The sequence below is a fragment of the Shewanella sp. DW31 genome, from assembly GCF_015767295.1.
GTDB classification, from domain to species: Bacteria; Pseudomonadota; Gammaproteobacteria; order Enterobacterales; family Shewanellaceae; genus Shewanella; species Shewanella oncorhynchi.
Window position 1 is genome coordinate 1 of sequence record NZ_JADWMP020000029.1, and the last position, 57,671, is coordinate 57,671.

General features: G+C 45.4%; 44 protein-coding genes, 1 tRNA gene and 1 riboswitch (1 of these 46 running past the window's edge). Of the genes, 27 read left to right on the forward strand and 18 right to left on the reverse strand.

Going from position 1 to position 57,671, the window contains the following annotated elements:
- Nucleotide 1 precedes the first annotated feature (1 nt).
- From GWI56_RS19305 to GWI56_RS19335, 7 genes are all read left to right on the forward strand, one after another.
- A tRNA-Val gene (locus GWI56_RS19305) sits at nt 2–77 on the forward strand.
- Nucleotides 78–244: 167 nt separating this feature from the next.
- Complete coding sequence (locus tag GWI56_RS19310) at nt 245–475, forward strand: hypothetical protein (RefSeq protein WP_105252063.1); 231 nt, start codon at nt 245–247, stop codon at nt 473–475.
- Nucleotides 476–943: 468 nt separating this feature from the next.
- Nucleotides 944–1,963, forward strand: coding sequence for a TRAP transporter substrate-binding protein (locus GWI56_RS19315; protein ID WP_113941003.1), 1,020 nt, complete (start codon nt 944–946; stop codon nt 1,961–1,963).
- A 59-nt stretch (nt 1,964–2,022) separates the two neighbouring features.
- Complete coding sequence (locus GWI56_RS19320; protein WP_173497702.1) at nt 2,023–2,679, forward strand: TRAP transporter small permease; 657 nt, start codon at nt 2,023–2,025, stop codon at nt 2,677–2,679.
- Complete coding sequence (locus tag GWI56_RS19325; RefSeq protein WP_028761090.1) at nt 2,679–4,076, forward strand: TRAP transporter large permease subunit; 1,398 nt, start codon at nt 2,679–2,681, stop codon at nt 4,074–4,076. The genes GWI56_RS19320 and GWI56_RS19325 overlap by 1 nt, the downstream gene beginning before the upstream one ends.
- Nucleotides 4,077–4,205: 129 nt before the next feature.
- Nucleotides 4,206–6,002, forward strand: coding sequence for an ATP-binding protein (locus tag GWI56_RS19330; RefSeq protein WP_028761091.1), 1,797 nt, complete (start codon nt 4,206–4,208; stop codon nt 6,000–6,002).
- A 4-nt stretch (nt 6,003–6,006) separates the two neighbouring features.
- Complete coding sequence (locus GWI56_RS19335) at nt 6,007–7,386, forward strand: sigma-54 dependent transcriptional regulator (RefSeq protein WP_173497699.1); 1,380 nt, start codon at nt 6,007–6,009, stop codon at nt 7,384–7,386.
- 16 nt (nt 7,387–7,402) lie between these two features.
- On the opposite strand, the gene GWI56_RS19340 is transcribed toward GWI56_RS19335, so the two are convergent.
- Entirely contained in the window at nt 7,403–8,650 is a 1,248-nt protein-coding gene (locus GWI56_RS19340; protein ID WP_198573838.1) for an MFS transporter, read from the reverse strand.
- 162 nt (nt 8,651–8,812) lie between these two features.
- On the opposite strand from GWI56_RS19340, the gene GWI56_RS19345 reads away from it, so the two are divergent.
- Complete coding sequence (locus tag GWI56_RS19345; protein ID WP_028761094.1) at nt 8,813–9,694, forward strand: LysR family transcriptional regulator; 882 nt, start codon at nt 8,813–8,815, stop codon at nt 9,692–9,694.
- Between the two features lie 85 nt (nt 9,695–9,779).
- Here GWI56_RS19345 and GWI56_RS19350 read toward each other — a convergent pair whose 3' ends face one another.
- From GWI56_RS19350 to GWI56_RS19365, 4 genes are all read right to left on the reverse strand, one after another.
- Nucleotides 9,780–13,676, reverse strand: coding sequence for a S8 family serine peptidase (locus GWI56_RS19350; protein ID WP_198573813.1), 3,897 nt, complete (start codon nt 13,674–13,676; stop codon nt 9,780–9,782).
- A gap of 740 nt (nt 13,677–14,416) precedes the next feature.
- Entirely contained in the window at nt 14,417–14,818 is a 402-nt protein-coding gene (locus tag GWI56_RS19355; protein WP_131523152.1) for a YbaY family lipoprotein, read from the reverse strand.
- A 1-nt stretch (nt 14,819) separates the two neighbouring features.
- Nucleotides 14,820–15,686 carry an acyl-CoA thioesterase II gene (gene tesB, locus GWI56_RS19360; protein WP_028761097.1) on the reverse strand — a complete coding sequence of 289 codons (867 nt, stop codon included), beginning with the start codon at nt 15,684–15,686 and terminating at the stop codon, nt 14,820–14,822.
- 237 nt (nt 15,687–15,923) lie between these two features.
- Nucleotides 15,924–16,862 (reverse strand): SDR family NAD(P)-dependent oxidoreductase, encoded by a 939-nt coding sequence (locus tag GWI56_RS19365; protein WP_198573814.1) that lies wholly within the window; start codon nt 16,860–16,862, stop codon nt 15,924–15,926.
- A 342-nt stretch (nt 16,863–17,204) separates the two neighbouring features.
- Here GWI56_RS19365 and GWI56_RS19370 point away from each other — a divergent pair, with 342 nt between their 5' ends.
- A complete protein-coding gene (locus tag GWI56_RS19370) occupies nt 17,205–18,080 on the forward strand; it encodes a 1,4-dihydroxy-2-naphthoate polyprenyltransferase (protein ID WP_028761099.1) in 876 nt (291 codons plus the stop codon).
- A 135-nt stretch (nt 18,081–18,215) separates the two neighbouring features.
- Here GWI56_RS19370 and GWI56_RS19375 read toward each other — a convergent pair whose 3' ends face one another.
- Together GWI56_RS19375 and GWI56_RS19380 are read right to left on the reverse strand one after the other, a co-directional pair.
- Complete coding sequence (locus GWI56_RS19375) at nt 18,216–19,031, reverse strand: class III extradiol ring-cleavage dioxygenase (protein WP_198573815.1); 816 nt, start codon at nt 19,029–19,031, stop codon at nt 18,216–18,218.
- Between the two features lie 97 nt (nt 19,032–19,128).
- Nucleotides 19,129–19,605, reverse strand: a complete 477-nt coding sequence (locus tag GWI56_RS19380) for a DoxX family protein (protein WP_198573816.1) — start codon at nt 19,603–19,605, stop codon at nt 19,129–19,131.
- A gap of 162 nt (nt 19,606–19,767) precedes the next feature.
- On the opposite strand from GWI56_RS19380, the gene GWI56_RS19385 reads away from it, so the two are divergent.
- On the forward strand, nt 19,768–20,667 hold the full coding sequence (locus tag GWI56_RS19385; protein WP_198573817.1) for a LysR family transcriptional regulator: 900 nt from the start codon (nt 19,768–19,770) through the stop codon (nt 20,665–20,667).
- Between the two features lie 47 nt (nt 20,668–20,714).
- Here GWI56_RS19385 and GWI56_RS19390 read toward each other — a convergent pair whose 3' ends face one another.
- The 5 genes from GWI56_RS19390 to GWI56_RS19410 all read right to left on the reverse strand — a co-directional run bounded on the left by GWI56_RS19390 (nt 20,715) and on the right by GWI56_RS19410 (nt 28,673).
- Nucleotides 20,715–21,182, reverse strand: a complete 468-nt coding sequence (locus GWI56_RS19390) for a hypothetical protein (protein WP_198573818.1) — start codon at nt 21,180–21,182, stop codon at nt 20,715–20,717.
- Between the two features lie 10 nt (nt 21,183–21,192).
- Nucleotides 21,193–23,319, reverse strand: a complete 2,127-nt coding sequence (locus GWI56_RS19395) for a S8 family serine peptidase (RefSeq protein WP_198573819.1) — start codon at nt 23,317–23,319, stop codon at nt 21,193–21,195.
- A gap of 833 nt (nt 23,320–24,152) precedes the next feature.
- On the reverse strand, nt 24,153–25,679 hold the full coding sequence (gndA, locus tag GWI56_RS19400; RefSeq protein WP_198573820.1) for an NADP-dependent phosphogluconate dehydrogenase: 1,527 nt from the start codon (nt 25,677–25,679) through the stop codon (nt 24,153–24,155).
- Between the two features lie 426 nt (nt 25,680–26,105).
- Nucleotides 26,106–26,420 carry a quaternary ammonium compound efflux SMR transporter SugE gene (gene sugE / locus GWI56_RS19405; RefSeq protein WP_028761104.1) on the reverse strand — a complete coding sequence of 105 codons (315 nt, stop codon included), beginning with the start codon at nt 26,418–26,420 and terminating at the stop codon, nt 26,106–26,108.
- Nucleotides 26,421–26,714: 294 nt separating this feature from the next.
- Nucleotides 26,715–28,673, reverse strand: coding sequence for a propionyl-CoA synthetase (locus tag GWI56_RS19410; RefSeq protein WP_198573821.1), 1,959 nt, complete (start codon nt 28,671–28,673; stop codon nt 26,715–26,717).
- A 291-nt stretch (nt 28,674–28,964) separates the two neighbouring features.
- On the opposite strand from GWI56_RS19410, the gene GWI56_RS19415 reads away from it, so the two are divergent.
- The 8 genes from GWI56_RS19415 to GWI56_RS19450 all read left to right on the forward strand — a co-directional run bounded on the left by GWI56_RS19415 (nt 28,965) and on the right by GWI56_RS19450 (nt 37,862).
- A complete protein-coding gene (locus tag GWI56_RS19415; RefSeq protein ID WP_006082318.1) occupies nt 28,965–29,372 on the forward strand; it encodes a MerR family DNA-binding transcriptional regulator in 408 nt (135 codons plus the stop codon).
- Nucleotides 29,373–29,512: 140 nt separating this feature from the next.
- Nucleotides 29,513–30,682 (forward strand): isovaleryl-CoA dehydrogenase, encoded by a 1,170-nt coding sequence (locus GWI56_RS19420; RefSeq protein WP_198573822.1) that lies wholly within the window; start codon nt 29,513–29,515, stop codon nt 30,680–30,682.
- A gap of 116 nt (nt 30,683–30,798) precedes the next feature.
- Complete coding sequence (locus GWI56_RS19425; RefSeq protein WP_105252050.1) at nt 30,799–32,406, forward strand: carboxyl transferase domain-containing protein; 1,608 nt, start codon at nt 30,799–30,801, stop codon at nt 32,404–32,406.
- Between the two features lie 43 nt (nt 32,407–32,449).
- A complete protein-coding gene (locus GWI56_RS19430; RefSeq protein ID WP_198573823.1) occupies nt 32,450–33,319 on the forward strand; it encodes an enoyl-CoA hydratase-related protein in 870 nt (289 codons plus the stop codon).
- Nucleotides 33,319–35,361 (forward strand): acetyl/propionyl/methylcrotonyl-CoA carboxylase subunit alpha, encoded by a 2,043-nt coding sequence (locus GWI56_RS19435; RefSeq protein ID WP_198573824.1) that lies wholly within the window; start codon nt 33,319–33,321, stop codon nt 35,359–35,361. The genes GWI56_RS19430 and GWI56_RS19435 overlap by 1 nt, the downstream gene beginning before the upstream one ends.
- Nucleotide 35,362: 1 nt before the next feature.
- Nucleotides 35,363–36,286, forward strand: coding sequence for a hydroxymethylglutaryl-CoA lyase (locus tag GWI56_RS19440; RefSeq protein ID WP_198573825.1), 924 nt, complete (start codon nt 35,363–35,365; stop codon nt 36,284–36,286).
- Nucleotides 36,287–36,373: 87 nt separating this feature from the next.
- Entirely contained in the window at nt 36,374–37,078 is a 705-nt protein-coding gene (locus GWI56_RS19445; protein ID WP_198573826.1) for a CoA transferase subunit A, read from the forward strand.
- 127 nt (nt 37,079–37,205) lie between these two features.
- Nucleotides 37,206–37,862, forward strand: coding sequence for a 3-oxoacid CoA-transferase subunit B (locus GWI56_RS19450; protein WP_173243940.1), 657 nt, complete (start codon nt 37,206–37,208; stop codon nt 37,860–37,862).
- 65 nt (nt 37,863–37,927) lie between these two features.
- On the opposite strand, the gene GWI56_RS19455 is transcribed toward GWI56_RS19450, so the two are convergent.
- The gene (locus GWI56_RS19455; RefSeq protein WP_242068449.1) at nt 37,928–38,359 is read right to left on the reverse strand and encodes a hypothetical protein; all 432 of its coding nucleotides are present in this window, start codon (nt 38,357–38,359) and stop codon (nt 37,928–37,930) included.
- Nucleotides 38,360–38,432: 73 nt separating this feature from the next.
- Between GWI56_RS19455 and GWI56_RS19460 the strand changes: the two genes are divergently transcribed.
- From GWI56_RS19460 to GWI56_RS19480, 5 genes are all read left to right on the forward strand, one after another.
- Nucleotides 38,433–39,455: a hypothetical protein gene (locus GWI56_RS19460; protein ID WP_198573827.1), complete on the forward strand. Its 1,023-nt coding sequence runs from the start codon at nt 38,433–38,435 to the stop codon at nt 39,453–39,455.
- Between the two features lie 136 nt (nt 39,456–39,591).
- Complete coding sequence (locus GWI56_RS19465) at nt 39,592–40,194, forward strand: DJ-1/PfpI family protein (protein ID WP_198573828.1); 603 nt, start codon at nt 39,592–39,594, stop codon at nt 40,192–40,194.
- A gap of 38 nt (nt 40,195–40,232) precedes the next feature.
- The gene (locus GWI56_RS19470) at nt 40,233–40,538 is read left to right on the forward strand and encodes a cytoplasmic protein (RefSeq protein ID WP_198573829.1); all 306 of its coding nucleotides are present in this window, start codon (nt 40,233–40,235) and stop codon (nt 40,536–40,538) included.
- Between the two features lie 203 nt (nt 40,539–40,741).
- The gene (locus GWI56_RS19475) at nt 40,742–41,500 is read left to right on the forward strand and encodes a sulfite exporter TauE/SafE family protein (protein WP_105252043.1); all 759 of its coding nucleotides are present in this window, start codon (nt 40,742–40,744) and stop codon (nt 41,498–41,500) included.
- Between the two features lie 155 nt (nt 41,501–41,655).
- Nucleotides 41,656–42,822 carry a PQQ-dependent sugar dehydrogenase gene (locus GWI56_RS19480; protein WP_198573830.1) on the forward strand — a complete coding sequence of 389 codons (1,167 nt, stop codon included), beginning with the start codon at nt 41,656–41,658 and terminating at the stop codon, nt 42,820–42,822.
- A gap of 154 nt (nt 42,823–42,976) precedes the next feature.
- Here GWI56_RS19480 and GWI56_RS19485 read toward each other — a convergent pair whose 3' ends face one another.
- Both GWI56_RS19485 and GWI56_RS19490 read right to left on the reverse strand, forming a co-directional pair.
- Nucleotides 42,977–46,054 (reverse strand): transglycosylase domain-containing protein, encoded by a 3,078-nt coding sequence (locus tag GWI56_RS19485; protein WP_198573831.1) that lies wholly within the window; start codon nt 46,052–46,054, stop codon nt 42,977–42,979.
- A gap of 369 nt (nt 46,055–46,423) precedes the next feature.
- A complete protein-coding gene (locus GWI56_RS19490) occupies nt 46,424–47,020 on the reverse strand; it encodes a thymidine kinase (protein WP_028761119.1) in 597 nt (198 codons plus the stop codon).
- A gap of 541 nt (nt 47,021–47,561) precedes the next feature.
- Between GWI56_RS19490 and GWI56_RS19495 the strand changes: the two genes are divergently transcribed.
- Both GWI56_RS19495 and GWI56_RS19500 read left to right on the forward strand, forming a co-directional pair.
- Entirely contained in the window at nt 47,562–49,661 is a 2,100-nt protein-coding gene (locus tag GWI56_RS19495; protein WP_198573832.1) for a cytochrome c3 family protein, read from the forward strand.
- A gap of 203 nt (nt 49,662–49,864) precedes the next feature.
- Nucleotides 49,865–52,015, forward strand: coding sequence for a M3 family metallopeptidase (locus GWI56_RS19500; protein ID WP_198573833.1), 2,151 nt, complete (start codon nt 49,865–49,867; stop codon nt 52,013–52,015).
- A gap of 133 nt (nt 52,016–52,148) precedes the next feature.
- Here GWI56_RS19500 and GWI56_RS19505 read toward each other — a convergent pair whose 3' ends face one another.
- From GWI56_RS19505 to GWI56_RS19515, 3 genes are all read right to left on the reverse strand, one after another.
- Nucleotides 52,149–53,717, reverse strand: a complete 1,569-nt coding sequence (locus GWI56_RS19505) for a Na+/H+ antiporter NhaC family protein (RefSeq protein ID WP_028761122.1) — start codon at nt 53,715–53,717, stop codon at nt 52,149–52,151.
- 79 nt (nt 53,718–53,796) lie between these two features.
- Nucleotides 53,797–53,993: riboswitch (Lysine riboswitch) on the reverse strand.
- Nucleotides 53,994–54,088: 95 nt separating this feature from the next.
- Nucleotides 54,089–55,015 carry an FAD-binding protein gene (locus tag GWI56_RS19510; protein ID WP_028761123.1) on the reverse strand — a complete coding sequence of 309 codons (927 nt, stop codon included), beginning with the start codon at nt 55,013–55,015 and terminating at the stop codon, nt 54,089–54,091.
- The gene (locus tag GWI56_RS19515; RefSeq protein WP_028761124.1) at nt 55,016–55,765 is read right to left on the reverse strand and encodes an electron transfer flavoprotein subunit beta/FixA family protein; all 750 of its coding nucleotides are present in this window, start codon (nt 55,763–55,765) and stop codon (nt 55,016–55,018) included.
- A gap of 310 nt (nt 55,766–56,075) precedes the next feature.
- Here GWI56_RS19515 and GWI56_RS19520 point away from each other — a divergent pair, with 310 nt between their 5' ends.
- The gene (locus GWI56_RS19520) at nt 56,076–56,468 is read left to right on the forward strand and encodes an H-NS family nucleoid-associated regulatory protein (RefSeq protein WP_028761125.1); all 393 of its coding nucleotides are present in this window, start codon (nt 56,076–56,078) and stop codon (nt 56,466–56,468) included.
- A 216-nt stretch (nt 56,469–56,684) separates the two neighbouring features.
- Nucleotides 56,685–57,671 carry the start of an amidohydrolase family protein gene (locus GWI56_RS19525; RefSeq protein ID WP_198573834.1) on the forward strand. It continues 2,103 nt past the right edge of the window, so 987 of the gene's 3,090 nt are visible here — the first part of the coding sequence; its start codon is at nt 56,685–56,687; its stop codon lies off the right edge, out of view.

The window sequence follows — 57,671 nt, forward strand, 5'->3', positions numbered from 1 at the left end:
AGGTCGCTTAGCTCAGCTGGGAGAGCACCTCCCTTACAAGGAGGGGGTCACTGGTTCGAGCCCAGTAGCGACCACCATATTTCTCCCCCAATAAACTTTACCCACGTGCTCACTCAACTATGCTTGATCTCAATCAGCGAGTGATAAATTGTACTGTTCGGCATTTTATATTTCGTTAAATACTAAGCACTATCGACACTCAGCCTGATTTCATTCTGCTTTAGCATTTTTGGAGATCAACATTATGGCCAGCGTCAGTCAATCCGCTTCTCTTGCCAATATTGCCACTTATTTAAAGCATACCCACGCCTGCGATGAGCAAACGGCTCTAAAAGAAGCGCGGGAAGTCATGCATAATCTCGTCAGCATGCGCCAAAAAGGCTTTATTACCGGTTGGTACTTTGATGAACAAGGCCATTTAGCCTTGTTACCTAGCGATGCTATCCTTAAACGTATTCTTTTAGAGGATGACTAACAGTCATCAAATGAATTGTGTCTTGATTGACTACGATAGCTATCGACTTAACCTCCATAGACTTCACATCTCACCTACACTTCTTCTCCTAAAGCAGCTCACCACAATATTTATCGTTATATCGCATACTTTTACGGCTTTTTTTGATCTAAAAATAACTAAGTTTGTTTAATTTATCTGCAACGACAAGAGCCGTCAATTTGGGGCCGATCTTCACTATGGGTGGGTTTCCACCCAAACACAAAATCACTGTGAGCGAGATCTCACCCACCAAACTAAAAGTGTGACAAACATCAAATGAACTACACTTTAGTAACCAAACACTTACAGAAGCCAGTGTAAGTTGGCGTGGTATTTGCCTTTAGTAAGACAGACCTCAGGGAAATCAAGGCTGTATTCCTACTCAAACTTGGTAACAAACTAACCAAGACTGAGGACAAATCCTAACAACAGAAAAAGGAACTCAAGATGATATTGAATCAACAAACTGGATTGACCCGTCCACTCAAAACCTTAGTCAAAATGCTCGCTGTTGCCTCCGTATTTGCGACCAGTTTTAACGTATTTGCAGAACCGATTGAAATTAAGTTTTCACACGTAGTGGCAGAAAACACACCTAAAGGCCAAATGGCACTTAAATTTAAAGAACTCGTTGAACAACGTTTACCAGGTGAATACAAAGTCAGTGTATTTCCTAGCTCACAGTTATTTGGGGATAACAACGAATTAGCGGCACTGCTGTTAAACGACGTACAATTTGTCGCGCCTTCACTCTCAAAGTTTGAGCGTTACACTAAACGTCTACAAATATTCGATTTACCTTTCCTATTCAATGATATGGATGCCGTGAACCGTTTCCAACAAGGTGAAGCTGGTCAAACATTACTGAACTCCATGAGCCGTAAAGGGATTGTCGGTCTGGGTTATTTACACAATGGTATGAAACAGTTCTCATCTAACACACCACTTAAAAATCCTGCTGATGCAAAAGGCTTAAAATTCCGCGTTATGGCATCTGATGTTCTAGCAGCCCAGTTTGATGCTGTTGGTGCAATCCCTGTGAAAAAACCTTTCTCAGAAGTATTTACCCTACTTCAAACCCGCGCTATCGATGGTCAAGAAAACACTTGGTCAAATACTTATTCACAAAAGTTCTATGAAGTGCAAAGCCAAATCACTGAAAGTAATCACGGTGTTCTCGACTATATGGTCGTGACCTCTGACACTTTCTGGAAAGGTCTACCTGCTGACAAACGTAAGATCATCAAAGAAGCTTTAGACGAATCTATCGCATTAGGTAACAAGATTGCCGCTGAAAAAGACAATGAAGACAAACAGTTAATCCTTGATTCTAAACGTTCACAGTTAGTGACTCTGTCTCCTGCTGAACGTCAAAAATGGGTTGAGGTAATGAAACCTGTTTGGGCTAAGTTTGAAGATCAAATCGGTAAAGATGTGATTGATGCTGCTGTAGCTGCAAATAAATAATAATGATGATAGCCGCTTAAGCTCAACCGAGCTTAGGCGGCCATTTCAGCGAGGGGATTATGGCTGTGATATCGCGAATATTTGGTTATATTGAAGAAGGTGTGCTCAATTTATTGATCACTCTGATGACGCTGTTAGTGTTTTCAGAAGTCGTCGCTCGCTTCTTCTTCAACACGGGTTTTCTTTGGATCCAAGAACTTACATTAACCTTTTGCGGTTGGTTTGTGTTATTTGGTATGTCCTATGGGGTTAAAGTCGGTGCCCATATTGGTGTCGATGCGTTTGTTAAAAATTTAGCGCCAAAGGCTAAAAAGATAGTATCTCTTATTACCGCCTTTGTTTGTATCGTCTATTGCGGACTCTTTTTAAAAGGCAGTTGGGATTACTTAAGCCAGATGTATCAAATCGGTTTGCCTATGGAAGACATACATTTCCCACAATTTATATTAAAAAGCCTCGATCCAGATTTTGCTTGGAACACTTTAAAAATCGATATTGAAGATGGCGCAATACCGATTTGGTTATCTCAAAGTATTTTAATTATTGGCTTTTTTATGTTGACTTGGCGTTTCGTCGAACTCTTTATCGCCATTCTGCGTGACCAAGTCTCAGGCTTCCAATTTGCCGATGAAGCGAAAGAAAGTATGCATTTAATCGATGAGAGCGCTAAAAACGCTAAAGTAGATCCAGTCTCTGACCAAAAGGAGGCTAAATAATGGCTATTGCAACCCTATTTACCGCCCTATTCGTATGTATGTTTCTCGGTATGCCTATCGCTATCGCATTAGGTTTTTCCAGCATGCTGACGATTTTATTGTTCTCGAATGACTCCTTAGCTTCAGTTGCACTCAAGCTGTATGAGTCTTCATCAGAGCATTACACTTTACTCGCTATCCCCTTCTTTATTCTGTCATCCGCCTTCCTATCAACGGGTGGTGTCGCTAGACGGATTATCGATTTTGCCATGGACAGTATTGGACATGTCCGTGGTGGATTAGCAATGGCATCCGTTATGGCGTGTATGCTGTTTGCTGCGGTTTCTGGATCATCTCCTGCGACTGTTGCGGCAATTGGTTCTATCGTCATAGTCGGCATGGTAAAAGCAGGTTATCCCGAAAAATTTGCTGCAGGCGTGATCACGACCTCTGGCACTCTCGGGATTTTGATCCCACCTTCAATCGTCATGTTAGTGTATGCCGCAGCAACTGAAGTGTCGGCTGCAAAAATGTTTATGGCAGGCTTAATCCCAGGTTTAATGATGGGATTTATATTGATGATCGTCATTTATATCGTTGCCCGCTTTAAAAACTTGCCCTCACGTCCTTTTCCTGGCGTTAAACAACTGGGGATTTCAAGTGCCAAGGCAATGGGTGGATTAGCACTCATCTTTATCGTATTAGGCTCTATCTATGGTGGCGTCGCTAGCCCAACCGAAGCATCAGCTGTGGCTTGTGTCTATGCTTACCTTATTGCGGTATTTGGCTACCGTGATATCGGGCCATTAAAAGACGTGGCATGGCGTAATCAAGGTGAAAACTTAGCCAAAGCAACTGCGCGTAACTTAGGCCATATGTTCTTAGGACTGATTAAAACGCCTATCGACAAAGACATACGTCATGTTGTGCGCGATGGTGCCAAGGTCAGTATCATGCTGCTGTTTATCATAGCTAACGCTATGCTATTTGCGCATGTATTAACCACAGAACGTATCCCTCACATTATTGCTGAGTATATTGTTAGCATGGGTTTACCCGCCTGGGGATTCCTGATCATCGTTAACTTACTGTTGCTTGCTGCCGGTAACTTTATGGAGCCATCGGCGATTGTACTCATTATGGCGCCAATTCTGTTCCCTATTGCAACGCAATTAGGCATAGATCCTATCCACTTAGGTATCATAATGGTCGTGAACATGGAGATCGGTATGCTAACGCCGCCGGTGGGACTCAATCTCTTTGTCACCGCGGGGATCACGGGGCGCAGTATTGGTTGGGTGATTCAGTCGGTTCTGCCTTGGTTACTCGTGATGCTAGCCTTCTTAGCCCTGATTACTTACGTACCACAGATTTCACTCTTCTTACCTGAATGGTTGGATTCGATGCGTGGATATTAGTCTGCAATTCAAGGTTGTGAGATTACCCCTTGATTACAGATAGATTTTAAGCGAGCCTAGTCAGGCTCGCTTTGTTTTATTATGCGCAGTATCAGTTATTGATCCCGTTGCTTTATCAGGATAACCACCATGTTGCCCATGACGCCTAAGGCCAAGAAACGCCTCTTTCTGACCGTTGTGTTACTTGCAGGCCTATTTGCAACCCTCAAACTGACCTACTGGGTGCATTTGCATCAAGGTAAAATCGAGATCCAAAAGCAATCGGAGAAACAACTAAAGGAATTAGTCAGTTTTCTCGATGGTGCACTATCGCGCTACGAAAGTATTCCCCACGTGCTCTCGACTAACCCAATGCTCGCCAATGTCCTGAACGACCAGCAGAATCCTGATAAAGTCCAAGAGCTTAATTTATATCTCGAAGAAATTCAGCATGTCACCGAAGCATCCGATATCTATCTGATTGATGCCTTAGGTATCGCCATTGCCGCGAGTAACTGGCAACAAAGTTTTTCCTTTATTGGCAAGGACTACTCCTTTAGACCCTATTACACAGATGCTATCTCGGGCAATCTAGGCCGTTATTATGCAGTGGGTACCAGCTCAGATAAGCGCGGATTTTATTTCTCTTACCCTATTTATCAACAAGGTGGTAAAGGCATACTTGGGGCCATTATAGTCAAAGTTAATATTGCCGACATAGAGCAACAAAGTACCAGTATCGCGATTGCGGGTCAGTATCAGTTCCTTATCAGTGATCCTGAAGATATCGTCTTTATTTCCAGTATCGATGAATGGCGGTTAAAGTCACTAACCCCGCTTACCCAAGCCAAGCAATATGCCCTTAATGCCTCTAAACGCTATGCTGAACGTCCCATAGGAGAGTTGTTGATGAAGCCGCCCTATGAAAGTGGTAGTCAAGCTATGCTCTACCAGCTGCAAACGGGTACAGACCATGAACAATACATGGACATCCACCAATCAATGGCTAAGGCAGGCTGGCGAGTACACATCTTAGCGCCAATCAAACCTTTACTGACTTCTTTGCCCGCGCTGATGTTACTGTCAGCTAGTATTTATCTTTTGCTGGCACTCAGCATCCTATTTAACGCCGAGCGCCGTCGCAATCTACACCGAATGCAACTAGCGCAAAGCCTTTTAGAACAGCGAGTTGAAGAACGTACTCAGGACTTACAGCAGGCCAACAATCAGCTCAAAGATACTCAAGATGAGCTGATCCAAGCGGCAAAACTGACAGTAATCGGTAGTTTATCCGCCAGTATTAACCATGAACTCAATCAACCACTCGCGGCACTTCGCAGCTATGCCCAAAATACCCAAACTTTTCTCGCCCGTGATATGCAAGATAAGGCACTGGATAATATCAAGATTATTATTGAACTTACCGACAGATTAGCCGATATTGTTGGGCAATTTAAAAGCTTTACCCGCAAGAGCCAAGGCGCTGATAGCGCAACCGATATTGGCCGCTGTATCAAGCAAGCCCTGACCATAGTTCAACCTGCAATTGATAAACAGGGTGTTGAACTCGATGTGCAATTACCCAACGGCAACTATCAGGTTTGGGGCGATAAGGTTAGATTACAACAAGTGTTTGTCAATATCATGAGCAACGCCATTGTTGCTATGCAACAATCGGTTAAACGCCAATTGGTTATCCGCGTGACCAGTGAAGATAAGTTTTGCATCAGTATCCAAGATTCGGGCCCTGGTGTGCGTGAAAGCCAAATGGAGAAAATCTTCGAACCCTACTTTACCACCAACGAACGGCACGGACTGGGGCTAGGCTTATCGATTTCACAACGTATTATCGAATCCATGCAAGGCCAAATTAACGTTGCCAATGCCGAAGAGGGTGGCGCTATTTTCCAGATTATTTTACCTATTTACTTGCTCGAGGAACGTTAGTTTTATGAGTGTGCCCAATTCAATTCAAGATTATTCTGTTCTCATCATCGACGATGAGCCGCACATAGGCACAGTTCTCGTTCAACTATTTGAACTGGAGGGCATTAAGGCGCTCGCCACCACAGAACCCAAAGGTATCGCTAAGTTGCTGCATAAAGATTGGGCGGGAATGGTGATATCGGATGTCAACATGCCACAATTAGACGGCATCAGCTTAATGCAACAAATCCGTCTGCAAGATCCCGATCTCCCCGTCGTGCTACTCACTGGTTTTGGTGATATTGCAATGGCAGTCAATGCCTTAAAACAAGGCGCCTACGACTTTCTCGAAAAACCCTTTAATAACGAACATATACTCGATGTGGTTAAACGCGCCTTAGAAAAACGCAGTCTAACCTTAGAGAACCGCAAGCTTAAAAAGGATCTCGAAAGCCAAAGCGTACCGGGCCCTCGTATTTTGGGCAACAGTGTCGGCATCAACCGTATGCGCCACATCATAACCCAAGTGATAGATACGCCTGCGGATGTGTTAATTGAAGGCGAAACCGGTACAGGTAAAGAACTTGTTGCCCGCTATTTACACGACCACAGCAGCCGCAGCCAAGCCAACTTTGTCGCCATCAACTGTGGTGCAATCCCCGAAAACTTAATTGAAAGTGAACTCTTTGGCGCCGAAGCGGGGGCCTTTACTGGCGTCGATAAGATGCGCATTGGCAAATTTGAATATGCCAATGGTGGCACGTTATTTTTAGATGAAATTGAGAGTACGCCACTGTCGCTGCAAGTAAAACTGCTGCGGGTACTTGAAGACCGTAAGGTTGAACGCTTAGGGTCAAACAAAAGCATCAGCCTTGATATACGGGTAATCGCCGCCACTAAAGTAGATTTAAAGAGCCTGTGTGACACCGGGGAATTTCGCCAAGACTTGTTGTATCGCTTAAATCTGGTGACTGTGCCCATCCCTCCCCTGAGAGATCGCCGTGAAGATATTCCGTTACTCTTTTTACACTTTGCCCGCGTCGCATCGGCACGCTATCACAAAGCGCTTATCGCCTTAAATGCGGAGCAAAACGCGATACTTACTTCCCACGACTGGCCAGGCAATGTGCGTGAGTTACGTAATCTAGCCGAACGCTTTGTGCTGCTGGGCGGAGAAGCTGCCTTTGCCGGCACGTTAGGCAATACTCCAAGCCTGCACTCGAGTATGTCCCTGCTACAAAGGGTAGAGTTTTTTGAACGGGTACTGATTGAAGAAGCACTTAGCCACAACAAGGGCAGTATTAAGCAGACCATGGAGCAGCTAGAACTGCCCCGCAAAACCCTCTACGACAAAATGCGTAAATACGATTTAGACCGCAAACAGTACATTAATTCCGATGACTAAAGGACATATTTAAGCTTTAGACTAAAGCCCGTTTGACATGAGTTTGATGGTAATGCAAACGGGTGATTGCTAAGGCGATCAAAGCTAATAAGGTTAACGATCCCATCACCACACCTCGCCACTGTGCCTCATGCCAAAACATCATCAAATAAGGGCCGCCAATCGCAGCACCTAAGTAATAACAACATAAATAGAGTGACGTCGCCTTAGCTCGATCACGACTGGCCCGCATTGCAACAAAGGAATTACAGCAACTGTGGGTAAGGAAGAACCCACAGGCGGTCATTAAAAAACCTAAGCTAATGGTCAAAGTGGTATCAAACAGGGTCAGTAAACTGCCGAGCAACATCACGCACCAAGACCACTGATACAACTTATGTTGGCCAAATTTGGCGAGCCATTTCGCAGTAAAATATGACGCAATAGTGCCGCTGGAATAACACAGGAAAATCAAGGTGGCTTGGAAACGACTCCATTCATAGGGTGGAGCCATCAAATGCAGTTGAATAAAGCTAAATTGATTCACCATCATCATAAAGGTCAAGCCGCCAATCGCGTAGACCAAACGCATTTGCGCATCGGTGAGATGATGACTAAAGCCATGAAGATCTTGCGCTAAACGGGCGCGTTTTGATAAGGAAGGCGCAGTGTTACTGGGTGACATCGACTGCGCATCTGCAAGTGAAGGCAGCAAATAGTTCACTAAAGCCACCCCCGCTAACGTCACTAGAAACAGCAACCACATAGATTCTTGCCAAGATAAAAACTGCGACATTAAACCACCGAGCAGACGTCCAACAATCCCGCCAATACTGTTCGCCATAATATAAATGCCTGCGGCTTTCAGCATAGTGCTTGGTGATAATTGCTCCTTAAAGTATGCCATGGCAATCGCAGGTACGGCAGCGAGTAATGCACCTTGTAGCAATCGCACTAGCACTAACCCATTAAAATCCGGTGCCCAAATTAATAGTAAGTTAGACAATGCCAATAACCACAAGCTGACAATGATTGGAGTGTGTCGACCGATACGATCTGACAGTACCGCATACAAGAGCAATGAAAAGGCTAAGGAAAAACTGGTCACCGACAGGATCAAGGTTGCTTTAGAGCCTGAGACCGCAAAATGTTCCGCAATCAGCGGCAACATGCCTTGCATTAAATACAAGTTGATATAGACCACCACTGAAGCGACGCAGAGCGCCCACATCAATCGGGTGTCACGCTGTTTATTGTCAATCATAGTATCTAATACGGCTTGCACGGGAGCCTCGACCAAGTATCACTCATAGGATAGACAAAGATTATCACTGGGCATAACATAACAATAATAGATAATATCTATCGTAATCATTGATTTTTGTTATAGAAATAGCGCGCCAAAAGTACACATCTTGCCACTGATAAAATAGTACGAGCCCGATTAATGGATATTCGCCAACTCAAACATTTAGATGCCCTTGCCAATACCGGCAGCTTTACCGCCGCAGCCAAGAAACTGAATATGGCTCAGCCCGCGTTAAGTCAAAGTATCAAGCGCTTAGAGGTCGCACTCGGCGTCACCTTAGTCAATCGTACGAGCAACAAGAATGATAAACTGCTCACACTCACGGCCGAAGGTATAGTCCTGCATCAACACGCCACTTTGATCCTAAAACAAGTTAAGCAGGCCGAAGCGCAAATCCGCGCCATGGCCAATCTCACCTCGGGAGAGGTCCGCATTGCCGTGCCGGGCATGCTGGGTTCTTTCTATCTCCCCTCGCGCTTAATGGCTTTTCGGCATAAATACCCCGAATTGAAACTATCACTGTTTGAAGGCGGGACACGGGATGCACTGCGCATGTTGCAACAGGAAGAAGTGGATATTGCGATCATTACCGCCCAAGACCTACAGCCCGAATTTGATAGTCAGCTGTTGATCCGTGAGCAAATGGTGATCGCCATGGGTGCCGAACACCCTTTAGCGGAACATAGCGCTGTGAGTCTACATGACTTTTTCGACCATGAATTAGTGATGTTCAAGACAGGTTATTTCCACCGAGAGTGGATACTCTCTCAAGCCAAAGAATTAGGCAAAAAGCCCAATATTGCCTTCGAGACCAATTTGATTAATCTGATTAAACAGATTGTTTCCCAAGGATTTGGGATCACCAGTGTACTTGAGATGGCGATAAGCTCAAAAGATGACATTTTAGCCAAACCCTTCGATCCACCGGTATTTTTAAACCTCCATATTGCATGGAAAAAGCAGCGCCCTGTCAGCCAAGCAGACCGCGCCTTTGTCGATTTTTTAATGTCAAATCGCTAACACAAACCAGCAAATACAAAAAGGGCTGATATCAATATCAGCCCTTCTCTCTTACCATTAAACCTTCCGATTTTACTCTGAGGGTTTAGCCTTGTTTACGACGACCAAAAGCAAAAGGTAGCAACAACAAGCTTAACCAACCTAAGGCACCACCATCATCTTTCTTGGCTGGTGTTTCAGTCACAGATACAGACACAACACTTGAATCTTTATTGCCGTGGTTATCAGATACTGTCAGTTGGAATGAAACCGTCTGAGCAGAGCCACTCACGTTTGGTGCGACGAGATTAAGCTTGGCCGCATTAGCGTCAAAGTTAAAGCTGGTGCCCCCTAACTGAGTCCATTTGTAGGTCAAAGGATCATTGTTGGCATCCGACGACTTACTCGCATCGATGAACAAAGGTTTACCTTCTTGGACAGTGGCAGGAGCTTCAATCACAGCTACTGGCGCCACTTCTGGAACATCAAATTGATACTCCTGCTTCAAGATTTCAGCCGAGTCGTTATTCACTTTGTTGGTCAATGCCACTATGTTGCCTTGACTCGCCTTACGTGGCACTAAGTCAAACGTGACATCTAATGCCGCAGCAGCAGAGGCCATTTCGATAGTCCAAGTGATCTTATTGCCCACTTGCGCACCTTGATGGCTAATATTAGCCACTTCGTGACCTTCTGGTAATAACGCCTCTAGGGTGTAAACACGAGTTTCTTGCGTTTTGTTCGCTTCGATACGCGTCTTCATCACTTTAGCGGTGCCAGGTGTTAATTCACCAGAAACAGTACTGCCTAAAGGAGGTAATACGTCATCACTGACGCGCTCAAATACGACCGGAATTTCAACTGGTGCGACTTTGTCATCAGTGGTGGTCAGCGTCAGCATAGCTATGCCTGCATCTCCCACTAGCATCGCTTGTTTCCATGCTAAGTTGACATTGAAATCTTTATGATCACCCGTAAGATTTGCAGTTAAGTTATCACCCGCTTCATCGTATAAGGTTACTTGTTTCAAACTAAAGGCATCATCCGCATCGGCTGCAGATGCCTGATAGTTTTGTACAACGACAATATACTCACCCTTCACTGGGTTCTTAATAGATACACTTTCCTTTGAACCGCCAAACGCAGAAGATGCCGCGATAGAAAGCTTGCTACCGTCTTTCTTATCGAGTATCACAAACATGTCTAAGTCAGGAGAGGTTGTATTACCGATTGATGCATTGAAATATAAAGCTTTATCTTCAACATTAAAGCTAAATACTTTTACGCCATCGGCCAAATCATCAAATGCACTATCGGTATTTGAATCCTGTTTCACACTTGATTCATAAGTAGCGCTTAATTTAAGTGCAGTCACTGTCGCCGCAACACCCGGTAGATCAATCGCTTTCAAGTGCGCCAAATTACGTTCATCTGCATCACGTGAGGCTGAAACATTAACCAAAGCAGGTAAATCGCGTTTAGCTATCTTAGCTACGATCGGCATATTAGCCGTTGGGAAAGTATCGGACGTTAATACTAAGTTACCAAAGCCCCAACTTGCACCGACGTCAGTCACATCCGCAGTCACTGTAATCGTTTGGCTTTCACCTTTTTTGAGATTAAAGCTTTCTGGCGTCACAGTTAACGCGAATTTATCCGTTGTGGAAACGCCTTTTGCAGTCCAGCTACCATCAGCCGTTGCAGTGACAGTACGTGTCCAAGTACAAGTATCGATACAACGTGAATCAGCCATGCTTGGAATGTTTAGCTTACGTGGATCGCCACCTGTCGAAGGATTAGCAATCTCGTAGTTTAAGGCACTTTCATCCATCACTAAGCCCGTTTTTGCCGCTAAATCAACACGAATACGACCAGCTCCCACGTCAAACGGATCTGCAACGGTTTTACCATCGGCTTTTTTCATGGCTTGGGCTGTCGTTGCCGTCATCATTAGCGCAGAACGAATGTTGTCTGGCGTCCAATCCTTATGCAGTGATTTAAGTAACGCACCTGCCCCCGCAACGTGAGGACTCGCCATTGAAGTACCTGACATCAAAGTGAAATCGGCAGGATCTGTACCTGTTTCATCATGGCCAAACTGTTGGTCGGAATAAGCAGCGTAGATGTCACTGCCCGGTGCAGCAACATAGGGTACGAGTACATCGTTAGTCAGATTAGGTCCAATCAATGAACTGGCAGATAAAACATCCGCTTCTTTACTGGCAACTTTAGGGGTTGGAGACAGCGTGATTTCAAGAGCAGGATTTGCCGCCATAGCAGCAATCAATTCTAAGCCATCAATATCACCAATAAATACCGCTGGAATATTCAATTTATCCAGCCCCGACATAGTCAGACGCGCATTATTTTCACCATCTCTATTGAAAACAATCACACCCTTAGCGCCAGCGGCCATTGCTGCGGCCACTTTGATATCGAATGAGCAAACACCGCGTCTTAAAACGGCGATCTTGTCTTTAAAGGCATCTGCTGGGAACGGTTTACAGGCTTCAAAATTGGTCGCATCGATTGCGCCAGCATAAAGGGGAACACCTTTGAGCACTTCAGTTTGAACCGGACCAGAACCAGCAGTGTAATGATAGTTTTTACCATTAAATTCCACGGCGCGTACTATGTCACGGTTATGAGTCGAGTTAGCGACCGAAGTATACCAAGGTGCATTTTTAGGCGTAGAGTAAGGTGTTTGATTAATCGCAGGGCTCGTGCTTGTCGCGGCACGTGTGTTACCCGCAGCCACTGCAGCAAAAATCCCTGCATTACGCGCGGCTAAAAAGCCTTGTTCCGTCGCACTATTCCACGGGTTTCCACCGCCACTGATAGAAAAGTTAAGCACATCGACGCCATCTTTAATCGCATCATCTAAGGCTTTTAAAATCGGTGCGGTCGGGCAGCCAGAATAAGTGTCGCCCGCATTACCCGGATTACAAATTTGATAAGCTATGATGTTTGCATGTGGTGCAACACCTGAGATTTGTTTAAATTCAAGGCCTGTCGCAATGCCATCGCTTTCTAACTTACCTGTTTCACCTTGCACATAAGGCACATTCACTAGGATGTTACCTGCTGCGGTACTCGCAACGTGAGTACCATGCCCACCGTAATCCTCACCATTTTTAGCTGGAGGGGTGTCACCAAACACTTTTGCATCGTCGTAGTTATTTGTTATCTCAGAGTAACTGCGAACTCCAATCAACTTGTCATTACACATGCTCGCGAAATCAGTTTTACAATCACCAATATAGATGCCTTGACCTAATGGGTTTGTGTGGTCATAGCCATCTTGGCCAACATCAGCGAAAGAAGCATGATCTGAGTTAATACCTGAGTCGATAATACCGACGATCACGCCTTCCCCCATGGCTTTCGTGCCCGTCGCGCTGCCATCCCATACATTAGGAGAACCGATAAGCGCTTGACTGACGTCGGTTTCCATTTGCTCCATGCGCTCGCGCTCAACAAACGCAACCTCAGGTAACTCAGCCATTTTCTTCGCTTGAGCTTGAGTCATGCGAACCGCCATACCGTTTAACGCATACTGATATGTCGTTAATGGTTGCAGATTAGTGCCAACAGCCGCACTCGCGTTAGCTAAAAATCGGTTCTGTTTTACTTTCAAATAACTAACATAACTTTTGACTTCAGCTTTAGAAGCATCAAGTTTACCGTTCACAGCAACTTTTGAAGTACCGTTTACCTGCACTCTTTGTGAACTAGTCGCTTTCAATCCTGGAATAGTTCCTTGGTAATTAGCAACCGAACTATCGCGTAAACGAACGATATAAGTATATTCACCCTCACCTAAATCTGCTTCAGGTACAAACTTAACCTCAGCTCCGGCAGCGTTACCGCGTAATGAAGTGACTTGTAATTCACTTGGAATATCTAACTGCAAGGTTTCACCCGTAGGTGATAATACGGTTTGTGCATTTGCCGCCGACGATAACAGTGCCATAGACACTGCAAGTGCTATTTTAGTTTTCATTGTGACTTCCCTAATTCTTATAAGTTGTATGATTTATAAAACTCAGGTTTGGGTGGCATGAAAACGCTGCGACAACCAAAAACATCACCCGTAACTGACATTTTTTATGAATAACCATTCAATTTACTGTGATGATGATCACTGAGTTTTATCGCGACAATTTGTAACACGCGATGATACAAATTAAAACAGTAAATTAACAGAACGTAATTCAGTAAATGACGAACAAGCTCATACCTTGTTAAAATAAATCCATAGAACCTTTATCAGACTATTTTATGTCCCAACGATAAGTCGTAGTATAAAAATCGATAAAAACAAATAATAAACATTAAATCAAATAGTTAAACTAAACCTTTAAGTGTCAACTCAAAAATAGCCTTAGGTTAAACAGAATAAATCCCCGTAAATAAATATTCTTTTTTATAAATATCATTAGTTACAAAATAAACGCAAAAGACCCTAAATAAAACAATAAAGAATCAAAAACTAAACATTAAATTAACAAATTGTATGCATTTTGTATTTGTATAATATTTTACAAAATGATACCCCTTATAAAAATTAACTAACTTATGCATTAATATTCTTAATCCTGTATAGAGCAAATTAATACTTAATCTCACATTTACAGCATAGCAAGCGGATTATTGACCACAAAAAAGCCCTTTCAATATAGAATTGAAAGGGCTAAATCTTCATCAATATAAAAACAATATTATTGCAGTTATGGCCAGTGGTTAATTCGCCATAACCGCTTTCATTAACACTTCTGTCGTGAACTTATCATTATTGATAACTGGGAACCTGTCATAGGTTTGGAAAATCACTTGGTCTTGAAACTTGATCATCGCCACCACCCCATATTGGATACTTTTATCGATCGATTTAGCGGGCAGTGTAAATTTAAATGGCACAGGTGCTCTGGCGATATTGAAGGTTTTTTGTGCGACGATGACGCCTGGAGTATTCAAATCAATAATGGCAATAATGATTTGGCAGCCTTGAGGTAATGGGATCTTCTCTAGATAGCCAGCTGCGCCATTGATGATAATCGGTTGTTCAGGTGTTACAGTCACGCAGCCATTGAGCAAGACAGCCATGAGAGAGAACAATATAAACGATTTTATTTTCAGATACATACTAACGTCCTTTTACCATGCGTATCAGGCCTTCTTGGGTAGAAGAAGCCACTAACTCGCCTTGTTGATTGAAAAACTGCCCTCTGACGTAACCTCTGCCACCGCTAGCATTAGGGCTATCGATACTGTAAAGCAACCACTCCCCCATATTAATCGGGCGGTGGAACCACATCGCATGGTCGATCGTCGCCATTCGTACCCCTGGACTTAAGAAGGATACACCGTGGGGCTGAGCTGCCGTGACTAAAAAGTTAAAGTCTGAGGCATAGGCGAGTAAATATTCATGGATATGGGCATCATTTGGCATAGGACCATTAGCCCTCATCCAAACATAACGGTACGGCTCGGTTTCTTTAGGCGCAAAAGGGTGCAGTGGATTGACCAATCGCATCTCAATTGGCGCATCGGCCATAAACTTTTCAAGTATGCTCGGCGGTACTTTATCCCGCATCGTCAGCGCCAATTCCTGCTGATTCAACAAACCTTCAGGTCCGGGCACTTGCGGCATAGCGGCTTGATGACTAAAGCCTTCCTCAGGTTCTTGGAAAGAGCAGGTCATATGAAAAATAGGGCGACCTTTTTGAATTGCACTAACCCGACGAGCGCTAAAACTACCGCCATCACGCATATTTTCCACTTCATAAACAATCGGCAACTTCTCGTCACCTGCACGTAAAAAGTAAGAATGTAATGAATGGATCTTACGCTCAGCAGCTACAGTCTGTTTTGCGGCGCTCAGTGCTTGGCCCATCACTTGACCACCAAACACATGCCCAAAACCCAGATCTTGGCTTTGACCACGAAAGAGGCCAATTTCAATTTGCTCAAGGGAAAGTAATGATAAAAGATCGTCTAATACCTGACTCATGGGATCCTACTGCGTAATTAGCAATTAATCTTAAAGGGTAACTCAGTTAGCCTTAAGCTGACCAGTCTTCTATCGATTATTCACAATCAAATCATCACTCCAACGGTGAGGAATTAAACGAGGCACGCTGGATTATCTATGTTATTTATTGTGGTTAGCATTTACGGCTTTATTGAGCCACTTACTGGATTTAAATCGCTATAGATGCAGGCTTAGTTCAAATACAAGCATGATGAATCAATCGATTTTAATGTGATGTTCTAGCGCACTTAACTTAGACCAAGACAAAACCTTATCCTCTCCACAGGAGTGCAAAGTCACGGGGAAGGATTGGTGTAACTGTGGCCACTGCTGCGCGAGGTTATCTGGCGTAAAAAGACCTTCATTAAAATACATAGGCTGAAACTCGACAAACATGCCATGGCTAACACTGCCCGCTCCGGCGAGTAGATGTTGACCATTTGGCGCCTGTTCACTCACCAAGAAAGCCGTAGTCGCCGTTAATGATTCAAAGGAAAATAGCGGCTGAATCGTACTCGCTAAATGTTTGGCCGTCATCGCGGTTACGGCCTGAGGGCATAAACTATTGACTCGAATATTATGAATTTCACCTTCTAATGATAAGCTATTCACCATGCCAACCAGCGCCATCTTGCTCGCACTAAAACCAACTTGATGCAAGTCACCGAACAAGGCCGAGGCTCCCGTTGTCATCATTATCCGGCCAAAATGCTGTTGTTGCATATAAGGCCAAACAGCTTGAGTGAGATAAAAGCTGCCATTGAGATCGACATCCAATTGCCGTTGCCACTGCTCAAGTTTAATGTGCTCAAAAGGACAAGCACCATAAACGCCCGCGTTATTAATCAAGATATCAATGCGATGCCAGCGTAGGATCACCTCTTCAATCATGCTATTCACTTCATTTCGCTGACTCACATCAAGCACAAAATAAATGCAATCTCCACCGAGTTTAATAATGCTGCAATAGGTCTGCATTAATTCTAAGTTAGCTTGGCTCGTCTGAGCGCCGTCGGTGGAAATTGACTCATAAGACGATAACGGCTGGTCGACGAGTATCACTTTTGCCCCCCGTTCAGCCAACATGATGGCATACGCTCGACCTAACCCAGCCGCAGCCCCAGTGACTAATGCCACCTTATTGTCAAAACGCATCCAAATATGTCCTTATCGGCATTGTTGTAGCGGCAAAAAATAACGAGCATAGGGTAACAACCGCCTATGCTATCTACTAAATAGAGTATTTAGCGTTACGCCTATGTCATGGACAGCACAAAGCCTCCATTAACATTAACTATGGAAACACAGACTTTTTTGATTTTCTTTGAACTTAACGACAAATCTCATCCTGCATCAGTGAACATATGTGCGCCAATTCAAACTCTGTTAAATGCGTTTATTAGATAGTGCTCACTTTCGTGTTAAATCTTGTTATGCTATGCGCTAATTGAGCCCTTGCTCGGTACCATTCCCATTTACCAATAATGACTGGACGCCATGAATCCTTGGATTTTAGCAATAAGACCCCGTACGCTACCCGCGGCCATAGGTCCCCTACTGATAGGCAACATTCTCGCCCTGCATCTTGAGAGTTACAGCTGGTTAATCGCTGCCACTTCAATGTTGTGTGCTGTCTTATTACAAATCGCCGTCAACCTCGCTAACGACTATTTTGATTTTAAAAACGGCATAGATACAGACGAGCGCTTAGGGCCCGTTCGCGTGACTCAAAGTGGTTTAATTTCACCAACAAGCGTTCGCAATGCCATGATATTTTGTCTCTTAATGGCGCTTGCCGTGGGATCATATCTGATTTGGCACGGAGGCTGGCCCATCGCCATTCTCGCCGCAGCCGCTATTTTAGGTGCTCTTGGCTACAGTGGTGGCCCCTATCCCCTCGCCTCCCATGGGCTCGGTGAAGTAGCAGCATTTGTCTTTTTTGGCTTAGTTGCAGTGGTGGGCAGTTATTATCTGCAGGCGGGCGATACGACTATTAATGCTTGGTTATTAGGTTGTGCGATTGGCTTATTTAACGCTGCGATTATGTTGGTGAATAACACTCGCGACATCCGTACCGACACCCAAGCGGGCAAGCATACTCTAGCGGTACGTATTGGCGAAGCTCAGGCAAAAGTGCTTTATCAAGCCTTAATCTATTTGCCCTTTGGCTTAGTCATCGCTGGCTTTTTATTCGGTATTTTACCCGGTTTACCAGTACTACTTGCGGGATTATCTCTGCTTATTGCCCGCAAACTCAGTAGCGATTTTTATGCCGTTTCTGGTGAAGCCTTAAATCCGTTACTCGGCCGCACAGCTAAGTTAACCATGATTTTCAGTACCTTGTTTAGCGTGGGTTTAGTGTTTACCGCATGAGGGTAAAATCATTAAGCTAGGACAAGCGATCCTGAATAAAAAAGGTTCATATCTTCGATAGATACGAACCTTTTTTATTGGACGCTGCACGACTTCAATTTGGCTTATTATCGACGAGGGCAATCCTCCCCCCATTTATTGCCAGATATAACCAGAGATCAGCGTGTTTAACAAAATACCATTAAAGTTGCGTTTGGCATGGGATGAACCATTATGGCCTGCACCAAAACACACGTGTAGCGGTAATAAATGCTCTTCCCGCGGATGACTAAAACGCGCTTCAGGGGCTGATTGCCAATGAGTTAACGCTGTTTTTACCTCGGCAGAACTAACACTTGCCGTTAAAGTTTGCGTCAACCAATAATCAAATTCTGCACTGCGGCTTTGCACTGTGAGATCGCTTGAGAAAAATGCCCGCATATTGTGAAACGACATGCCAGACCCCACGATCAACACCCCTTGGTCCCGCAGCGGCGCTAAAGCCTCCCCAATCGCTATATGGGTTTTAGGATCGAGGCTGTGGACTAACGACATCTGCACCACGGGAATATTCGCCTCAGGATACATCAACTTAAGTGGTACAAAAGTACCGTGATCAAATGCGCGTTCGCTATCTAAGCGGGCTGTGATGCCCTTATCCGCTAGCATATTCGTAATCTGTGCGGCTAATTCTGGCTCACCGGGTGCAGGATATGTCAGCTGATAAGCCTCAGGTGGAAATCCATAGTAATCATACAAAATACTTGGCTTTGGGCTACTCGACAAAGTCACCACAGATTCTTCCCAATGGGCAGTGATCAACACAATCGCCTTCGGAGCTGGTATTGGCACTGTTACTGAAGTTAAAAATGCACGCAATTTCCTATGATTAACATCATTGAGCAAAGGCATTGGGCCACCACCGTGGGGCACAAATAGCACAGGCATACGACTCGCGTTAACTTGCATCATAATCCTCTCGTGTTGATTAACTTATATCTGTACTACTGGCTTTAAACTCAGTATTTCTCACTTAACTCACTGTTCTACATAACACTTCAATGCACGCTTAAAAAGCGGAACGACTCTGCACCAACTGCCGCTGAAATCGCACTAAACGCTCAACAATTTCATCCAGTTTAATAACCAGAAAAAGTCCAGCCGATAAACTCAATGCAGGCAGTGCATTAATCGGCGCTTCATAGTTAAAGTGGAAATAAATCGCCCCCATCATAATCGCCAGCAAACCGCTCGCCGATAACACTCGGTAGTCACGTAGGCACAATCCAAGGGCGCCAATCACTTCCATCAAACCAATAAAATAGCCAAATCCGGTGGGAAGATTCATTAATGTGAACGGAACATGGAACATAGACATGCCAAATAACTTGGCAAATCCCGAGATGAAAAACACTATGCTCATCGCCAATGTGACGGTTGCAGCGGCGCGATTGAGTGTATTGGCACAAAGGAATAACTTCTGTGTATCAACCTCTAAGCCATTGATACTTGAACCCTTGGTATCACATAAGTTTGAAAATCGCATCGCACACACCCCATTAAACGTGATATTGCCGTCAGTCTTGGGTATAAATTCGCAGACGACGAGTGAGAATGGAATCGATTATGAGCCGATAAAAGATAAATAAATATGGAATAAAATCTAATATCTCATAAACTAATAATTTATAACTTGCGAGCAATCCTTGTGACCTTAGACCAACTGCTGATGTTTAAAACCGTAGCTGAGGCGGGCTCACTCAAAGCTGCCAGTGACAAGTTACATAAAACCCAACCCGCCATTAGCCAAAGTATCAAACAGTTAGAATCCCAACTCGATCTTATCCTGTTTAATCGCGAAGGTTATCGACTCGCCATCACTGAGCAAGGTCGAAAACTGCTGCAACATACCCTGCGGGTACTGAATGAAGCGCAAGAAATGAAGCAAGTAGCGAAGCATTTAGCCAAAGGTAACGAAGCAAGCATCACCTTAGCTTTTGAAGCCTCCTTTAATCTCGCTCGAATTTTGCCGATTTTAGAGCTGACTCAAAATGAGTTTCCCTATACCCAAATTATTCTCAAACAAGAGTTTTTAACTGGTGCGCTCGAAGCGCTGAATCAAGATAAAGCCGAAATCATCATCTCCGCAGGCGGAATAGAACCCATACGTTCGAGCCATTTAGAATTAGCCTATTTATTTTCCGGTAGCCTTCTCGATGTTGCCGCGCCGCGCATGCTTGAGCGTCATCCGACACTGACCTACGCACGAGAGCTCGTTAATGAATACCAAATCGTGATCCAAGATACGGGCTCAGGCACTGCGAATATTGAGTTTGGGGTACAGGCGGGGCAACGACGTTGGTATGTTAATGATTTTTATACCAAGAAAATGCTTATTCAAAGTGGTATGGGCTGGGGCAAGCTGCCGCACTATATGATTGAAGATTCACTCAAACAAGGCGCATTGATTGCACTGGATCTGCGTGAAAGGCAAAACAACATTCAACTCGATTACTATGTGATGCGAAAACCCCACTCACCTTTAGGCCCCGTCGCCCAAGCACTCTGGCAAAAGCTGATCGCCTTTGCTGCTGATGAACTTGCATAATTAAAAAGTAAAAAGGGCCAACAGGCCCTTTAAATCAAACAAAAAAACTACTGTATTTCTTGTTTGGCAATGGCACGATCTAACTTAGCTCGTTCAACTTCGGGTGACGCCTTAATCGCGTTCACTAAGCTGATGAGATCTGTGCCTTCTTCAGCGGCTAACAAGAATAAATTACTCTTGTTCTGCCAATCCACTTTCAGGCCATGAGCTTTTGCAAAATCCGCAGCAGAAACACCAGGTTTGAGCTTAACAACTAATTTTCCTGTCATTTCTGCAAATGGCTTACCAGACTGAGTCACCACTTTTTGCCCTTTCGTCAACTGTTTTGCTTCTTTCACCACGCCAGCGTCAGTTTTGACAAAATATTGGCTGTCTAAGTTCAAGAATTGCGCTCGGCTCATAGTAACCTCTTTTACTTCTTCCTGAGGTTTATCCAAATCGATTTTGTCATGTGCCATAGCTTGTGCAGATAACATAAGAGCAACTGCAACTAATGATAGATTCAATGCTTTCATTTAATACTCCTTAAGATGCAGACTTGGCAGCGTGGCCATGGAAACGAATTGACCAACCTTTCAATTTACCATCAGCTTCGTTAGCAATAGAAATAGGAGTACGGCCTTTATCAAATTGAATAAACGAGTAGTCCCCGCTATTTACATCGATAAGCTTGATGGTCCATTCACCCTTTGATGATTCACCATAGAAAGCATTAGACAGCATAGGCGTCGCATCGAAACCTGTTACTAAATCTTCTGGGTTGGTTTTATCCATGACACCTTGATATACCAAACCATTATAAGGCGTCATTAACACACTTTTAGTTCCTGCTGGAGATATTAGCTCAACAGCCAGATCCGGTAGGCGTAAGTGATCTGCCGTTAACTCGATTTGTACAGCTTCAATCACTAAATCATCCGCCACCACTTGAGTATCACTGACACCATTGACGTCCGCATCAGGAATCGTTTTTGCCAATTCTTGACTTGCTTGCCATTCAGTTACCACGTATTCACCTAAATCCTCAGCATAGGATTTAGCCAGTTTTACCGCTTCGCTGACGTTAACACGGCCAAAACCATAAAAATTATGGAATGAATAACCCGCAGCATTTTGTTGCCATCCCGGAATAGCAGCATATTCTGGAGCACCTTCACCCTGACCAATAGTAACGGTTTTAGCCGCAATATCAGCTTTCACTTTGGTTGAAGTTTTGGCTAGAACATGACGTATATCGCGCCAAGTCAAATCTGGATTTGCACTCATGATCACAGCGACTGCACCTGAAGTATTTGGTGCCGCGGATGAGGTACCGTTCATCGTTGAAGTGTAATCACAATTTGAGTTTAAAGGATGTAACCCACCGTGGAACGGCGTGCTTGGACGATCTTCTGCAATCGCTGAACCACTCTTACACCCCATAAAATCCGTTGTTACAATCGCAGGATCATCACCCCCATCTTCACCACCGGGGGCTGTTACAAAAATATTCGAGCCCACAGATGAATAGCTAGAGAGTTCACCATTAGCATTAATCGCGCTAACGACTAAGTTATAAATGTTAGCATTGTCAGAGGACATGTTGGAATTATGGAAAGGTAAACCATGGTTAGCGGGATTTTCCGCCGTTGCCGTGAAGTAATCTCCCGGTATCCAAAAAGTATTCCAACGGTAGTATTTATAACCATTACCTGCCGATTTAACGAAGATACTGCCTTTACCATCGAAGCTTTGAGTTGCAATATCTTGATAAACTTCGGTTTCATCTTCATTAAATTTATCGGGAAATGGCACACTGTAACCATAGCTTTGGTTAAAGACACGCGCACTGTCGCTGTAGGCACTAGCACCATGTGATTTTGTAAAGCTTTCAAATGTTTGAACATTTTTAACTTTGCCTGTTGGGTCAGAATCTAAGAAGTTGAAACCAATCAATTTTGCCTTAGGCGCCACACCGCGACCACCGATACCATTCCAACCTTCGGCTGCAATAATCCCACCTACTGCAGTACCATGAGCAGCATCAGCAGAACCGGAGAAAGGTGTAGGGTCAACAGTACCAGTAATTAAATTGTATGAGCCACCATTCACACTGTTGTTCATCAGATCTGGATGAGCAATTTCTAAGCCGCTATCCACCACTGCGACGATCACGCCTTGTCCCATAAATTGGTCTGAAATAGCACCACTCACATTCATATCTTCACCAGCGACACCACGGTTTAGCGCAAAAGCATTCTGTCCTGTATTTTTTAAATGCCACTGGTAAGCATATAAGGGATCGCCATTTCTGATATGGATCGTTAAGCTGGCCTCTGCTTGATACTGACCGTCAGATACTTTAAATCTGACAACTTCAGTACCTTCACTCGCATCGGAAGAATAAGTGAATTCACCAGTATTCTTATTAACTAGAGTAAAAGTACCTAGTTTTAAATCAGTAGGATCAACTAAAGAGTAAGTCAAACCACCTTCGACATCTGTCGCATCTAATTTGCCGGTGAATAATAGAGACTGCGACACATCAATGGTCATATCGACAGTTGTTGGTGCTGTGTTGACCTTAGCAACTGGCTCAGGAGCCTTTTTGTCACTTCCACAACCTGCCAATAAGGCGGCCGTGATGCTTAATGCAACAATGGACATACGCATGGATAGACATTCCTTCTTGTCATTACATTTTATTATTTAATATTGGATAACTAGGATTTATTCGTTATTTATCCGCATTAAATACTGTTATTTTAATTATTATTGAACACCAAAAACCAACATTAGCATTTAATGGTGATACATCTTTTAACATATGAATAATGAGAATGAAAACGACAATAAACAGAACGGCAGATTGAATATATATCTCCTAGCTATAAACCCAATAAAAATAGACATACTAAATTTAGTTTAACCTTTAAATCACAAGAAAATTAACCAATAAAATCATTAGACTAAATGTAATTTCAAGGAGTTATAATTAATAATACATCTGTTTGATTATATTTTAAAATTTAAAATATATTGTTACACTTTCATAAAAAATAAACATAACAACATGACATACCAATTTAACCTCAAACAAATGGTTACACTTTAACAAGAGATAGAAATAACAACATGACGTACCGATTTAAATCTAATAAAATTCTGAATATCTTATAAATACATAACGAATTTAAATATTGAGTAGCAATTCAAACTATAAAAAAACATTAAAGCGCATTGAAATTAAATATTAAAAATGAACCGCTGAAAAACCATATATGCAGAAAATTAAAACCACAGACATGATCTTACTAACTATTAAATCTAATTAAGAATTTAACTCTAGGGATAAGGTCCGTCGCGAAAAAATAATAAAAAAGTCATAACTATTATCTTTGGAGATAATGAGTTAATTTTCAGTTCAAATCGATGTAGATCGGGCATAAAAAAACCCTCAATTATGAGGGCTTTTTTATAATATTACGTACGAATTTTCACATTCACTAAACCTTAGCCAAGGTGCGCTCTTTGACACTCCAATCTAAGTGATATTTCTCGCCAGCAGGGGTATCGATACGCTCAAAGGTATGGGAACCGAAAAAGTCACGCTGACCTTGGAGCAAGTTTGCTGGTAATGTTTCGCAGCGGTAACTGTCGTAATACGCCAGAGCCGAGCTAATACACGGTGCTGGAATGCCTTGCATCACCGCAGTCGCGACTGCGGTACGCCATAGGCCTTGCTTTTCAGACAAGGCAGACGCAAAACTGTCCGCCATCAACAGATTGCTAAGATCAGATTTGTCTTCATAGGCTTGAGTGATTGATTGCAAGAAAGTCGCGCGAATAATACAACCCGCACGCCAAATTTTTGCAATTTCAGCAAAGTCTAACTGCCATTTTTGTTCATGAGCCGTCATCGCCATCAACTGGAAGCCTTGGGCGTAACAACAGACTTTTGCACAATATAACGCGCTTTCAAGGGCTTCAATCAACAGTGCTTTTTGTGCGTCATCGATAACAGGTGCATTTGGCCCAGCCAATTTCTGGCTGAGTTGTAGACGTAAGGATTTTTGGGTACTTACGGCGCGCGCATACACAGCTTCAGCAATCGTCGGCGCGGGACAGCCAATTTGTAAACTGCTCACGGCCGTCCACAAACCCGTGCCTTTTTGGCCCGCTTTATCTAAGATCATTTCCACCAGCGGTTTACCCGTTAATGGATCGGCTTGTTTTAAGACTTCGGCACTGATCCCCATCAAATAGCTGTTTAAACTACCTTTGTTCCAGCGTTCAAACACATCGCCCACTTCTGCAGCGCTCATGCCTAAACCGTCATGCAGCATTTGATAGGCTTCGCAAATCAACTGCATGTCAGCGTATTCAATACCGTTATGCACCATCTTCACATAATGGCCAGCACCCGCGGGGCCAATATAAGTCGTGCATGGCTCGCCTTCTGTCACGGGATTACCCGGCTCAAAGCGTTCGATAGGTAGCCCAGTTTTGGCATCAACCTTAGCGGCAATCGCTTTCCAAATAGGTGCCACGTGATGCCATGCATCGATATCGCCGCTTGGCATAAGTGAGGGTCCAAAACGCGCACCGACTTCGCCGCCCGAAACTGCAGAGCTGAAAAATACAAACTGACCTTTGTAGCGCGCTTCACGCTCAACAGTGTCAGTCCATAGGCTGTTACCAGTGTCGATAACAATATCGTCGGACTCAATTCCTGCAGAAATCAAGGCACTACAGACACCATCGACGGGGGCACCAGCAGGAACAGAAAGCACAAGAATACGGGGTTTTGTGAGACTGGCTAACATTTCGGTAAGATTAGCACAGCCAAGAATGCGAGATTCGAGTCCAGCACGTTCCTGTTTTTCTTGCTGTATAACACCATTAACTTTAACAGGATCGAGGTCAAACGCGCTGACGTGATATTGGTTATCTGCGATGTTTAGCGCAAGGTTTTTACCCATAACACCAAGGCCAATTACGCCGATATCATTAAGATTGCTGTGGTTTTGCATTATATTATTCCCACGGGTCACAGAGGTTAGAGCTAACCAATTTTGAGGGGTAATTATACCGATCTTTGTAACTTAATTACCAGAGACATACGATTGGCAATTTCGATTGTGCCGAAAGTACCAATCGTTTAGGTCTCATTTTATCTAGGGCGTGTTGACGTTTCAGGGTTGTTTTTGCAGCGAGTTGGCTGGCTTTTATGCAAGGCAAAGCCCGTGCAGTGTAGTTATTCTACATAAACGGGCGATAACGCAGCAGAAACGCCAGCCAAACGCTGCCCGAAGGGTTCGTCTGGCAAGCTCTTGCTCTTTGTCACTCGTCATTTGAGTAGAATAACTACACGTCACTCCTCGTTTCGTGATCACGAGCTTGCCAGAGCGAACAAAATTTAATCTCGAAACGTCAACACGCACTAATAGAACCGTCAATTAATGGGCAAGTTTAAGCCCTAAAACACCCAGTAATATCAATATCAAACTGGCAATTTTAAGTAAGCTAACGCCTTCTCCTAAGAGGATAATTCCCGCAATCGCCGTACCCATAGCACCAATGCCGACCCACACGCCGTAAGCCGTACCGATAGGTAGCTGCTTAACCGCGAGTCCTAGTAGCAACACACTCACTGCCATCGACGCTACTGTAAAGATACTTGGCCACAAACGCGTAAAACCGTCGGTATATTTAAGCCCTATAGCCCAACCAATTTCAAATAAACCCGCAAGAACTAATAAGAACCAACTCATAGTGAACTCCCATAAAGGGGTCGTCCCCATGTTAGATTAGGCGTATTTAGGGTCGTCCCTAAGCCATTTGATTACAGTAAAACTGTAGGTGATGATTGTGCGTGATAGCTGTACGTGATGAGCCTGCAAGACTAGCAAATTTGAGGTGAAAATTTCAATCTTTGATTTTGCCGAAATAAGAAATGCCATACGCAAAAAGCGATAGTAAGCTTGGTCAGTTTACTATCGCCTTGATATTTCAACTCTCTATAAGACCTTTACACTCTTTCTATAAAAACCTTTACGATCTATTTCTTACACTAAGGCATCGGCATAACCCATGCGAGTGAGCGCGGTACGCACTAACTCTAAGGTCTGTGGATCTTCTATGGTCGCTGGCGCAGTATATTGCTGATTATCGGCAATTTTTCGCATAGTACCGCGTAAAATTTTACCCGAGCGCGTTTTAGGTAATTTTTGAATCGCACTCACTAACCTAAAGGAAGCGACGGGACCAATTTCTTGGCGTACCAGGGTTATTAACTGTTTATGCAGCTCTTCATCACTGATCGTCACGCCTTTCTTGAGTACCACTAATCCGAGGGGAACTTGGCCCTTAAGCGCATCATCTACCCCAATTACCGCGGCTTCGGCCACATCAGGGTGTTGACATAACACTTCTTCGAAGCGTCCCGTCGATAACCTGTGCCCCGCTACATTTATGATGTCATCGATACGACTCATAATGTAGAGATAGCCGTCTTCATCGGTATAACCCGCATCGCCAGTTAAGTAGTAACCCGGATACATAGACAAGTAACTATCTTGATAGCGTTGATCATTTTGCCACAGTGTCGTTAAGGTTCCCGGCGGTAGAGGCAATTTAATCACTACATTTCCCGAAGTATTGGCCGCAACTTGCTCACCTAATTCGTCCAGTACTTCAACCGCATAACCTGGCACGGGTAGAGCAGGCGATCCCGGCTTAATGGTGACAGGCGCCGTGCCCATCAAATTTGCGGCAACTGGCCAGCCCGTTTCGGTTTGCCACCAGTGATCAATAACAGGTTTAGCGAGTTTAGTGTGTGCCCAAACTAAGGTATCGGGATCGCAACGTTCCCCCGCCAAAAAAACATTTTTAAGACAATTTAAATCAACACCTTGTAGATATTCACCGTCAGGATCTTCACGCTTAATTGCGCGAATGGCCGTCGGTGCCGTAAAAAAGCTTTTGACCTTATATTTGGCAATCGTGCGCCAAAATGCGCCGGGATCTGGCGTTCCCACAGGTTTGCCCTCGTACATTAAGGTGGTTGCGCCCACCAATAGAGGTCCATACACAATGTAAGAATGACCGACAACCCAGCCCACATCGGACGCCGCCCAAAACACATCGCCCGCTTGAATATCGTAAATATGCTGCATCGACCAAGCCAGTGCCACTGCATGACCACCATTATCGCGTACCACACCTTTAGGCTGACCCGTGGTGCCTGAGGTATAAAGCACATACAAGGGATCTGTGGCCTTAAGAGAAACACAATCGGCCTTAGGTGCAGTCGCTAATGCGGCTTGCCAATCTAAGTCACGGCCCTCCTGCAAATCGGCTTGATACTGGCTGCGATTTAAAATCAGGCAATGCTCCACCTGATGAACAGCATGTTCCAATGCTTTGTCTAGTAAAGGCTTATAAGGAATGACGCCCGAAGGCTCAATGCCGCAAGATGCCGACAAGACCAATTTAGGCTTGGCATCGTTAATCCGAGTCGCGAGTTCATTGGCGGCAAAACCACCAAAAACCACCGAATGAATCGCACCTATGCGGGCACAGGCCAGCATAGCGAAGGCGGTTTCCGGCACCATAGGCATATAAATCACCACACGGTCGCCCTTTCCTATACCAATAGATTGCATAAAGCCCGCGAGTCGGCTCACTTGAGCCTGTAACTCCCCGTAGCTAATGCCGTATTCAGTATCAGTAACAGGACTCACATACTGGATAGCCACTTGGTCACCGCGTCCAGCCAACACATGGCGGTCAACGGCGTTATAACAAGTGTTCATCTCACCATCGGCGAACCAGTGATAAAACGGTGCCTGCGATTCATCGAGCACAGTTTGCGCCGGCTTAATCCAATCGAGCGTCTTCGCCGCTTCTCCCCAGAATTCGGCTTTATTAAGCAAGGATGCTTGGTGCAACGCTTGATGTTTTTGTTGGTTCTGTTTTTGATTTGTGGCTTGCGCTACAGATGCATTTTGCTGTTCGGTCAACATATGTCCTCCAATCAGGACTGCGACTCACATCGTCAGCCGCAATAACTACCCCTTCCTGCTTCTATTATTAGCAAGGAGGTCTAAAGCCCACTATTAGACGTTAGCCTATAACCAGAAGATATTTGTGGTTTTATGTGAGAACACTAATTTAAAGCATACGTTTTAATCTCGCTGCACAGGCTGATGGCAATTGGGATTGACACTTTTTTGCCAACAGAATAAAAGCCAAAATCTTTACCTTTACGTAAACTTCATATATCTTGCTTAAAACTGATTATTTAGGGTGCATGAATGAGCGCAACGAACACACCACAAACGACTTACTCGATCAGTGATCTCTCAAAAGAGTTTGATATCACTACTCGTAGTATTCGTTTTTACGAAGACCAAGGTTTGCTTAAACCTAAACGCCGCGGCCAAACCCGTATTTATAGCCTCAAAGACAGGGTGCGTCTCAAGCTCATTCTTCGCGGTAAACGCTTGGGCTTTTCTTTGGCAGAAACCCGTCGTTTGTTCGAATTATACGATGCCGACAAGAGCAGCACCTCACAGCTCAATACCATGCTGGCGCTAGTGGAAGAAAAGAAGTCCGCACTACAACAGCAAATGGACGACATCAAAGTCGTATTAATGGAACTCAATTCCGCCGAGCAGCAGTGCCGTTTAGCCTTAGAAGATAACAAAACGGCAAAAGCCTAAATCCCCGTTAACACAAAATCAAATCAATTTGATGGCGATAACGACTACGGATTTAAGTACAAGATTTAAAAGACTCAAGCACCTAAAAATCATAAAAACTATAACAATCTGAAATTAGAACATCTGAAAGGACACAAGCAATGAACTCTCTCTACACAAGTCTGAATTTTGGCCTAGGCGAAGACGTCGATATGCTGCGCGATGCAGTGCAGGATTTTGCCGCGAATGAAATCGCCCCAATTGCCGCGAAAGTGGATCACGACAATGCCTTTCCCAATGAACTTTGGCCTGTGCTTGGAGGAATGGGACTGCTCGGAGTAACTGTACCCGAAGAGTTCGGTGGCGCGAACATGGGCTACCTAGCCCACGTCGTGGCGATGGAAGAAATCTCCCGCACATCAGCTTCTATCGGCCTAAGTTACGGCGCCCACTCAAACCTGTGTGTCAATCAAATCAACCGTAACGGTAATGCAGCGCAAAAAGCCAAGTACCTGCCAAAACTGGTGAGCGGTGAGCATATTGGCGCGCTGGCCATGAGTGAGCCAAACGCAGGTTCTGACGTGGTTTCGATGAAGCTGCATGCCCGTAAAGAAGGCGACCGATTCATCTTAAACGGCAACAAAATGTGGATCACTAACGGTCCAGATGCACACACCTATGTCATTTACGCGAAAACCGACTTAACCAAAGGCGCACACGGTATTACCGCCTTTATCGTTGAACGTGATTCGAAAGGTTTTAGCCAAGCGCAAAAGCTCGACAAACTCGGCATGCGCGGCTCTAACACCTGCGAACTGGTGTTTGAAGATGTAGAAGTACCAGAAGAAAACATTTTAGGCGGCCTCAATAACGGCGTAAAAGTGCTGATGAGCGGCCTAGATTACGAGCGTGTCGTACTGTCTGGCGGTCCGCTGGGGATCATGAATGCCTGTATGGACATCGTTGTGCCTTACATCCACGAGCGTGAGCAATTTGGCAAATCCATCGGTGAATTCCAACTAGTGCAAGGCAAGTTAGCCGACATGTACACAGGCATGAATGCCGCCAAATCCTATGTCTATAACGTGGCAAAATCCTGCGATCGCGGTGAAACCACCCGTAAAGATGCCGCAGGCGCCATTCTTTATAGCGCAGAACTCGCCACCAAAATGGCACTGGATGCAATTCAACTGCTAGGCGGCAATGGCTATGTCAACGAATACGCCACTGGCCGCTTACTGCGTGATGCCAAGCTGTATGAAATCGGCGCCGGCACCTCAGAAATTCGCCGCATGCTGATTGGCCGCGAACTGTTCAATGAGTCGAAATAACGCGAGTTTAAATAATCTCTCACAAGTGAATGGGTTGCACCTCACTGTAACTTACAGTTTGCGCCACCCATTCGAGCAAGGTGATACCGAGTTTCCGCTTTATAAGGACAATCAAAGTGACGCAATTAAGCAGTCGTATCAACGCCCGTAGCGATGAATTTAAAGCAAAATCAGACGATATGGCCGCCCTAGTGGCCGATCTTAAAACTAAACTCAATAAAATCGAACTCGGCGGCGGCCCTGTGGCGCTAGAGCGCCATTTATCCCGCGGTAAATTGCTGCCACGTCAACGGGTTGAAAAGCTGCTTGATGCAGGCTCGCCCTTTTTAGAGCTATCACAATTTGCGGCGTTTGAAGTTTATGACGAAGAAGTGCCCGCAGCAGGCATTATCGCTGGTATCGGCCGTGTGAGCGGTGTTGAGTGCATGATCATCGCCAACGACGCTACAGTTAAAGGCGGTACTTACTACCCGATTACCGTTAAAAAACACCTACGCGCCCAAGATATTGCCAGCCGTTGTCACTTGCCTTGTATCTATTTAGTCGACTCGGGCGGTGCTAACCTGCCCCGCCAAGATGAAGTCTTCCCCGACCGTGACCATTTCGGCCGCATCTTTTACAATCAAGCGCAAATGTCCGCTAAAGGCATACCGCAAATTGCAGTGGTGATGGGCTTATGTACTGCAGGCGGCGCCTATGTGCCGGCCATGGCGGATGAATCGATTATCGTAAAAGATCAAGGCACTATCTTCTTAGCCGGCCCACCATTAGTCAAAGCGGCCACAGGTGAAGAAGTCAGCGCCGAAGAACTCGGCGGCGCCGAAGTGCACACTAAAATTTCCGGCGTAGCGGATCATTTAGCCCAAAACGATGAGCACGCATTGGAGCTTGCCCGCCGCGCGGTATCACGCCTGAATCATCAAAAAGAAATCAAATCACTCTTAAGTCCTGTCAAACCACCGAAGTTCGACATTAGCGAACTGTACGGCATTGTCGGCACCGACTTGAAAAAGCCCTTTGATGTAAAGGAAGTGATCGCCCGTATCGTCGATGATTCTGATTTTGATGAGTTTAAAGCCAACTATGGCGCAACCTTAGTATGCGGTTTTGCCCGTATTCACGGCTACCCAGTCGGCATTGTCGCCAACAACGGCATTCTGTTCTCTGAGTCGGCGCAAAAAGGCGCGCACTTTATCGAACTGTGCTGCCAGCGCAAAATTCCACTGCTGTTCCTGCAAAATATCACCGGCTTTATGGTGGGTAAAAAGTACGAACACGAAGGTATAGCCAAACACGGCGCTAAGATGGTGACCGCGGTTTCTTGTGCCAATGTACCTAAATTCACTGTGATTATTGGCGGCAGCTACGGCGCGGGTAACTACGGCATGTGTGGCCGTGCGTTCGAACCGACCATGATGTGGATGTGGCCTAACGCCCGTATTTCTGTGATGGGCGGAGAGCAAGCCGCAGGCGTTCTCGCCACAGTGCGTCGCGACGGTTTAGCCCGTAAAGGTGAAGAGTGGTCACTTGAGGATGAAAAAGCCTTTAAAGCGCCGATTGTCGCCCAGTACGATAAAGAAGGTCATCCGTATCATGCCAGCGCCCGTTTATGGGATGACGGCATTATTGACCCAGCGCAAACCCGCGATGTGGTCGGCCTTGCGCTATCGGCGGCATTAAATGCCCCTATCGAAGACACCCGCTTTGGTGTGTTCCGTATGTAAACCATACGTATACACAGCAAATCAATAAGATAGGGAAACAGTTATGACAAATTTACCAATAACGCCACAGGAATTAAGCAACTTGCAGCACGTGAGTTACTCACTCAATAACGGCGTTGCCGAGCTTATTCTTGACCGAGCAGAAGTACACAACGCCTTCGATGAAGTGATGATTAGCGAGATGATTAGCGTCCTTAGCTATTTTGCTGAGCACAAGCAATGCCAAGTGCTGGTACTCAAAGCAAACGGCAAAAACTTCAGCGCCGGCGCCGATCTCAATTGGATGCGCAAACAAGCCAAAATGGACTTTGAGCAAAATCTAAATGATGCCAAAGCCTTAGCAAAACTGATGCAGGATTTAGATACCTTTCCAAAACCCACCATTGCATTAGTGCAAGGCGCAGCCTTTGGCGGCGCACTGGGGCTGATTTGCGCCTGCGATATCGCTATCGCCACGACGCGCGCCAGCTTTTGCTTAAGCGAAGTAAAACTCGGATTAATTCCTGCGGTAATTAGCCCTTACGTTGCCCGCGCTATGGGTAACCGTGCATCGCGCCGCTACATGCTGACCGCCGAGCGTTTTAGTGCAGAAACCGCATTAAAGCTTAACGTCATTCATGAGATCAGCGATGACTTAGACGCCGCCGCAAAGCCTATGATTGACGCGTTGCTAGCCAACAGCCCGCAAGGCATGGCATGGGTAAAAACACTGCTGTCGCATCTTGAAGACGGCGTGATAGACCAAAAAACCATTGATTACACTAGCGAGCGTATCGCCCGCATTCGGGTATCGACCGAGGGCCAAGAAGGCTTAAACGCCTTTTTTGAGAAACGTCAGCCTAACTGGCAACAAGCACACTCAACGCCCTCCAAGCCCATGCAAAAGCCAAGTGATACCCAAGGAGCCCTTTGATGTTGACCAAGCACATGTTTACTAAACTATTAATTGCTAACCGCGGTGAAATCGCCTGTCGCATCATCAAAACGGCCCATGCCATGGGCGTTCGCACCGTTGCCCTATATTCCGATGCCGATAAAGAAGCGCGCCATGTCGCCATGGCCGACGAATCTTTCTATCTAGGCGGCAGTGCGCCGGCAGACTCCTATTTAAAGGGCGATTTGATTATCGATATCGCCAAAAAAGCCGGCGCCCAAGCCATTCACCCTGGGTACGGTTTCTTATCTGAAAACGCCGACTTTGCCCGTAAATGTGAAGCCGCAGGCATCGTCTTTGTTGGCCCAGGTAGCGATGCTATCGATGCCATGGGCAGTAAAAGCGCCGCTAAATCTATTATGACAGCGGCAAACGTGCCCTTAGTGCCCGGTTACCACGGCGATGACCAAACCGATGCGACCTTAAAAGCGGAGGCACTGAAAATCGGCTTCCCTATGCTGATTAAAGCGGCTTATGGCGGCGGCGGTAAAGGCATGCGTATCGTCGAGAATGAAGGCGAAATCATGGAAGCCGTTAACTCGGCGCGCCGTGAAGCGGCCTCTTCTTTTGGTAACGATAAGTTATTGATGGAGCGTTATTTACGCCAGCCGCGCCACGTCGAAGTGCAAGTGTTTGCCGACACCTTTGGCAACGCGATTTATTTATCGGATCGCGATTGTTCGATTCAACGTCGCCACCAAAAAGTGGTCGAAGAAGCGCCAGCGCCAGGGTTAAGCGATGCACTGCGCGCCCAAATGGGTGAAGCAGCCGTCGCGGCAGCCAAAGCCATCGATTATGTTGGCGCGGGGACTGTAGAGTTTCTGCTAGATACAGACAATAGCTTCTATTTTATGGAGATGAACACCCGTCTGCAGGTTGAGCATCCAGTGACTGAGATGGTCACAGGCCAAGATTTAGTGAAATGGCAATTGATGGTCGCCAGTGGTCAGCCACTGCCCCTTAAGCAAGATGAAGTACGTATTCACGGCCACTCCTTTGAAGTGCGTATTTATGCCGAAGATCCACAGAATGAGTTTTTACCCGCCAGCGGTAAGCTCAACTTTTTGCGCGAACCCGAGCAAAGCAAATACGTGCGTATCGATTCGGGCATTCGTGAAAACGATGTGATCAGTAACTTCTACGATCCTATGATTGCCAAGCTTATCGTCTGGGATGAATCGCGCCCACGCGCCCTGCAACGTTTAGTGCATGCGTTAGAGTCGTATCAAATCAGCGGTCTTAAGCACAACATTGAGTTTTTAGCGAACATTGCCGAACACCCAGCGTTTGCCAATGCCGACTTTAGCACTGACTTTATTGGCCGTTATGGCGACACCTTAATTGGCACAGCTTCAAGCGAAGCTGACACTGCCCTTGCCTTTGCCGCGCTGTATCAAGTGCTTGCCCGTAAAGAAGCCGCCAAAGCACAAGCGATCAACAGCGCCGATCCTTACTCGCCTTGGGGTCAAGTCAGCGGCTTTAGACTCAACAGCTGCAGCCAGCACAATATTGCCCTGCTCGATGATGCCCATGAATTGCAGCAGTTAGTGATGCTCGATTTAGGCGGCATGTATCAGCTACCGCTGCACGGACAAGATTGGTTGCTAAATGGCGAGCTGAAACAAGATTTACTGCTCGCAGAAATCAACGGCCATAAGAGTAAAGTGCCCGTTAGTGCCCAAGGTGATGACTTTACGCTGTTTTTATCCTCTGGCAGTTACCACTTTAAAGCAGTGCAAACACTCGTGGTCGAAGAACAAGCCAGCAATGCTGACAAGTTAAAAGCGCCCATGAACGGCACGGTAGTGACCCATTTAGTCGATATCGGCACACAAGTTAAAGCGGGCCAAGGTTTGCTGGTGATGGAAGCCATGAAGATGGAATACACAATCGAAGCCCCCTTTGACGGTATCGTCACTGAGTTCTACTTTAAGGCGGGCGAGCTGGTCACCGATGGCGCAACCTTGCTCAACGTTGAGCCGTTAGAGACAGACGAGCCAACCGCGATCAAGGAAGCCTAAGATGTCGTTAGCCAATCTAAGCCAAGCAGCGAACGCCAAAGACACGGTTAGCATTTTCGAGATGGGCGCACGAGATGGACTTCAAAACGAAGTCACCGTGCCGACGGCAGCTAAAATCGCCTTGATTGAATCGCTGGCAGGTGCGGGGCTTAAGCGCATCGAAGCAGGCAGCTTTGTGTCACCTAAATGGGTGCCACAAATGGCCGATTCTGCCGATGTGCTTAAGCAAATACAGCGTCAAAGCGGCGTGGTGTATAGCGCGCTCACACCCAACGTTAAAGGCTTTGAACTGGCACTGGATGCAAAAGCGAGTGAGGTGGCAATATTTGGCGCCGCCTCACAAAGCTTTAGTCAGCGCAATATCAACTGCTCGATAGATGAGTCGATTGAACGCTTTATCCCTTTGATAGAATTGGCAAAAAAACACAATATTCCGGTGCGCGGCTATGTGTCCTGTGTGCTCGGCTGCCCCTATGAAGGTGAGATAGCGGTCAGTGAAGTGGCCCGTGTGTCTGAAATCCTTTACAAAATGGGCTGCTACGAAATATCGCTTGGCGACACCATAGGTGTAGGCACGCCGCAAAAAGCCCGTAGAATGCTGCAAACTGTGAGTGAACGAGTGCCTATTGAGAAACTGGCGCTACACTTTCACGACACCTATGGCCAAGCATTAGCCAACATTTTGGCCTGCTTAGACTTAGGTGTGCGGGTGTTTGACTCCTCGGTTGCTGGTCTTGGCGGCTGTCCCTATGCCAAAGGCGCATCGGGCAATCTCGCCACCGAAGACTTAGTGTATATGCTGCACGGCATGGGATTCGAAACGGGTATCGATTTACAAAAACTCGCGTTAGCAGGGCAAGCGATCAGCACGCAGTTGAATCGCAACAACGGTTCAAAAGTGGCCACCGCCCTGTTAGCAAAATAGAACAAAAATAATTAACGACACCAGCAACCGTTATTAAAGACGCGCGTCATTCGCAGCGCGTTTTATAAAGTATAAAAGGACATCACAATGGCAGGACTCAATAAAGTCGTCAGCAGCTATGAAGAAGCGTTAGCAGGCTTATCGAACGACATGACCATTATGGTCGGCGGCTTTGGCCTATGCGGCATTCCAGAAGGCTTAATCAATCAAATGGTTAAGATGGGCGTTAACGGCTTAACGGCGATATCAAACAACGCTGGCGTTGACGATTTCGGCCTTGGCTTACTGTTAAAACATCGCCAAATCGCCACTATGATAGCCTCTTACGTGGGTGAAAATGCCACCTTTGAACAGCAAATGCTCTCTGGCGAACTGAACGTGATTTTAACGCCCCAAGGCACGCTGGCGGAAAAGATCCGCGCAGGCGGCGCAGGTATTCCGGCATTTTTCACCGCTACAGGCTACGGCACGCCAGTCGCTGATGGCAAAGAAACCCGCGAAATCAAAGGTCGCCATTACGTATTAGAAGAGTCGCTGACCGCAGATTTTGCCTTAGTGCGCGCATGGAAAGCCGATACCATGGGTAATTTGGTGTTCCGTAAAACCGCCGCCAACTTTAATCCTATGATGGCAACCGCAGGCAAAATCACTGTGGTTGAAGCCGAGTTTATTGTTGAGCCGGGCGAGCTAGATCCAGATCATATCCACACGCCGGGCATCTATGTTGACCGGGTTATTCAAGGCAAGTTCGAGAAACGTATCGAGCAGCGCACGGTAAAAGCCGCGAAATAAAAGGCGCTGGCAAAACCTTGAAACACAGTTAACGCAATTGGCACTTAGCTCCCTAAAGTAAAAACTAAGGGTAAAAACCTAAGAGTAAAGGCCAAAGCGTCAAAGCCAAATAGAAAGGATAGATATCATGGCATTATCAAGAGAACAACTGGCTCAGCGCGTCGCCAAAGAATTAAAAGATGGCTACTACGTCAACCTCGGCATTGGCATTCCAACACTGGTGGCCAACTACATTCCCGAAGGCATGGAAGTCATGTTGCAATCGGAAAACGGCCTACTCGGCATGGGCGAATTCCCGACCGAAGACGCCATCGACCCAGATTTAATCAACGCAGGTAAACAAACCGTTACCGCAGTCAAAGGCGCCTCGTTTTTCTCATCGGCGGAAAGCTTTGCCATGATCCGTGGCGGCCATGTGGATTTAACCGTACTCGGCGCCTTTGAAGTCGATGTCAATGGCTCTATCGCCTCATGGATGATCCCCGGCAAACTCATCAAAGGCATGGGCGGCGCGATGGATTTAGTCGCGGGCGCCGAAAACATTATCGTGACTATGATGCACGCCGATAAATACGGCAATTCTAAACTGCTACCCGTGTGCGAATTGCCGCTAACAGGTTACGGCTGCATTAAACGTGTCGTCACAGATTTAGCCTTTATCGAAATCAAAGATGGCGCATTCCATTTACTCGAGCGCGCACCAGGTGTCAGCGTCGAAGAAATCGTCAGCAAAACCGCCGGCAAGTTAATCGTGCCAGAGCATGTACCAGAAATGGTGTTTTAAGCGTTCTCTAAAATGCGCAAGTAACGTATAGCGGCTAAGGTTGAAACTCAAGTTAGTTTGAAGCTTTAACCTAAAGAATTTTGAGCGTTAACCGACGTTTTACGATACCAACAAGGCCCAAAAAATGATTCTGGGCCTCGTTGCTTTTGTTGTCCCCACGAAGCGGAGAACCATGAGTAAAATTCACCACCAGCTTGTTCACTACAAACCTTGTTTTCTGTGAGCTTTTGCAGTCTAGGTACTTTTTGAGAGCTTATCGCCATAAACAGCACTAATGCTCTGGCGACACGCCGTAAATCCATCTTTGGGGGCTCAACGAAAAAGTCCCTTTTTCCGATGGTCGCCAACGCAAGAGTGCGGTTTACTCCCCATCCCAGCATATTCAATAATGAACAATGTCGTGCATTAAACTGATAACACCATATGTTAGCAAGGTTCTTTGCTGGCGAATGTGTGTTCACCATCGCTACAACGGAGTCGCTTAATGCTTGCTTCAAAAGTGCTACAGATAGTCATATTTAGCACCGTTGCGGTAAACTTGCCGCAGCCTAAATAATAAGGATGCTCAATATGTTAGCCAAGTTTCTCAATAAGCGCAGTCGCAGTCGTAAACATATGCGCGATTATGCCAAAAACGTCTTTGAATATGACCAGTATTTACTGACCGATTATATCGACAGTGGGATGACAGATGGTTTCGAGAGAGTGAAACAATATCGTGAGTTTGATGAGGATTTTCGCCAGTGGGAATTATTTGGAGCTGAGTTTGGTGTACCCGAGTGCCATTGGGGCTATGTAGCCCAACTTACCTATATTGAATCGGGCTTGCTTGAGCCTAAGCCGCTTATATGCTCGCTTGCTTACGGCTATTTTAATACCGCGATCGACTACTATCGATACTACACTGCGGTTGAGAAAACAGGTGAAATAGCTAATGCCGGATGGATGACAACCAGTGCTTTTCGACTTGTGCTTATGCTGTTTTCTAGGCTTAAGACTGAGGCCGACGAGCTGTATTATGCCAACGCAATGGCCTGGCGTTCGGGTTGGGCCATTCGCTCCCACGGCTTTATCGGCGATTTTTTGGTGCTGCTGTATGGGCGCTATTTGGGCGTTATTGAGCCGCCTTTTGCCACTGAAGTGCAAGTGACACTGCGAAAAACGGCTCCTTTCCCCTATGCGCCATTTTTAGATAACTGGGACACACAGGATATCGAATTCATCAGCACTATGCTGCAAACCCTGTGCGATCATCAGGTAGAACAAGCAGTTATTGGGGATAAAAAGTGCTTTTTTGAGTTCAATGGTGGGCCGCACACATATTTACCATTGACAGCGTTAATGCTGCTGAAACTGCGATCCCTTAGGGGTTTGCCTAACCCACAATTTAGTCATCCGGCCTTTGGCGATATCACAGCTTTGTTTGAACAAGTCTGCACAGCGTTTAGCGACTATGTCGCAGCAGAGAAGATCTTGCGGATTGAAGATGCAGCCGATGAAGTGTTAACCAACACATTAACCAGAATGCAAAGCCAAGATTTTGATGCCCATGCTATTTTCGCCAAGCGACTGCCATCGTTTAGTGCTGGTTAAGATTTTGATTAACCAAATTTTCATAAAAAATGGATAACCAATAAAATCATGATTCTATTCATATTGAGGACCCAAGGCTTAAGGTTGAGCGTATTCAAGCCTTAAGTCATCCACAATGCAAGCCAAAGGAAAGCTTATGTACCAGATTGCGATTGTAATATTTGATGAATTTACCGATATCGATTTCTTCTTAATGCGCGATATTCTCGGCCGTACAAAAACCGATTGGACAGTAAAAGTACTCGGGACAAAGCCTAGCCACAGGTCGAGTTTGGGGATGACGGTTGCAACCGATGGTCATGTGGCCGAAGTCGCTGATGCCGACGTAGTATTATTTAGCAGTGGCTACAAAGGCGTACCTGCCGCACTCGAAGATACTGAGTTTATGTCAGCCCTTAAATTAGATCCCTCACGGCAATTGCTTGGCAGTATCTGCGCGGGGTCATTCTTCTTTGCCAAATTAGGGCTACTCGACAATATCTCAGCAACGACTCATCCCGATGCCAAACCCGCATTAGTGGCCATGGGCGTCGATGTAGAAGACTGTGCTCTGGTTATCAATGGCAATATTGCCACCGCGGGTGGCTGCCTGTCCTCACTCTACTTAACCGGCTGGGTTGCGGAGCGCTTATTCGACAGTGCAAAACGCCGCGAAATTCACAGGCAGCTTATTCCAGCCGGGCAAACAGATATTTTTGAAGCATTAATCCAATCCTCCATCTCCGCGGCCATTCGTTAAAAGTGATGTAGATATTCTCGATGAATGAAAAAGATCCCATGATAAAACTTAAAAATCTTCTCGAGGCTATAAAAGCCGAGCATCAAATAACCACCCAGAATGAGCTTGTGGCTTTGCTATCGCAAAATGAATTACTCATTCAGCAAATCCAAACTGCTGATGCGCAGTATTGGGTGCATTTTGCCAAGAATACCTTCGATGGTTGGTATTGCATTCGAACACCTATGCTCAGTACCTTTCATGTTTATTACCAAGAACGTGGGCAAAACTGCTGGGGAGAAGATGTTTTTACCGAGCAAAGTGCAGCCATAGCAGCGGTTATTTTTATGTCTGGCATTTGGTAGCAAGCCCCTTAGCACTAAGCAAATAAAAGCCTGCTCACTCATCCTATATCTTCACCTTCACGAATGGCGATATGTAACGAATCATTACGCGACTTTCAATATCGAAATCATCCTGTTAGGGTGAGTGCTTAGATTGACTCATAATAACAGACACATTTTTAGCGCTCTGTTTAACTCTCTTATTGCCCAAAGGAGCGGTATCTATGGACTGGCTTATTATTGCACTCGCTGGCTTTTTAGGCGGCATGCTCAATGCGGTTGCCGGTGGTGGCAGTTTTATTACCCTTTTAGCGTTAGTGTTTGTCGGGGTTCCACCGATTGCGGCAAATGCCACGGGGACAGCCGCGCTGCTGCCCGGTTATATCGCCAGCGCATGGCGTTTTAGAAAGGATATCGAATATCCGGCGAGTCTTAGCCTTAAGAATCTGATCTTAATTGCTTTAATTGGCGGGAGTATTGGCGCGGGTATTTTGCTGACCACCAGCGAGCAAGTCTTCGCAAAGCTGATCCCTTGGCTGATTCTACTGGCCACCGCGGCCTTTATTGTTGGCCCTTGGTTACTCAAACGAAGAATCGCTGAGCAAGGCGAAAACACCTCTACGCCAATGTTAAGTCCGATAACGGCACTGATAATGCTGTCGGCTGTGTGTATCTATGGCGGTTATTTTAATGGTGGCTTAGGCATCATACTACTCGCAAGTTTTGGCCTGATGGGGCAAACCAATCTACATGGGATGAACGGACTTAAAAATCTGATTTCAGCCCTGCTCACCGCCATCGCCGTTGTGGTTTATGCCGCGGGCAATGTTATCGATGGGCAATATCTGTTGCTGCTTGCCGTTATGGCGATTGTCGGTGGTTATGTGGGGGCGGCGCTGGCCTACCGTATTTCACAGCCCTTGCTACGCGGCTTTATTGTGATCGTCGGTTTAGCAATGGCCTTAGGCTTTTTCATGCGCTAGTTTTCATACGTTAGGCTTTTGATTTGTGAAGCTTAAACTCATAAAAGCTGGACAGGCGAGTTTTCGATACAAGGTCTCACCGATAAATTGCCCTTATGTGACTGACTTGTTACTCTGATCCATCCTATAGGAGAACACTGTGATTAAGGATAGCGATGAAACTGATGACCTTGAAGCTAAGCACCTTAAATCTTGCCCTGTGTCTTATTGCATGCTCACCGGCTATTTACACCGAAACCGCTAGTGCAGCGACCATTAGCGTCAAAACGGAAACGGGTAATATTCAGGTAAAAACCATAGCCCAAGGGTTAGAGAATGTCTGGGGTATGGCATTCTTACCCGACGGCAGTATGCTAGTGACTGAACGTGCTGGCAGAATGCGCATTGTCAGCACCGCAGGCAAAGTGGGTGAACCCTTAACGGGTTTACCGCCTATGTATGCCAAAGGTCAAGGTGGTTTACTTGATGTCGTGCTTGCGCCAGATTTTGCTAGCAGCAAAAAAATCTATTTCAGTTATGCCGAACCCGCTGAAGGTGATGCAAGCGAGCTCAATAGCACAGCGGTCAGTTTTGCCACGCTCAATGGCAACAAGCTTGAAAATCTCACCCGCGTTTTTAGTCAGCAACCCAAAATAAACAGTGGCCACCATTTTGGTTCTCGCTTGGTGTGGGCGCCTGACGGCACACTGTTTATCACACTCGGCGACCGCTACAGCGAAAAAGATAGCGCCCAAACATTAGACAATCATTTAGGCAAAGTGGTCCGGGTTAATGCAGATGGTTCTGTGCCTCAAGATAACCCCTTCGTTAATACGGCGGGTGCTTTGACCGAGATCTGGTCTATCGGTCATCGCAATATGCAAGGCGCGGCCATTAATCCCACCAGCAAAGTATTATGGACTGGCGAGCATGGACCGCAGGGCGGCGATGAACTCAATATTGATGAGGCGGGCAAAAACTATGGCTGGCCAGTGATTACCTATGGTGAGAATTATGGTGGCGGCAAAATCGGCGAAGGCACCCATAAGGCGGGAATGGAGCAACCCGTCTACAAATGGGTTCCCTCGATTGCCACGGCGGGCTTTATGTTTTACACAGGTGATAAATTTCCACAGTGGCAAAACAATCTGTTACTCGCCAGCCTAAAGGAAAAAACACTGGTGCGTTTAGTACTTGATGGCGACAAGATTATTAAAGAAGAGCGGCTACTGAAAACTGAATTAGGGCAAAGATTGCGCTCAGTCGTGCAAGGGCCAGATGGACTGATTTATCTCGTAACCGATGAAGCTAAATCAAAAATTTACCAGTTATCGCCGCAGTAATCTTAATCGCTGCACTTTTATCACAGTGCTTTAACTAAACCATGTTAACCACAGCAATAAACTCAATCGATAGAGAATTTAAGCCTTAAAACGACAAAGAGTGTTCATCAGGAACACTCTTTGTCGTTGGCGTGGCACTTATTAATTCATGCCTTTATTCGTTCACCACACACATGCCCTGCTCGGTTTGTACATAGGGAGCTAAAATAGGCATCATGCCCTTCATCACCTGTAATGGCAGCGCCGAAGTAAAACTAAAATCATCGGATTTACTGCCTGGCACGAAGGCGGTCAAAGTACCGAAGTATTTGTCACCTAAATAAAACACGAATGTCGCGGTACGGTTCATCGCCGTAGTCGCCACTTTTTTACCTTGCTGCATCTGAGTCACAATACGGTTATCACCGGTGCCGGTTTTCCCGCCTATGGCTAACATGCCACCTTTTTCATCGGTAAAAATGCCCTTTAAACGACGTGCGGTGCCGTTTTGCACTACGTTCGCCAGCGCTGCTTTTAAGGCTTGTGCTACTTCATGGCGCATTACCCGCTCACCTTGGGTGTTCTGATTCTGTAATCTCACTTCATAGGGCGTATCTGCGGCGAAATGCAGTTGATTGATACGCACTGTGGGCAAACGATAGCCGTCGTTTTGAATAATGCCCATCAGCTCGGCTAAGGCTGCGGGTCGGTCACCCGAGCTACCCAGTGCTGAGCCTAAGGATGGCACCATAGAATCAAAGGGATAACCTAAACGCGCCCAACGTTGATGTATGTCAAGGAAGGCTTCAACTTCAAGCATCACTTGCACTCGTACGTCACGGGCGTTTTTATGCCTTGTCCTAAACAACCAACGGTAAACCTCTTGACGTTGTGCTTCACTCGCCTGCTTAACATCGTTCAAGTTGGCATCAGGATTATGATTAAGGTAATCCAGCACCCACAATTCCAAGGGATGCACCCGTGCGATATAGCCTTGATCTGGCAAATTATATTTATCCGGACCGTACTTGTTATATAAGCTCTTAATACGACCATCGGTATAGCTCACCTGCGGCAATCTTTGCTTCAAGAAAGCCTTAAATGACGCCATAGATTCATCGGGCAGTAAATAGCGATACGCCGCCGTCAACTGCTGCTCCGACTGGGACAAACCGTCAAAAAACATGTCGAAACGCTCATTCGCAGCCACTTTTTTGTACTTACGATAAAACTTAGTAACGAAGGTATTACCTTCTCTATCAGCAAATACTCGCAGATATTCGTCACGGCGCGGATCTTTATCATTACGCAGCAACTGGGCCATATTGCCCTCGTTTTGCATACTACTGCTGTAATTCACGATATCGCGCATGAGGCGCACAAACGGCAAGTTAACCGAATCCTGCAGAGCTTGGTAAAGTGTTGGCGTTTTTAAATCTTCTGTTTTTTTAAAGTTATTAAACACATGCAACCCGCCACCGGTAAAAAATTGTTCACTGGTTGAGGCCGAATATTCTCGCTGTAACGCCGCATCTAACATGCGGTCTAAACGTCTGTCGGGATTCAAAATCAAGTAATCAATCGCCCAACGGGTTAAATGATCCCTAGGTTCGATAATGATGGATTCCAATTCAATCCCATGTTTCTTGGAATACTTGTCGTGGATCTCGGCAATGATTTCTAAGTAGGTCGCCATCACCCGCAATTTAGCGGTTGAGCCCAATTCCAACTTACTGCCCTCGTTAATATCAAAAGGCTGATCGGTGCTATCCGTCTGCACTCTAACTCGGTTGGCGGTCTCAGTGCGCTCATAAAGCGTAAAGCTATACAGCACGTTTTGCAGTTGGCTTGGGTCGAGTAACCGTTCGCCAAGCAGACCCACTTTCTCCGCGGTAGGCACTTGCGCCAAACTGCGTAAGTAGTGACTGACTTTCTGCTGTAAGTCACTGTGTAAGCTACTGTTGACCGTCAAATCGAGCCTGTCTAAATCATACAGCCCCACATTTAACATGCCTGCGGTGCGAATGCGAACTGTGTTCACGCCCTTATCTGCGCCAGATTGGGTATTACGCTGCGGCTTGGCGACCTTAAACTGCAATTTCTGCGCGAGAGCAGCATCACGTAGACCACGATCAATCAAATAATACTGGCCGAGTAAACGGATATGGCTATCGACTAAGTTTTCAAGATCTTCATGACCTTGTAATAGATAGTAGGACGGACGACGTTGGGCGATCATCAAGGCAACTACTTGCCGGAATACTTGTCCGCGCTTGGTGGCATTACCTTTGATCTGCGGCGATGCTAACAGCTTATTTGCAGTATCGAAATCGGTACCAAACCACGCCCACAATCCATCACCAATACCATGAACTTCACCATGATTTGGCGCCGAAGATAATGGCACGGTATTCAGATAATCTTGAACGATGCGCTTACGAGCAGGTTCAGTGTTTTCACCTTGTTGGTACACGCGCACACTGGCCGAGCCAATTTGCAGTAACTTATCCTTAATGCTCAAGGTTAAACCTTGGGAAGAATGGCGGAATTTCTCAATCTGAGTCGCGAGTGTACTGCCACCCGCGGTAGAGACATTCATACCAACCATTTCAGCAATTTGACTCATACCTGCCACCACAAAGCGTGGCCAGTCGATCACAGGATTGAGTTTCTCTTCCGTCGTCCATAACTCGCGGTTTTCAATAAACAGTAAAGTATTAACGATTTCATTGGGGATCTTATCGTCGTCCTGATAAACCCGTTTAGGATAGGCAAATTCGTATAAATCAGTATTGCGGCAATCGAGCAGCGTCAATCCAGATTGGGCCTTTTCATGGTAAGGCGGAAAAAATCCAAGTTGAGCGTATTCCTGCAACGCTGGCGAAAACGCCACTTGTTGCGTTACCTGAAAATTCCGTTGCAATAACCTATCAATATACTGAGGTAACTTACTGTAGCCATGGCGCTCATCAAAAGGACCATAACTAGGATAAATAACCGCTTGGCTCGGTGAGCTTTCTAATTCATAGGTGAGCGTCTTAGCATATTGATTGATGAATTTTGCTTGGTAAAACGAAGTTTTAACCTCAAGTCCAATCAGCAATGCAGCGCAGCAAATCAGAATGAAAAATAAGAACCAGACCCTGCCCTTTGATCTGGCTTTACGCGGCGGCTTAACCTTAGCTTTAGGCTCAGGTTGTGGTGGACGAGGACGATAATTTTCGAACTTCATCTCTGATGTGGAATTAGGCAAAACAGCTCCAAAAAAACACTAAAATATTCATCTTTCATGCAACTCAGCAAATCCGTTGCCACTCAGTAAAGCAAGATATCAAACTCATCTAGCCATTATCCGGCTCTATTAATTAGTCTTAGTACCCATTATGTTCCACACTTTATCAAACCTAACTTCACTGTAAAGAAGGGTGCCTGTGACCCACAACCGCCACTAATCAATACTAATGTTAAGCTGATAGTACATTTTGCCAAATATTAATTTGTTGATATCAAGGTATTTTCAGCGATTAAGACAACAGACAGTATGACTTAAAAACAAAACGAGCTAATTTAAATCGCATAAAAAGAATGAGTCGCTCAATAATCACACGCTATTAACGAAGCCTCATCCCACATATTCATGCGCATCCCAGATAAATTCACGAAAATGTTTGCGACAGACAGACTCGTAACTTTCATTACCGCCAATCGCCACTTGCTCACCCTCGCGCATCACCTTGCCTTCACCATCAAGACGCACCACCATGTTAGCCTTACGCCCACAATGACAAATAGTCTTCAACTCAACTAATTTATCGGCCCAAGCTAATAAATAATGACTGCCGCTAAAAAGTTCGCCTTGAAAGTCCGTTCTTAGGCCATAGCAGAGTACAGGAATATCAATATTATCGACCACATGCGTCAGCTGCTTAACCTGTTCTTTACTCAAAAACTGACACTCATCCACCAGCACACAACTTAATGGCGTAGCTTGATGCACATCGCTAATCATTTGAGTTAAATCATCTTGGCTACTAAATACCTGTGCTTCGGTTTCAATGCCAATACGTGAGGCCACTTTACCTTTGCCATATCTGTCGTCTATGGAGGCTGTCATGACCAAAGTATTCATACCGCGTTCACGGTAGTTATAGGATGACTGTAATAGGGAAGTGGATTTACCCGCGTTCATTGCCGAATAATAAAAATACAATTGAGCCAAGACTTATACCCTTTAAAAACGTTAGCGCTTACGCGTCTGCTACCAGAGCCAAATTGAGCGCTAGTCTAACATTGCGCTTCACATCAGAACACTAGCAGCCGCTAAGCTTTTATCATGAAATTCTGCAATGACACCAACTTATCAATCATTTTAATCCCCAATCGCCTCCTGAAATATTTCTAGTCCACTTCATTTAATACTCTTCCCTGCAAAAAACATAAAAAACGCCCCGATGCCGTTCAATTGTTAATGAAAGCTTAACTGAAACTTAAATGTTGTTTCATAAGGAAAAATTAGTAAAAGTTAAATTTAAAAAGTGCGATCTACCTCCAAAGTAATAGGTATAAATGGGCTTGCGCTCAAAAAATAAACATAGCGTTAACAGTAATATTTCATTCGAGACAAAACGTGCTCAATTAAAAAAAGAAAAGTATTCGATAGCTTGCAAATTGAGACCAACGGTCAAAGCACTAATCTACCCTGCAAACTTTAGTGCTCCACTCCGTCCTTTATTCGCATATTGGATCAAATGGAGATTATGATGAGAATTTTCACCTCTAGAAAACTGGCATATTTAGTTGCCTTAGCACTAACTGGCGCCCTTGTTGGCTGCGGCGATGATGGTAAAGATGGTGTAGATGGAGCACCAGGAACGCCCGGTATCCCTGGAACACCCGGTGAACCTGGAACACCCGGTGAGCCTGGAACACCGCCCCCTGTCACCAGTTCTACTATGACTAACGTCAAAGTGATCAACTATAGCTTTGGCGAAGGCAGTATCACTTACGAATTTGAAATTACAGATGAAAACAATAACCTAATCAACGGACTGTTAAATGCTCAAGCCAAAGTGGCGGCACTAACAGATAAAGGCTTCATCACTAACCGCACCGAAGCTGATAAAAATGGTGTTGCAGATAACGTCCATATTGGCGGTGAAGCAACTCAAGCAACCGTCGGCGCTGAATTGACCGCTTTAGCTGATGGTCATTACCAATTTAAAGTACCAATGAAAGGGGTTAATCCAAGCACTGAAGGTATCGTTTGGTTACGTGTCGGTGGTAATAATGGTATTGCGACCTCTAAACCTCTGGTCGTTAACAAACCTGAAGGCACCCATTCAACCACAACTGATAGTTGTTACTCTTGCCATATCGACTACTCAACAAGCCCTCGTCGTCATGCAAGCTATGTCGCTACTGGCATGGACAGTGAAGTCACCTTCGTGGAAGGCTGTTTAGTGTGTCACGGTTCAGTTAGCCGCGCAGTTGTCAATGCTGAAGGTTTCTCTACGGGTGGCTATGCGACAAACACCCTATCTAAAATTGGTCATATCAATCACCAAGATTTTACTAAAGACTTTTCAGTACAAAACTGTACATCTTGTCACGTTGAAGCACCTAAAAACATCAACGTAGCCGGACCCGGTTGTATTGATTGCCATGACAGTGGTGGCGTACCAGGGGCTATTATCCCAAGTAATGGTGCGGATCTGCGCATTATGCACGAAAGCAAAGCGGGTATAACCGAACGCCAAACGATTCGCGCTAAGTATAAATTGAGTCTATCAACACCTGTTAAAGTAGATGATATTTCTACCAAGACAGACCACTATGCGCCGACAGGTGCTGCGGCAGCAGTAACCGCCCCAGGCTGGTGTACAACGCTGACAGTGAAAGACACCGATGGTAACGTCTTTAGCATTAAAGACAACTTTAACTATTCTAGCCCGCTAGTATATGACGCTAAGAAACCCGTAGTTTATGCGGGTGCTTATTTACATTCCTATGAAAATGGCAGCTTAGTGGGTCGCCCAGGTAACCGTACTAACTACTACTATGGTTACAACACTGACGGCACTAAAAATATCTGTCATTTACTGACGGATATCAGCGCAGTGAATGCTAACTATGTTTATTCTGCCCGCGTGACATTCAGTACCGCTGGTTGGATGGAATATGATGGCAATCAACGTTACCAAAGTAATGGTAGCCTAAGAGCGACAGGTTATGATGGTTCTATGGGTATATCCTTTACGGCTTACTCAGATGTCGTTAACCCTGTCACCACTCAAAAGGTCTCTGGCTTCGAACGTCGTGAGATAGCGAGTACTAACAGCTGTACTACTTGTCACAACGATGCCACTGCGTTCCACAAAAATGGTGCCTTCGATGAAGGTGGTAATGCTTGTATCGCCTGCCATGACAACGGCATGGCACGTACATCAGCAGCCTTAGGCGCTGGTTTTGGTCCTATGGTACACAGCTGGCACTGGGGTAATGGCGCTAAAGTCGGTGAAGTTAAAGCTGATGGAACTCAAGCGCAAACCGCAAACGGTGCAGGCGCAATTGAAGCCTCAACTAGCTGTGTTGCCTGTCACGAAAAAGCGATTGATTTAGGCAAAGTGCCCAATCAATACATTCTTGAACCAGGTAACAAAATGACCAGTCCTGTCACCGCTAACTGTTATGCCTGCCACACTAGCGATTCTGCTAAGGCGCATATGGCAAGCAACGGTGGTGAAATCAGCGTACCAAGTGTGGCTGATTGGTTTAAACAACCGACCTCTGAATCTTGTGCAGTATGTCATGACACAGGTAGAAGTTCTGGTATTGATAAATACCACAAGTTTACTCGCTAATTAATCATCTCATCATCGCGTGATTAAGAAGTAAGTAAAAAGCGGTACCTATTTTCCCTGCAAGGAAATAGCCAAAGGAGTCTCGCTAATGCGAGGCTCCTTTTTTACTTAGACATTCCCGATAACAAGCCATTTTCAGCCCTATTTAAGTTACTAACGTTACAGTCCTAAAAAAACAACAATTCAAAGGAAGTCACTCAATTATGCGTAAAAGTTTTATTGCCATCGCCATCGGCGCCACTCTCACCGCCGGATTCATGGCAGGTTGCAGCAGCACAGAAACTAAAGCACCTAACGTTATCTCGGTACAAACCCAAAACCCGCTGTTCCAAGCCAGTAACCTGCAATATCAAGCCCCTGATTTTAGCCTCATTAAGAATGAGCACTTCGCGCCAGCCCTAGAGCAAGGCATGGCAGAGCAGTACCAAGAAATTCTCGCAATAGCCAATAATCCGGCAGCAGCAACCTTCGATAATACGATAGTGGCTATGGAGAAAAGCGGCGCCCTACTCAACCGTGCATCAAGCGTGTTTTATAATTTAGCAGGGTCGAATAGCAATCCAGAACTGCGTAAAATCCAAGGCGAAATGGCGCCCAAAATGGCGGCCCACTCAGATAATATCAACTTAAACCCAGCGCTATTTGCCCGTATCGAAGCCATCTATAACGACCGCACTAACTTAGGGTTAACCCCAGAAGCGGTACGTTTGGTTGAGGTATATCACCAACGCTTTATCATGGCTGGGGCTAAACTTACCGATGAACAAAAAGTTAAAATCCGCGCGTTAAATGAAGAACAATCAACACTAACGAATGAGTTTTCTCAGCGTTTATTACGCTTAACCAAAGAAATCGCCGTTGTGGTGGATTCAAAAAGTGAACTTGCAGGATTAACCGACGGTGAAATCACTTCAGCCGCGAACGATGCCAAAGCGGCCGGTCACGATGGCAAGTATCTGATTAACATCACCAACACCACTCGCCAACCTGTGTTGGCATCACTGGAAAACCGTGAGCTACGCCAGCGTATTTGGGAAGCCTCAGCGAACCGTGGCTTAACTGGTGAAAACGAAACTGCGTCACTCGTATCTCGTTTAGCGAAACTCAGAGCCGAGCGCGCAACACTATTAGGCTATGAAAACTGGGCAAGTTATCGATTAGCACCGCAAATGGCCAAAACCCCCGAAGCGGTTTACAGCATGTTTGGTTCAATGGTGCCTGCGGTAGTTGCTAACACAGAGAAAGAAGCGGCCGACATTCAAGCGATGATCACTAAAACCGGTGGGAAATTTGAACTGGCACCGTGGGACTGGGAGTTTTACGCAGAAAAAGTTCGCCAAGAAAAATACGCCCTCGATGCCAATAGCATTCGCCCATACTTCGAGTTTAACCGTGTGCTCGAAGACGGCGTATTCTACACACTCAAAGAACTCTATGGCGTCACCTTAAAACCACGCCCAGATTTACCGGTTTACCATCCCGATGTGAAAGCCTACGAAATGTTTGATGCCGATGGCTCAAGCATGGCCATTTTCTACGCCGACTATTTTGCCCGTGAAGGTAAACGTGGTGGCGCTTGGATGAGTTCGTTCGTCGGTCAATCCTTCCTCGAAGGCACTAAACCTGTGGTCGTCAACGTGATGAACATAAAGAAAGCGCCCGAAGGTCAACCCACATTCGTCAGCTATAACGAAGTCACTACTATGTTCCATGAAATGGGTCACGGCACCCACGGCATGTTCTCTAAAGTGACTTATCCAAGTCTGGCGGGCACCTCGGTTTCACGCGACTTTGTTGAATTTCCATCGACGTTTGAAGAAGATTGGGCCGCCCATCCAAAAGTGTTAGCGAACTACGCGAAACACTACGAAACGGGCAAACCCATTCCCGATGAACTGCTGCAAAAACTACTGAAATCAGGCAGTTTCAACCAAGGCTTTGACACACTGGAATACATGGCCGCTGCATTAGTAGACATGGAATGGCATTCATTAAGCCCAGATACCCCGCTGCAAGATGTACCAACCTTTGAAGCCAATGCCCTGAAAAAGCACGGCTTAAACATCAGTGCCGTACCTCCGCGTTATAAGTCGACCTATTTTGCCCACGCCTTCCCCGGCGGTTACTCGGCAAGTTATTACGCTTATATGTGGAGTGAGATTTTAGCGGCGGATGCGTTTGCCTATGTACAAACCCAAGGCGGGCTCAATCGTGAAATCGGCATGAAGTACCGCAAAACGATCCGTGAAGTGGGTAATAGCATAGCGCCAATGGACGCCTACAAAAACTTCCGCGGACAAGAGCCTACCACAGAAGGCTTACTTAAACGCCGCGGTCTAGATCAAGCACGCTAAGCTAAGAGTTGATATCCTTAATGCGATAGGCTAGAGATAAAGACAAACTCAGCCTTAACCAAAAAATCAGCCAGCATAATGCTGGCTGATTTATTTGTCGTGAACGTTTGCAGTGAAAGGTTTCAATTAACGTCTAGCTAATTGCGCCTTTAGATTTGATTTTAAGTACGATAATACTGATCACAAATGCCACACTACAAGCCACTAAACCCGCGACAACAGACTCGGTAAATCCAAGTGCCACATAACCCACTAAGCTAATAAACGCCGCAATGAGTGCATAAGGTAGCTGAGTCACCACATGGTCGATGTGGTGGCAACTGGCGCCCGTTGACGACAAGATAGTCGTGTCGGAAATTGGCGAGCAGTGATCGCCAAATACAGCCCCCGCCAGCACAGAGGCAAGCATAGGCAACATCATGCCAGTGTGGCTTCCCATCGCCATATCAGCAGCAATCGGCAACATGATCCCGAACGTACCCCAGCTAGTACCAGTTGAGAACGCGGTAATACCTGCTAGCACAAACATTAAGGCGGGTAAAAACGCGAACGGAATATTTCCTGTTGCTAAACTCGCCATAAACTTACCGGTTTCGAGTTGACCAATCACACCTGCGATTGTCCAAGCAAATAACAGGATGTAAATCGCCGGCAGCATAGAGCGAGCGCCCTGCACTATACCTTTGACTATCATCAATTTCTCAACGCCTTGCACTAAATTCAATATCAGCGAAACCGCTAGACCAATTAATGCACCAAAGAAAAGTGATGAACTGACATCGGTTTTCTCAAAAGCAGAAATAATATTAAATTCAATCCCTTCCGCCGCGAGTACTTGAGCGCCACTGTTAATCATGAAATAGAGGGTTGCAAATACCAACACGGTAATCGGCAGGAACAGACCTAAAATCTTACCGGTTTCGGCTTCAGGTAAATCCGCGTTCGCCCCAGGCGGTAATCCTTTAGACTCATCGTATAAATTACCACGTTGGGCATTGAGCTCATGCTCACGCATTGGCCCAACATCTAGTCCCATAAAGACAACAAAAAGTAATAATAACAAGGAGAAGATTGCGTAAAAGTTCATCGGGATCATTTGAATAAAAATACTCAAATGACCCGTATCAGCAAAACCATGGGCAGTTAATATCCCGCCAATGAGTGCGATAATATAAGCGCCCCAGCTCGAAACTGGAGATATAACGCACACAGGCGCCGCAGTAGAATCTAATAAATAAGCTAACTTAGCGCGGGAAACATAATAACGATCGGTAACAGGTCGAGCGACCGAACCAACAACTAAACTATTGAAATAATCATCAATAAAAACTACGCAACCTAAAAACATGGTCAATAGTTTAGCGTCACGTTTATTACGTATATGTAAACGAGCCCAATCGGCAAAAGCACGCGCGCTGCCACTTACGGTAATTAACGCTGTGATCATTCCCAGTACAATTAAGAAACCGAGAATATATAAGTTCCACGAATTTAGACCTTTATCAGTCCAAAAAAGCCCTTTAACGCCATTAAATACAAACTCACCCGTTGCTAAAGGTGAAAATTGATTGAGCAATAAAGCACCAATTAAAATACCTAACCCCAAAGAAAGCAGTACACGGCGAGTCAAGATCGCCAACACGATAGCCACCGCAGGCGGCAACAAGGAAAGTGCCGAATCGGCATAATTCATAACAGTCATTGATTATTATCTTCGTTAAATACGAATGGAGGGCGACTGAACTGGTGGGAAAAGGCAATAGATACCCAAGGTCACCTGTCCTATCAGTAGCGCTCCATAGTAACTATTCCCAATATCCATATCGGAAAATACTATGGCAGTGCTGCACCTATTAGGTACAACCCCAGCAGTTGATCGTGATAAATCGAACCACTTCGGCACCAAATCCTTTCGCAATCGATCAACGGAATCACCCTACTGATCACTACTAATATTTGGCGCGCCTCTACTTCTAAGAACGCCCTTGCACGGGCGTGAGGCACATAAAAACATAAGCGGCTTAGCAGATGCTACCGCAAAGCCACTTAATGTGACCTAGATCACAGATAAAATCAACTGAGACTTGTAATCAGCTCAGGAACCGCCTCAAACAGATCTGCAACGAGTCCATAATCGGCAACTTGAAAAATCGGCGCTTCAGGATCTTTGTTGATTGCAACGATGACTTTAGCGTCTTTCATGCCGGCTAAATGTTGAATCGCGCCAGAAATACCGACGGCAATATACAAGTTTGGCGCAACGATTTTACCGGTTTGACCCACTTGTAAATCGTTAGGCACAAAACCTGCGTCAACTGCAGCGCGTGATGCGCCAACGGCTGCACCGAGCTTGTCAGCAAGTTGCTCTAACATACCGAAGTTTTCACCACTGCCCATGCCTCGGCCGCCAGATACGATAATGCCAGCATTGCCTAACTCTGGACGGGCAGAAACTGTCAGCGATTGAGAAACAAACTGAGTTCTCGCTTCAAACACTTTATCGAGTGTCGTCACAGCCGCACTGTTACCTTCTGGCGCAGCGTCAAACGCACTGGCGCGCACTGTCATCACTTTAATGGCATCATGGCTTTGCACTGTCGCTAAGGCGTTACCCGCATACACAGGGCGCACAAAGGTATCGGCATTGACAACAGTAATGACTTCTGAGATTTGCGCGACATCTAATAATGCCGCAACGCGCGGAAGCGTGTCCTTACCTAAACTTGAAGCCGAGGCCAGAATGTGACCATAGTTTGGCGCTAAGTCCACCAGCAATTTGGCAAAATTTTCTGCTAAATGCGCTTCATACACGCTGGCATCGGCAACGAGTACTTGGCTAACGCCTTGTAGTGCCTGTGCCGCTTGGACAACCGCGCCACATTGGTGACCCGCAACTAAGACATGTACTTCATCGCCTATGGCACGGGCGGCGGTAACAATTTTTGCCGTATCGAGTTTCAGTGCAGCATTATCATGTTCAGCTAATACTAAAATGGCCATTTAGATCACCTTCGCTTCATTTTTTAACTTTTCAACTAGCTCAGCTACTGACGCTACCATGATGCCCGCTTTACGTTCAGCTGGCGGAGTGACCTTCACAATCGTTTGGTGACTCTTTAACGTCACGCCTAAGTCTGCCACAGTAAATACTTCTAATGGCTTACGCTTGGCTTTCATTATGTTAGGCAATGAAGCGTAACGGGGTTCGTTCAAACGTAGATCGGCGGTCACGACAGCAGGTAAAGGCAGTTTGAGAGTTTGCATGCCGCCGTCAATTTCACGGGTGACTTGTAATGTATTCGCTTCTAATTTGATTTCTGAAGCAAAGGTCGCCTGTGGCATATCCATTAACGCGGCAAACATTTGGCCAGTTTGGTTATTATCACCATCGATGGATTGCTTACCAAAAATCACCAGCTCTGCTTGTTCTTTGTCTTGTACCGCTTTGAGCAATTTGGCGATAGACACTGGCACGAGCTCTTCTTCAGTATCGATATGAATTGCACGATCTGCGCCTAATGCAAGCGCGGTACGCAGTTGTTCTTGCACGGCTTTATTACCAATACTGACAACAACCACTTCAGTAGCGCTACCCGCTTCTTTTAAACGAACCGCTTCTTCTACTGCGATTTCACAAAAAGGGTTCAACGCCATTTTTAGGTTTGCAGTGTCAACACTTGTATTGTCAGCTTTGACCCTGACCTTCACATTGGCATCAACAACGCGCTTAACGGGCACCAATACTTTCATAGGGTTTCCTTCCTACACTTTCATGTACATGGACAAAACATTGGTTAATACCAATGCAGGATAGAGCAACTTTACGTCCTGTTAACGTTAACGTCAACCAAAGTCAAACGCCTGTTTGTATTTTTTAATCCGCTGCAACGGCCACTTTTTTGGACACTTATTTGAGGGAATAAGAAAAGTTCAAAAAATAAATAATATTTAATTTCCTTAAAACGCATAATTTTATTTGATTCGAGCTATATTAGTTTCTATCATTTAGGTGTTGTTCACCATTATCCTGTATTAAAAATAGAGTGGGACGAAAATAGATATGAGCGAATTTTTAGAGATATTAACTCACGGCCGTCGTTTTAAAGCTGCAGTAAAAGAACTTAGCGTTGAAGAGTTACGTGATTTAGCCGACAAATTAGATAAAATTTTAGTAGAACGCGAGTCTATGGCTGAGGAAGAAGAACAAGCCATGGCAGCTCGTAATGCTAAGATTGAAGAAATCCGTCAACAAATGGAAGCCGTTGGTTTATCAATTGATGACTTAGGTGGCGTAGCTGTTAAAGCTGCTGCAAAGAAACGCGCTCCTCGTCCAGCCAAATACCAAATTGAAGTTGACGGTGAAATGGTTCAATGGACTGGCCAAGGCCGTATGCCTACCGTATTTAAGAACGAGATCAACAAAGGTCGTTCTATGGAAGATTTCTTAATCTAATCCAACCAAGTGTGATGGCGCTAATTTGCCAACACCAGTTTGCATAAAAGCTCGCATTATTTGCGAGCTTTTTTATATCCATCAATCGTTTCAAACTTAAACGACAGCCGTTAATTCCGCACCTCACTCCCGCTCAAATTACGTTACAATTCAGCCTTAGTATTTACATCTGCTTTCAGTTACTCTTTGTTCACCCTCACTCGATTGAATAAAATAATGCAGATAAACAATAAGATAATGATAAGCTGCAGCATAATCGCTAGCTTAGTATCACAAACAACATTTGCCCAACTCAATACTGGAACAACATCCAGTAAACTCACTGCATTTACCCATGCTGAATTAATTATTGCCCCGGGAAAGCGTTTAAGCGATGCCACTTTATTAATTGAAAATAATCGAATTAAAGCCATTATTGAGCACAACGACATTCCCGCTGGCGCATTTAGAATCGATTTGAGTGGTTATACAATTTATCCCGGATTTATCGATCCTTTTACTGATTATGGGATTGAGTTCGAATATCCCAAACTTAAGCTCACTCGCCCCGTCTATGATATAAAGCGTATCGGTGGTAATGCGGAAAATGGTGCAATTCATTCTGAAAAAGAATGGTTTAATTACATTTACCCCAATAAAGAACGCGCAAAAGAGTGGATTAATAATGGTTTCACCAGTGTGCAAAGTAGCAAACTCGACGGTATCTTCCGTGGGACGGGTGTCAGCCTTTCATTAGCAGACAAAACGGCTAATGAAGTGATTTATCGCGCCCGCAGTCAACCTTTTATGGCATTTGATAAAGGTTCGTCTGAACAAGATTATCCCTCATCATTAATGGGCAGCATTGCACTTATTAGGCAAACCTTTGCCGATGCAAATTGGTATAACCAAAATAAAAACAAACCTGCCAATGGCGCAATAAACAATCAAGTCGAATTTAATATCGCCTTTGAGCGTTTAGATAATTTAGCCGATAAGCAAATTATCTTTGAAACCAAAAATCTCAACGACCAATTACGTGCAGCCCATTTACTCAAAGAACATAAACTGCCAGCCAACCTACTTGGTAATGGTCAAGAATACTCACGCATCAATGAGTTAAAGGCGCTGAACTATCCGTTGATCTTGCCTTTAAACTATCCGCAGGCGCCCGATGTCGGCACAGATGACGCTGATCGTGAAGTATCACTGGCGGATTTAAGA

Excerpts from the sequence above, each read along its gene's own strand:
- GWI56_RS19310 (WP_105252063.1), top strand. The coding sequence starts at position 245 with ATGGCCAGCGTCAGTCAATCCGCTTCTCTTGCCAATATTGCCACTTAT.
- GWI56_RS19315 (WP_113941003.1), top strand. The coding sequence starts at position 944 with ATGATATTGAATCAACAAACTGGATTGACCCGTCCACTCAAAACCTTA.
- GWI56_RS19320 (WP_173497702.1), top strand. The coding sequence starts at position 2,023 with ATGGCTGTGATATCGCGAATATTTGGTTATATTGAAGAAGGTGTGCTC.
- GWI56_RS19325 (WP_028761090.1), top strand. The coding sequence starts at position 2,679 with ATGGCTATTGCAACCCTATTTACCGCCCTATTCGTATGTATGTTTCTC.
- GWI56_RS19330 (WP_028761091.1), top strand. The coding sequence starts at position 4,206 with ATGTTGCCCATGACGCCTAAGGCCAAGAAACGCCTCTTTCTGACCGTT.
- GWI56_RS19335 (WP_173497699.1), top strand. The coding sequence starts at position 6,007 with ATGAGTGTGCCCAATTCAATTCAAGATTATTCTGTTCTCATCATCGAC.
- GWI56_RS19345 (WP_028761094.1), top strand. The coding sequence starts at position 8,813 with ATGGATATTCGCCAACTCAAACATTTAGATGCCCTTGCCAATACCGGC.
- GWI56_RS19350 (WP_198573813.1), bottom strand. The coding sequence starts at position 13,676 with ATGAAAACTAAAATAGCACTTGCAGTGTCTATGGCACTGTTATCGTCG.
- GWI56_RS19355 (WP_131523152.1), bottom strand. The coding sequence starts at position 14,818 with ATGTATCTGAAAATAAAATCGTTTATATTGTTCTCTCTCATGGCTGTC.
- tesB (WP_028761097.1), bottom strand. The coding sequence starts at position 15,686 with ATGAGTCAGGTATTAGACGATCTTTTATCATTACTTTCCCTTGAGCAA.
- GWI56_RS19365 (WP_198573814.1), bottom strand. The coding sequence starts at position 16,862 with ATGCGTTTTGACAATAAGGTGGCATTAGTCACTGGGGCTGCGGCTGGG.
- GWI56_RS19370 (WP_028761099.1), top strand. The coding sequence starts at position 17,205 with ATGAATCCTTGGATTTTAGCAATAAGACCCCGTACGCTACCCGCGGCC.
- GWI56_RS19375 (WP_198573815.1), bottom strand. The coding sequence starts at position 19,031 with ATGATGCAAGTTAACGCGAGTCGTATGCCTGTGCTATTTGTGCCCCAC.
- GWI56_RS19380 (WP_198573816.1), bottom strand. The coding sequence starts at position 19,605 with ATGCGATTTTCAAACTTATGTGATACCAAGGGTTCAAGTATCAATGGC.
- GWI56_RS19390 (WP_198573818.1), bottom strand. The coding sequence starts at position 21,182 with ATGAAAGCATTGAATCTATCATTAGTTGCAGTTGCTCTTATGTTATCT.
- GWI56_RS19395 (WP_198573819.1), bottom strand. The coding sequence starts at position 23,319 with ATGCGTATGTCCATTGTTGCATTAAGCATCACGGCCGCCTTATTGGCA.
- gndA (WP_198573820.1), bottom strand. The coding sequence starts at position 25,679 with ATGCAAAACCACAGCAATCTTAATGATATCGGCGTAATTGGCCTTGGT.
- sugE (WP_028761104.1), bottom strand. The coding sequence starts at position 26,420 with ATGAGTTGGTTCTTATTAGTTCTTGCGGGTTTATTTGAAATTGGTTGG.
- GWI56_RS19410 (WP_198573821.1), bottom strand. The coding sequence starts at position 28,673 with ATGTTGACCGAACAGCAAAATGCATCTGTAGCGCAAGCCACAAATCAA.
- GWI56_RS19415 (WP_006082318.1), top strand. The coding sequence starts at position 28,965 with ATGAGCGCAACGAACACACCACAAACGACTTACTCGATCAGTGATCTC.
- GWI56_RS19420 (WP_198573822.1), top strand. The coding sequence starts at position 29,513 with ATGAACTCTCTCTACACAAGTCTGAATTTTGGCCTAGGCGAAGACGTC.
- GWI56_RS19430 (WP_198573823.1), top strand. The coding sequence starts at position 32,450 with ATGACAAATTTACCAATAACGCCACAGGAATTAAGCAACTTGCAGCAC.
- GWI56_RS19435 (WP_198573824.1), top strand. The coding sequence starts at position 33,319 with ATGTTGACCAAGCACATGTTTACTAAACTATTAATTGCTAACCGCGGT.
- GWI56_RS19440 (WP_198573825.1), top strand. The coding sequence starts at position 35,363 with ATGTCGTTAGCCAATCTAAGCCAAGCAGCGAACGCCAAAGACACGGTT.
- GWI56_RS19445 (WP_198573826.1), top strand. The coding sequence starts at position 36,374 with ATGGCAGGACTCAATAAAGTCGTCAGCAGCTATGAAGAAGCGTTAGCA.
- GWI56_RS19450 (WP_173243940.1), top strand. The coding sequence starts at position 37,206 with ATGGCATTATCAAGAGAACAACTGGCTCAGCGCGTCGCCAAAGAATTA.
- GWI56_RS19460 (WP_198573827.1), top strand. The coding sequence starts at position 38,433 with ATGTTAGCCAAGTTTCTCAATAAGCGCAGTCGCAGTCGTAAACATATG.
- GWI56_RS19465 (WP_198573828.1), top strand. The coding sequence starts at position 39,592 with ATGTACCAGATTGCGATTGTAATATTTGATGAATTTACCGATATCGAT.
- GWI56_RS19470 (WP_198573829.1), top strand. The coding sequence starts at position 40,233 with ATGATAAAACTTAAAAATCTTCTCGAGGCTATAAAAGCCGAGCATCAA.
- GWI56_RS19475 (WP_105252043.1), top strand. The coding sequence starts at position 40,742 with ATGGACTGGCTTATTATTGCACTCGCTGGCTTTTTAGGCGGCATGCTC.
- GWI56_RS19480 (WP_198573830.1), top strand. The coding sequence starts at position 41,656 with ATGAAACTGATGACCTTGAAGCTAAGCACCTTAAATCTTGCCCTGTGT.
- GWI56_RS19495 (WP_198573832.1), top strand. The coding sequence starts at position 47,562 with ATGAGAATTTTCACCTCTAGAAAACTGGCATATTTAGTTGCCTTAGCA.
- GWI56_RS19500 (WP_198573833.1), top strand. The coding sequence starts at position 49,865 with ATGCGTAAAAGTTTTATTGCCATCGCCATCGGCGCCACTCTCACCGCC.
- GWI56_RS19505 (WP_028761122.1), bottom strand. The coding sequence starts at position 53,717 with ATGACTGTTATGAATTATGCCGATTCGGCACTTTCCTTGTTGCCGCCT.
- GWI56_RS19510 (WP_028761123.1), bottom strand. The coding sequence starts at position 55,015 with ATGGCCATTTTAGTATTAGCTGAACATGATAATGCTGCACTGAAACTC.
- GWI56_RS19515 (WP_028761124.1), bottom strand. The coding sequence starts at position 55,765 with ATGAAAGTATTGGTGCCCGTTAAGCGCGTTGTTGATGCCAATGTGAAG.
- GWI56_RS19520 (WP_028761125.1), top strand. The coding sequence starts at position 56,076 with ATGAGCGAATTTTTAGAGATATTAACTCACGGCCGTCGTTTTAAAGCT.